Source organism: Streptomyces sp. NPDC033131 (assembly GCF_055578365.1).
In genome coordinates, this window is record NZ_JBVIPA010000041.1 from 1 (window position 1) to 54,871 (window position 54,871).

The 54,871-nt window shown below is 69.7% G+C and carries 56 protein-coding genes and 3 pseudogenes (1 of these 59 cut by a window edge); 32 read left to right on the top strand and 27 right to left on the bottom strand.

Going from position 1 to position 54,871, the window contains the following annotated elements:
• Positions 1-695: 695 nt before the first annotated feature.
• Complete coding sequence (locus ACZ5XS_RS36540; RefSeq protein ID WP_468658754.1) at positions 696-1,280, bottom strand: TetR/AcrR family transcriptional regulator; 585 nt, start codon at positions 1,278-1,280, stop codon at positions 696-698.
• A 146-nt stretch (positions 1,281-1,426) separates the two neighbouring features.
• Between ACZ5XS_RS36540 and ACZ5XS_RS36545 the strand changes: the two genes are divergently transcribed.
• The gene (locus ACZ5XS_RS36545) at positions 1,427-2,023 is read left to right on the top strand and encodes a hypothetical protein (RefSeq protein WP_468658756.1); all 597 of its coding nucleotides are present in this window, start codon (positions 1,427-1,429) and stop codon (positions 2,021-2,023) included.
• 144 nt (positions 2,024-2,167) lie between these two features.
• On the opposite strand, the gene ACZ5XS_RS36550 is transcribed toward ACZ5XS_RS36545, so the two are convergent.
• The 15 genes from ACZ5XS_RS36550 to mhpA form a co-directional block, all read right to left on the bottom strand.
• A complete protein-coding gene (locus tag ACZ5XS_RS36550; RefSeq protein WP_468658758.1) occupies positions 2,168-3,784 on the bottom strand; it encodes an MDR family MFS transporter in 1,617 nt (538 codons plus the stop codon).
• Positions 3,785-4,126: 342 nt separating this feature from the next.
• On the bottom strand, positions 4,127-4,717 hold the full coding sequence (locus tag ACZ5XS_RS36555) for a TetR/AcrR family transcriptional regulator (protein ID WP_468658759.1): 591 nt from the start codon (positions 4,715-4,717) through the stop codon (positions 4,127-4,129).
• Positions 4,718-5,710, bottom strand: a complete 993-nt coding sequence (locus ACZ5XS_RS36560; RefSeq protein ID WP_468658761.1) for an aldo/keto reductase — start codon at positions 5,708-5,710, stop codon at positions 4,718-4,720.
• 767 nt (positions 5,711-6,477) lie between these two features.
• Entirely contained in the window at positions 6,478-7,110 is a 633-nt protein-coding gene (locus ACZ5XS_RS36565; protein ID WP_468658763.1) for an MBL fold metallo-hydrolase, read from the bottom strand.
• Positions 7,107-8,192, bottom strand: coding sequence for an S-(hydroxymethyl)mycothiol dehydrogenase (locus tag ACZ5XS_RS36570; protein ID WP_468658765.1), 1,086 nt, complete (start codon positions 8,190-8,192; stop codon positions 7,107-7,109). The genes ACZ5XS_RS36565 and ACZ5XS_RS36570 overlap by 4 nt, the downstream gene beginning before the upstream one ends.
• A gap of 17 nt (positions 8,193-8,209) precedes the next feature.
• The gene (locus tag ACZ5XS_RS36575; RefSeq protein ID WP_468658767.1) at positions 8,210-9,421 is read right to left on the bottom strand and encodes a cytochrome P450; all 1,212 of its coding nucleotides are present in this window, start codon (positions 9,419-9,421) and stop codon (positions 8,210-8,212) included.
• 41 nt (positions 9,422-9,462) lie between these two features.
• Positions 9,463-10,470, bottom strand: coding sequence for a PDR/VanB family oxidoreductase (locus tag ACZ5XS_RS36580; RefSeq protein ID WP_468658769.1), 1,008 nt, complete (start codon positions 10,468-10,470; stop codon positions 9,463-9,465).
• A 100-nt stretch (positions 10,471-10,570) separates the two neighbouring features.
• Positions 10,571-11,377 carry an IclR family transcriptional regulator gene (locus ACZ5XS_RS36585; protein ID WP_468658771.1) on the bottom strand — a complete coding sequence of 269 codons (807 nt, stop codon included), beginning with the start codon at positions 11,375-11,377 and terminating at the stop codon, positions 10,571-10,573.
• A gap of 320 nt (positions 11,378-11,697) precedes the next feature.
• Positions 11,698-12,816, bottom strand: coding sequence for a glycosyltransferase (locus ACZ5XS_RS36590; protein WP_468658773.1), 1,119 nt, complete (start codon positions 12,814-12,816; stop codon positions 11,698-11,700).
• A 145-nt stretch (positions 12,817-12,961) separates the two neighbouring features.
• A complete protein-coding gene (locus tag ACZ5XS_RS36595; protein ID WP_468658775.1) occupies positions 12,962-13,558 on the bottom strand; it encodes a hypothetical protein in 597 nt (198 codons plus the stop codon).
• Positions 13,559-13,841: 283 nt separating this feature from the next.
• Positions 13,842-14,036, bottom strand: coding sequence for a LuxR C-terminal-related transcriptional regulator (locus ACZ5XS_RS36600; RefSeq protein ID WP_468658776.1), 195 nt, complete (start codon positions 14,034-14,036; stop codon positions 13,842-13,844).
• A gap of 694 nt (positions 14,037-14,730) precedes the next feature.
• Positions 14,731-15,801 carry a maleylacetate reductase gene (locus tag ACZ5XS_RS36605; RefSeq protein ID WP_468658778.1) on the bottom strand — a complete coding sequence of 357 codons (1,071 nt, stop codon included), beginning with the start codon at positions 15,799-15,801 and terminating at the stop codon, positions 14,731-14,733.
• On the bottom strand, positions 15,798-16,667 hold the full coding sequence (locus ACZ5XS_RS36610; protein ID WP_468658780.1) for a dioxygenase family protein: 870 nt from the start codon (positions 16,665-16,667) through the stop codon (positions 15,798-15,800). The genes ACZ5XS_RS36605 and ACZ5XS_RS36610 overlap by 4 nt, the downstream gene beginning before the upstream one ends.
• Positions 16,668-16,676: 9 nt before the next feature.
• The gene (locus ACZ5XS_RS36615) at positions 16,677-17,765 is read right to left on the bottom strand and encodes an alpha/beta hydrolase family protein (protein WP_468658782.1); all 1,089 of its coding nucleotides are present in this window, start codon (positions 17,763-17,765) and stop codon (positions 16,677-16,679) included.
• Positions 17,762-19,318, bottom strand: coding sequence for a bifunctional 3-(3-hydroxy-phenyl)propionate/3-hydroxycinnamic acid hydroxylase MhpA (gene mhpA / locus ACZ5XS_RS36620; RefSeq protein ID WP_468658784.1), 1,557 nt, complete (start codon positions 19,316-19,318; stop codon positions 17,762-17,764). Before mhpA ends, ACZ5XS_RS36615 begins: the two co-directional genes overlap by 4 nt.
• A gap of 180 nt (positions 19,319-19,498) precedes the next feature.
• Here mhpA and ACZ5XS_RS36625 point away from each other — a divergent pair, with 180 nt between their 5' ends.
• Positions 19,499-20,146: a TetR/AcrR family transcriptional regulator gene (locus ACZ5XS_RS36625; protein ID WP_468658786.1), complete on the top strand. Its 648-nt coding sequence runs from the start codon at positions 19,499-19,501 to the stop codon at positions 20,144-20,146.
• Between the two features lie 144 nt (positions 20,147-20,290).
• On the opposite strand, the gene ACZ5XS_RS36630 is transcribed toward ACZ5XS_RS36625, so the two are convergent.
• The 5 genes from ACZ5XS_RS36630 to ACZ5XS_RS36650 all read right to left on the bottom strand — a co-directional run bounded on the left by ACZ5XS_RS36630 (position 20,291) and on the right by ACZ5XS_RS36650 (position 24,427).
• The gene (locus ACZ5XS_RS36630; RefSeq protein WP_468658788.1) at positions 20,291-20,437 is read right to left on the bottom strand and encodes a PaaX family transcriptional regulator C-terminal domain-containing protein; all 147 of its coding nucleotides are present in this window, start codon (positions 20,435-20,437) and stop codon (positions 20,291-20,293) included.
• 201 nt (positions 20,438-20,638) lie between these two features.
• Positions 20,639-21,886: an MFS transporter gene (locus ACZ5XS_RS36635; RefSeq protein WP_468658790.1), complete on the bottom strand. Its 1,248-nt coding sequence runs from the start codon at positions 21,884-21,886 to the stop codon at positions 20,639-20,641.
• A gap of 11 nt (positions 21,887-21,897) precedes the next feature.
• Complete coding sequence (locus tag ACZ5XS_RS36640; protein WP_468658791.1) at positions 21,898-22,791, bottom strand: dihydrodipicolinate synthase family protein; 894 nt, start codon at positions 22,789-22,791, stop codon at positions 21,898-21,900.
• 64 nt (positions 22,792-22,855) lie between these two features.
• Positions 22,856-24,175 (bottom strand): aminotransferase class I/II-fold pyridoxal phosphate-dependent enzyme, encoded by a 1,320-nt coding sequence (locus tag ACZ5XS_RS36645; protein WP_468658793.1) that lies wholly within the window; start codon positions 24,173-24,175, stop codon positions 22,856-22,858.
• A 72-nt stretch (positions 24,176-24,247) separates the two neighbouring features.
• Positions 24,248-24,427 carry a hypothetical protein gene (locus ACZ5XS_RS36650; RefSeq protein WP_468658795.1) on the bottom strand — a complete coding sequence of 60 codons (180 nt, stop codon included), beginning with the start codon at positions 24,425-24,427 and terminating at the stop codon, positions 24,248-24,250.
• Between the two features lie 157 nt (positions 24,428-24,584).
• Here ACZ5XS_RS36650 and glnT point away from each other — a divergent pair, with 157 nt between their 5' ends.
• The 8 genes from glnT (at position 24,585) to ACZ5XS_RS36690 (ending at position 31,991) form a co-directional block, all read left to right on the top strand.
• Positions 24,585-25,913 carry a type III glutamate--ammonia ligase gene (glnT, locus tag ACZ5XS_RS36655; RefSeq protein ID WP_468658797.1) on the top strand — a complete coding sequence of 443 codons (1,329 nt, stop codon included), beginning with the start codon at positions 24,585-24,587 and terminating at the stop codon, positions 25,911-25,913.
• 32 nt (positions 25,914-25,945) lie between these two features.
• Positions 25,946-26,857, top strand: coding sequence for a class II glutamine amidotransferase domain-containing protein (locus tag ACZ5XS_RS36660; protein WP_468658799.1), 912 nt, complete (start codon positions 25,946-25,948; stop codon positions 26,855-26,857).
• A complete protein-coding gene (locus ACZ5XS_RS36665) occupies positions 26,854-27,546 on the top strand; it encodes a glutamate synthase (protein WP_468658801.1) in 693 nt (230 codons plus the stop codon). Before ACZ5XS_RS36660 ends, ACZ5XS_RS36665 begins: the two co-directional genes overlap by 4 nt.
• Before the next feature lie 11 nt (positions 27,547-27,557).
• Positions 27,558-28,901: an FMN-binding glutamate synthase family protein gene (locus tag ACZ5XS_RS36670; protein ID WP_468658803.1), complete on the top strand. Its 1,344-nt coding sequence runs from the start codon at positions 27,558-27,560 to the stop codon at positions 28,899-28,901.
• A complete protein-coding gene (locus ACZ5XS_RS36675) occupies positions 28,901-30,079 on the top strand; it encodes an NAD(P)/FAD-dependent oxidoreductase (protein WP_468658805.1) in 1,179 nt (392 codons plus the stop codon). Before ACZ5XS_RS36670 ends, ACZ5XS_RS36675 begins: the two co-directional genes overlap by 1 nt.
• A gap of 10 nt (positions 30,080-30,089) precedes the next feature.
• Positions 30,090-30,527, top strand: coding sequence for a HutD/Ves family protein (locus ACZ5XS_RS36680; RefSeq protein ID WP_468658909.1), 438 nt, complete (start codon positions 30,090-30,092; stop codon positions 30,525-30,527).
• Positions 30,520-31,722 (top strand): allantoate amidohydrolase, encoded by a 1,203-nt coding sequence (locus ACZ5XS_RS36685; RefSeq protein ID WP_468658807.1) that lies wholly within the window; start codon positions 30,520-30,522, stop codon positions 31,720-31,722. Before ACZ5XS_RS36680 ends, ACZ5XS_RS36685 begins: the two co-directional genes overlap by 8 nt.
• Before the next feature lie 77 nt (positions 31,723-31,799).
• The gene (locus ACZ5XS_RS36690; protein WP_468658913.1) at positions 31,800-31,991 is read left to right on the top strand and encodes a hypothetical protein; all 192 of its coding nucleotides are present in this window, start codon (positions 31,800-31,802) and stop codon (positions 31,989-31,991) included.
• A gap of 35 nt (positions 31,992-32,026) precedes the next feature.
• On the opposite strand, the gene ACZ5XS_RS36695 is transcribed toward ACZ5XS_RS36690, so the two are convergent.
• Entirely contained in the window at positions 32,027-32,677 is a 651-nt protein-coding gene (locus tag ACZ5XS_RS36695) for a helix-turn-helix domain-containing protein (protein ID WP_468658809.1), read from the bottom strand.
• A gap of 378 nt (positions 32,678-33,055) precedes the next feature.
• Between ACZ5XS_RS36695 and ACZ5XS_RS36700 the strand changes: the two are divergent.
• The 5 genes and pseudogenes from ACZ5XS_RS36700 to ACZ5XS_RS36720 all read left to right on the top strand — a co-directional run.
• Positions 33,056-33,130 (top strand): annotated as a pseudogene (locus ACZ5XS_RS36700) (hypothetical protein); the annotation flags it as partial.
• A 1-nt stretch (position 33,131) separates the two neighbouring features.
• A pseudogene (locus ACZ5XS_RS36705) lies at positions 33,132-33,592 on the top strand (electron transfer flavoprotein subunit alpha/FixB family protein); the annotation flags it as partial.
• Positions 33,593-33,865: 273 nt separating this feature from the next.
• Positions 33,866-34,165: a hypothetical protein gene (locus ACZ5XS_RS36710; protein WP_468658811.1), complete on the top strand. Its 300-nt coding sequence runs from the start codon at positions 33,866-33,868 to the stop codon at positions 34,163-34,165.
• A gap of 112 nt (positions 34,166-34,277) precedes the next feature.
• A complete protein-coding gene (locus ACZ5XS_RS36715) occupies positions 34,278-35,579 on the top strand; it encodes an ammonium transporter (RefSeq protein WP_468658813.1) in 1,302 nt (433 codons plus the stop codon).
• A gap of 251 nt (positions 35,580-35,830) precedes the next feature.
• Positions 35,831-36,223, top strand: a pseudogene (locus ACZ5XS_RS36720) (IS110 family transposase); the annotation flags it as partial.
• A gap of 130 nt (positions 36,224-36,353) precedes the next feature.
• Here the strand turns inward: ACZ5XS_RS36720 and ACZ5XS_RS36725 are convergent.
• Genes ACZ5XS_RS36725 through ACZ5XS_RS36740 form a run of 4 tightly spaced genes read right to left on the bottom strand, consistent with a single transcriptional unit; the run spans position 36,354 to position 39,646 of the window.
• Positions 36,354-37,061 (bottom strand): GntR family transcriptional regulator, encoded by a 708-nt coding sequence (locus ACZ5XS_RS36725; protein ID WP_468658815.1) that lies wholly within the window; start codon positions 37,059-37,061, stop codon positions 36,354-36,356.
• A 34-nt stretch (positions 37,062-37,095) separates the two neighbouring features.
• A complete protein-coding gene (locus ACZ5XS_RS36730; protein WP_468658817.1) occupies positions 37,096-37,599 on the bottom strand; it encodes a flavin reductase family protein in 504 nt (167 codons plus the stop codon).
• Between the two features lie 45 nt (positions 37,600-37,644).
• Positions 37,645-38,088, bottom strand: coding sequence for an ester cyclase (locus ACZ5XS_RS36735; RefSeq protein ID WP_468658819.1), 444 nt, complete (start codon positions 38,086-38,088; stop codon positions 37,645-37,647).
• Entirely contained in the window at positions 38,075-39,646 is a 1,572-nt protein-coding gene (locus tag ACZ5XS_RS36740) for a BCCT family transporter (RefSeq protein ID WP_468658821.1), read from the bottom strand. The genes ACZ5XS_RS36735 and ACZ5XS_RS36740 overlap by 14 nt, the downstream gene beginning before the upstream one ends.
• A gap of 326 nt (positions 39,647-39,972) precedes the next feature.
• Here ACZ5XS_RS36740 and ACZ5XS_RS36745 point away from each other — a divergent pair, with 326 nt between their 5' ends.
• From ACZ5XS_RS36745 to ACZ5XS_RS36775, 7 genes are all read left to right on the top strand, one after another.
• Positions 39,973-40,587, top strand: coding sequence for an amino acid synthesis family protein (locus ACZ5XS_RS36745; RefSeq protein ID WP_468658823.1), 615 nt, complete (start codon positions 39,973-39,975; stop codon positions 40,585-40,587).
• Complete coding sequence (locus ACZ5XS_RS36750; RefSeq protein WP_468658824.1) at positions 40,584-41,135, top strand: amino acid synthesis family protein; 552 nt, start codon at positions 40,584-40,586, stop codon at positions 41,133-41,135. Before ACZ5XS_RS36745 ends, ACZ5XS_RS36750 begins: the two co-directional genes overlap by 4 nt.
• Before the next feature lie 11 nt (positions 41,136-41,146).
• The gene (locus ACZ5XS_RS36755; RefSeq protein ID WP_468658826.1) at positions 41,147-41,878 is read left to right on the top strand and encodes an alpha/beta fold hydrolase; all 732 of its coding nucleotides are present in this window, start codon (positions 41,147-41,149) and stop codon (positions 41,876-41,878) included.
• Positions 41,871-43,358, top strand: a complete 1,488-nt coding sequence (locus ACZ5XS_RS36760) for an aldehyde dehydrogenase (RefSeq protein ID WP_468658828.1) — start codon at positions 41,871-41,873, stop codon at positions 43,356-43,358. Before ACZ5XS_RS36755 ends, ACZ5XS_RS36760 begins: the two co-directional genes overlap by 8 nt.
• 5 nt (positions 43,359-43,363) lie before the next feature.
• Positions 43,364-43,582 carry a tautomerase family protein gene (locus tag ACZ5XS_RS36765; RefSeq protein ID WP_468658830.1) on the top strand — a complete coding sequence of 73 codons (219 nt, stop codon included), beginning with the start codon at positions 43,364-43,366 and terminating at the stop codon, positions 43,580-43,582.
• Entirely contained in the window at positions 43,579-44,622 is a 1,044-nt protein-coding gene (locus ACZ5XS_RS36770; RefSeq protein ID WP_468658832.1) for an LLM class flavin-dependent oxidoreductase, read from the top strand. Before ACZ5XS_RS36765 ends, ACZ5XS_RS36770 begins: the two co-directional genes overlap by 4 nt.
• 295 nt (positions 44,623-44,917) lie before the next feature.
• Positions 44,918-45,139, top strand: a complete 222-nt coding sequence (locus ACZ5XS_RS36775) for a hypothetical protein (protein ID WP_468658834.1) — start codon at positions 44,918-44,920, stop codon at positions 45,137-45,139.
• Between the two features lie 120 nt (positions 45,140-45,259).
• On the opposite strand, the gene ACZ5XS_RS36780 is transcribed toward ACZ5XS_RS36775, so the two are convergent.
• The gene (locus ACZ5XS_RS36780) at positions 45,260-45,868 is read right to left on the bottom strand and encodes a TetR/AcrR family transcriptional regulator (RefSeq protein WP_468658836.1); all 609 of its coding nucleotides are present in this window, start codon (positions 45,866-45,868) and stop codon (positions 45,260-45,262) included.
• Positions 45,869-46,405: 537 nt separating this feature from the next.
• Here ACZ5XS_RS36780 and ACZ5XS_RS36785 point away from each other — a divergent pair.
• The 10 genes from ACZ5XS_RS36785 to ACZ5XS_RS36830 all read left to right on the top strand — a co-directional run.
• A complete protein-coding gene (locus ACZ5XS_RS36785) occupies positions 46,406-47,596 on the top strand; it encodes an acyl-CoA dehydrogenase family protein (RefSeq protein ID WP_468658838.1) in 1,191 nt (396 codons plus the stop codon).
• A gap of 11 nt (positions 47,597-47,607) precedes the next feature.
• A complete protein-coding gene (locus ACZ5XS_RS36790) occupies positions 47,608-48,165 on the top strand; it encodes a flavin reductase family protein (RefSeq protein WP_468658840.1) in 558 nt (185 codons plus the stop codon).
• A complete protein-coding gene (locus tag ACZ5XS_RS36795; RefSeq protein ID WP_468658841.1) occupies positions 48,162-48,470 on the top strand; it encodes an antibiotic biosynthesis monooxygenase family protein in 309 nt (102 codons plus the stop codon). The genes ACZ5XS_RS36790 and ACZ5XS_RS36795 overlap by 4 nt, the downstream gene beginning before the upstream one ends.
• Positions 48,471-48,688: 218 nt before the next feature.
• Complete coding sequence (locus tag ACZ5XS_RS36800) at positions 48,689-49,630, top strand: NAD(P)H-binding protein (RefSeq protein WP_468658843.1); 942 nt, start codon at positions 48,689-48,691, stop codon at positions 49,628-49,630.
• Between the two features lie 228 nt (positions 49,631-49,858).
• Positions 49,859-50,050, top strand: coding sequence for a ferredoxin (locus tag ACZ5XS_RS36805; RefSeq protein WP_124445804.1), 192 nt, complete (start codon positions 49,859-49,861; stop codon positions 50,048-50,050).
• Positions 50,047-51,225 (top strand): cytochrome P450, encoded by a 1,179-nt coding sequence (locus tag ACZ5XS_RS36810; protein WP_468658845.1) that lies wholly within the window; start codon positions 50,047-50,049, stop codon positions 51,223-51,225. The genes ACZ5XS_RS36805 and ACZ5XS_RS36810 overlap by 4 nt, the downstream gene beginning before the upstream one ends.
• 10 nt (positions 51,226-51,235) lie before the next feature.
• Positions 51,236-52,624 carry an MmgE/PrpD family protein gene (locus ACZ5XS_RS36815; protein ID WP_468658847.1) on the top strand — a complete coding sequence of 463 codons (1,389 nt, stop codon included), beginning with the start codon at positions 51,236-51,238 and terminating at the stop codon, positions 52,622-52,624.
• 1 nt (position 52,625) lies between these two features.
• Positions 52,626-53,447: an HTD2 family dehydratase gene (locus ACZ5XS_RS36820; protein ID WP_468658849.1), complete on the top strand. Its 822-nt coding sequence runs from the start codon at positions 52,626-52,628 to the stop codon at positions 53,445-53,447.
• Between the two features lie 4 nt (positions 53,448-53,451).
• Positions 53,452-54,678 (top strand): NAD(P)/FAD-dependent oxidoreductase, encoded by a 1,227-nt coding sequence (locus ACZ5XS_RS36825; protein WP_468658851.1) that lies wholly within the window; start codon positions 53,452-53,454, stop codon positions 54,676-54,678.
• On the top strand, positions 54,678-54,871 hold the 5' end (the start) of the coding sequence (locus ACZ5XS_RS36830; RefSeq protein WP_468658853.1) for an SDR family NAD(P)-dependent oxidoreductase. It continues 601 nt past the right edge of the window; only the first 194 of its 795 coding nucleotides appear in the window; the start codon lies at positions 54,678-54,680; its stop codon lies beyond the right edge, outside the window. The genes ACZ5XS_RS36825 and ACZ5XS_RS36830 overlap by 1 nt, the downstream gene beginning before the upstream one ends.

The following is a 54,871-nucleotide window of genomic DNA, read 5'->3' on the forward strand; positions in this document are numbered from 1 at the left end:
CCGACTCCGAAGCATGCCCGTCCTTGTCGATCACCCTCCGAATATAACCGCCCTCCCCCACCCACTCGGCCCGACCAGCACAACATGGGCGGACACGTCACGATGATCGACCGAGGGCGCTCGCTCTGCAATATCCGGACTCGGCCCAGCCGCATGCGCCCCGCAGGCAGCCCGGTGCGCTCTGCCGTGTCTCCACACCGACCCGGCCCGTCTCTCCCACTGCCGGCGCACGGCGACAGGTAGAGGCCGTCGCTTTACCAAGATCCACGACGGAGTACGACCGGAGCATCGCTGCCGCCCGGAAGGCGCACCGTGACGTCCAGACGACTGCCGGGCGGTGATACGGAGCCGAGGTCGTCAGGCGCAGCGCGATCAGGGCGATGCGCTGCACCGCTTCGTCGCGGGCCCGGGCGCATGCCGCAGCCGGGCTCGCCCATTCGAAGGACGCCGCCATGAGCGGCTGGGGATCCCGCTCCCGGCGCGGTTCCTCGACCTCCTCCATCCCAAGCCGGTAGCCGCCTCCCGGCCGGCCTCGGTGAGGCTGTTCGGCGTTTCCTCGCCGACCGGCTGCGGGCATGAGCTCCTCTGGGCGGCACCGGCGGCCACCTGCCTGGCGCTGCCACCGATGTCCGCAGCGCACTCCCCCGAGCTCTTCGAGCAACACGCGTGATGGCCCGCTGCTCCGCATCGGGCCATCACGCGTTCGGCAGCCAGGGGGCGAGCGCGGCATCGACCGAGCTGATCACCATGTCCTTGTCGAGACGTACGCCGAGCATGAACCGCTGGAACAGCAGGGGGCCGACGATCCGGGAGACCACTTCTCTGGCGTGTCCCTCGACGCCGGGACGGAATTCGCCGCGCTCGACAGCGGCGGCGAGCGCGCCCGCGAAGTGCTCGTCGGCGTGGCCGAACATCTCTTCACGGATGCGCCGTACGTCCTCGTCCCGCTCGGCCCGTTCGACGACGGTGGCGATGACCGACACGGCGACGGGTTGATTCAGCCACTCGGCCATTTGCTCCAGCTGGCTCACCAACTGGTGGCGGATCGGGCCTTCGCCGAAGGCGAGCAGAGGACGGACGTCGTTGGCGAGTGCGTCGAAGAGGAGGGCCTGCTGGTCGGGCCAGTGCCGGTAGACGGTGGCGCGACCGACTCCGGCCCGCTCGGCGACAGCGGTGTGAGTGACACGTTCGGGCCCTCCTTCGACGAGAAGTTCGGTGGCGGCGGCCAGCGCTGCGGCGCGGCTGCGGCGGGCGCGGGGATCGTCGTTGGCACGCGGCATCTGGCACCTTTCCCGGGACTTCTATGAGACATGTTGACTCACAAGCTCTCTTCGATACATACTGTCTCACAGATGAGGGAGACCTCGCCAATCCAGGCACCACCGCCCGTGGGCCGGGGATGCCTGCCGCCCCTAGGAGAGAGCTCATGTCCGTGAACGAGAACGCCGTCGCCCTCCGCTTCGCCGACCGCGCCGCCGCATATCAGGCGCTCAGCGAACTGAAGCACCTCAGCCCCGCCACGACCGAGGTGCGTGCCGCCGTCCTGGTGGAGCGCCTCGTGGACGGCGCGGTGCGCGTACCCGAGGGCATGGACGGCGAGGAGGGGCGGAACACGGCGGTCGGCGGGCTGGTCGGCTCGCTCGTCGGCATCCTCGGCGGGCCCCTCGGCGTGCTGATGGGCTGGGGTGTCGGCGCGCTGATCGGGGGAGGCCACGACTACAAGCGGGCCGAACGGGCCACCACCGCCGTCGGCGTCTTCGCCCAGCAGGTCCCGCTGGGCAGCACGGCCATCCTGGCCGAGGTCGGGGAGTCCGACACCCAGGCCCTGGACCAGTTGGCCATGCGCTACGACGCCGTCCTCGAACGCCGCCCGGCCGACTCCCTCCGCGCCGAACTCAAGGCCATGGAAGAGGCCGCTGACCGGAGCAGGAAGGAGGAGGCAAAGCAGCAGCGTGACCGCGAGCGCGCCGAGAAGAAGGCGAAGAAGGGCGGCGCGACACCGCCTCGGGAGGCCACCGCATAACCGGGACGGGCGCCGCAGACGCGGGGCAGCTCCCCCCTGCCCCGCATGGTGACGGCGGGCCCACTCCGGCCCGCCCTCACCGCTTTCACCCGGGGGCCTGTCCAACAGTTGACCGTCCCGGATCGTGTGGCTGACGCCTGCGGCTCACTGCCCGGTCGGCGCCGGTACCTCAGCGTTGTCCGGCCCTGTCTCACCGGGCTGGGCGGCCGGCGTCGTCGTGGGGTCGTTGTCGTCGCCGTCGGCGAGCTTCTTCTCCGGGAGGAGGAAGGCGAGCACGAGGCCGAGAAGGAATACGGGGAGCAGGTAGCGGAAGACCGGTGTCAGGGCGTGCTGGTAAGCCAGGATCACCGCGTCCTGGATCTCGGCCGGGAGAGAATGGACCAGGGCCGGGGTGATCGAGTGGGGGTCGCCCACGGTACTGGCGGCGTCGGCCGGGAGGCGGTCGCCGAGCTGGTCCGTGAGGCGGTGGGCGAACACTGAGCCGACGACCGCGGTGCCGAGGGTCGAGCCGATCTCACGGAAGAAGTTGTTGGCGGAGGTCGCGGTGCCCACGTCGGAGGCGGGGAAGTCGTTCTGCACGGCCAGGACCAGGGGCTGCATCGTCCCGCCGAGACCGGCGCCCAGCAGGAAGACGTAGACGCAGACCAGGACGAGTGAGGTCTCGGTGTCCAGGGTGGACATCAGCAGCGCGGCGATGCACACCAAGACCGTGCCGACGATGGGGAAGATCTTGTAGCGGCCGGTGTTGCTCATCACCCGTCCGGACGGGAGGGCGGTGGCCATCATGCCGACGACCATGGGGATGAGCAGCAGCCCGGACTCGGTGGCGCTGAGGCCGTACACCATCTGCAAGTACGTGGGCAGGTAGCCGATGATGGCGAACATGCCGATACCGACGACCAGCAGTCCGATCAGGGTGGCGATGTTGAAGATCCGGCTGCGGAACAGCCACAGCGGGATGATCGGCTCCGCGGAACGGCTCTGGGAGAGGAAGAACAGCACCCAGGCCAGCAGGCCGCCGACGGACATGGCGATGATCAGCGGGTCGGACCAGGCGTACTCCGTGCCGCCCCAGGTGGCAACCAGGACCGTGCAGGTCACCGCGGCCGCCATGAGGGCGAAGGCGACGTAGTCGAAGGCGACCTCGACGGCTCTGCGCGGCAGGCGCAGGGCGAACGCGCCGACGGCGAGGGCCAGGGCGCCGACCGGCAGATTGATCCAGAAGCACCAGCGCCAGCCGATACTGTCGGTGAACCAGCCTCCGAGCAGCGGTCCGGCGACGGCGGAGAGGCCGAAGACGGCACCGATCGGGGCCATGTATCTCGCGCGCTGTCGCGGCGGTACGAGGTCGGCGATGACCGCCTGCGAGGTGATCATCAGTCCGCCACCGCCCAGACCCTGTACGGCCCGGCCGATGATCAGCCAGGTCATGTCCTGTGCCGCGCCCGCGACCACGGAGCCCGCGAGGAAGACGCCGATACCTCCGAGGAACAGCACCTTGTGGCCGAGCAGGTCGCCGAGGCGGCCGTAGACGGGCATGGCGATGGTGGCCGCGAGGATGTACGCGGTCGTCACCCACGCCATGTGGTTCACGCCGTGCAGCTCGCCGACGATGGTCGGCAGCGCGGTGCTGACGATCGTCTGGTCCAGGGACGAGAGCAGCATCGCGGCCATGAGGGCGGCGAATATGAGGCCGAAGTGGCGAGGCGAGCCGGAGGAGTTGTGTTCCTGCGGCTCCACGGCCGGGGTCAAATCGCTCACGGGGAGCTCCTTGAGTGAATGAGTGAGGGCGAGGGAGCACGTGACGGCCCGGGTGTGCGCGTGGTCATCCGGGCCGTCACGGGGTCAGCAGGGCGTGCTGGGGTTCCACGAAGCGTTCGACGTGGGGAACCGGGGAGTACTCGTGACAGAGGACTCCTGGCTCCCCCGGCGCTCCATGCCGGTGCGCACGGCGATCGGGGAGAACGCGGCGATCAGGGTCTCCGACCGCCGCCCGAGCCGCTGTTGAGGGCCCATCGCCGGCCTGGGTGGCTACGCGGGTGACGCGGAAGTCTCAGGCATGCGCGCGTGGCGCCGCCAGGCCGGTGGTGGGGGTAGTGGTGGTCAGCGAGAGCGCAGTCCGTCGAGGAGGAGCGTGCAGAGGGCCTCCAAGGCGGCGTCGGCCCCTGGGGCTTCCCACTGGGCGGCGTGGACGGGGTGGTGGTAACCGATGGTGGCTTCGAAGACGGTCCGCGCCGTCGCGGCAGGGTCGGCCGAGGGGAAGTCCCCGCTGGCGACTCCGTCGGCGATGATGACGCGCAGTTGCTCAATCAGGTCGGCAATGTGGTCGGCGACCGCGCCACTGTGCTCGGCCTCCAGAACCCGGTAGGTGGCGAAGAGTTGCGGGTCCTCGGACGTCACCGCTCGCTTGGAGGCGAACAGCGCGGTGAGCCAGATGCGCAGCCGCTCGGGCGCTGCGAAACGGGTGTCGGCCGCGACCGTCGCGAGGTTGCCGTGCGCGCGGCTGATCCAGCGCCGGGTGACGGCTTCGCGCAGTGCTGCCTTGGACGGGAAGTGCTTGTAGACGCTGGCGTGGCTGACGCCCAGAGCGCGCGCCACGTCCAGCACCGTGGCCTTCTCCGGCCCGTAGCGGCGCAGCACGTCCTCGGTGGCGGCCAGGACGGTCTCGGCGTCCAGCGCCGTGCCCGAACGCATTCAGCGCTCTCCGTTCCTGTTGCCCGGCGTTCCGCGATCCCCGGCGACCGCGGAGATCGGTACTGCCTTCTCGATCGCTGCCAGCTCCTCCTTGGTCAGGACCAACCCGGCCGCCGGCAGCGCCTCGGCCAGCTGTTGACGCGTGCGTGACCCGACAATGGCGACGATGTCACCCAGCTCGCGGCCCTTGGCGAGCACCCAGGCAATGGCCAACTGCGCCGCCGTGGCTCCACGGGCTTCGGCGATCTCGTGCAGTGCCTGGACCAGTTCGAGGTTGCTCTCGACGTTGCCGTCCTGGAAGCGCGGCAGCAACGCCCGAAGGTCCGTCGGTGAGGGGGCCTGCCGCGTCCAGTTTCCGCTCAGCAGCCCGTAGGAGAGCACCCCGTAGGCCGTTACGGCGATGCCCAGCTCCCGGCAGGTGTCCAGGACACCGCCCTCGATGCCGCGGCTGAACAGGGAGTACTCGACCTGCAGATCGGCGATCGGGTGAACCGCGTGAGCCCGCCGGATCGTCTCCGAACCGACTTCCGACAGTCCGATCGCACGCACGTGCCCGGCATGCACCATCTCGGCGATGGCTCCGATCGTGTCCTCGATCGGCACCGTCGGATCGAGGCGGCCCGGGCGATAGATGTCGACGTGGTCGGTGCCGAGCCGCTGCAGCGAGTAGGCCAGATAGTTCTTCACGGCCTGCGGGCGCCCGTCCATGCCGCCGAAGTTCCCATCAGGATCCGTCATCGCGCCGAACTTCACGCTCAGAACGGCCTTTTCCCGGCCCTCGGCGGACAACGCCCGGCGGATCAAGTCCTCATTGTGGCCTGTTCCGTAGAAGTCACCGGTGTCCAGCAGGGTGACTCCCGCGTCGAGCGCGGCACGGATCGTCGCAATGCCCTCCGCTTCATCTGCCGCAGCGGTGCTGTTCGACATCCTCATACAACCCAGGCCGAACGCCGAGACACGCGGACCACCGGCCCCGAGCTGCCGTGTTTCCATGACTCCTACCTCCCGGTGAACGAACACCTGACTGTGCTCATAGCCGACTGTGTAACTGAGCAGCCGTGCCAACGACCGGCGCTCCGACGCCTCCGCCTCGGTGCGACGCCGGAGCGTCCACAACACCGGCCACCAGCTCCAACCGCGCACCAGCAGGCGCCCGGCGGCGTCACCGTGAGCAGGAGAGCGCACCGCCCGCCCCGCTTCGCGCAGTCGGCGGCGAGTTCGTCCACGTCGAGGGCATCGAGCAGGGGCATGCCCCTCCTGGGCGGAGCGACCCCGCGCAACGGCGATGAGGAGACGAAGTCCGACGCCGACGCGTCGCCGATGTCACCGGCGCATGGCGCTCCGCGGTCGCGTCGAGGTCCCGCACCAGGGACCACATGCAGGCGTCCCTGGTGACGAGGTCGAGTACTCCGCTGCTCGTCCTCGTCCCGCCAGTTGTTCGACAGGGCCTTCGGGCCACCCGTGGCGACTCCCGGGACTCGTGCGTCCATAGCGTGGACCGTACAACATTGGGGTTACAGATTTCAAATGTTGTAACCCCTAACCCCACGCCGTTTGGCCGAGGTCGGGCGGGTAGCGTTCGACGAGGTGATCGGCCTGCCGACGCCGCCTTCCGGGACAACCCGGCCTCCGCAGAGGCGATCGACTCCTCACATTCGCCTGGTCCGCAGGCGGCGGTCGGCAAGGCAACGCACCGTGCGCACTGTGCGCACCGACCGTGGCGTCTCCGCCATCCGGCCAAGGCGGCGGCTTCGTCGGACTCAGTGGCCCCGGGCGATCCACTCCTCGAGGTGCGGGGCTTCGGCGCCGATGGTGGTCGACTCGCCGTGGCCGGTGCGGACCACCGTTTCCGGCGGCAGCACCAGCAGCCGGTCACGGATGGAACGGACGATCGTCGGGAAGCAGGAGTACGACCGCCCGGTGGCGCCCGGGCCGCCGGCGAACAGGGTGTCGCCGGTGAAGACGGTACCCAGTGACGGAGCGTGCAGACTGATCGCGCCGGGCGTGTGTCCGGGGCTGTGCAGCACGGTCAGTTCGAGGTCGGCCACACGGATTCGGCGCATGTCGGAGAGGTAGCCGTCAGGGTTCCGGTCCGGGTGGGTGTGCTTCCACAGCAGGCGGTCGTCGAGATGGATCAGGATCGGCGCACCGGTCGCGTCGGCCAGAGCGGGAGCGGCGTCGATGTGGTCGTCGTGGCCATGGGTGCACACGATGGCCCGCAGCCGCCGGCCGCCGACGGCGGCGCCGATGGCGTCGGCGTCGTGAGCGGCGTCGATGACGATCACCTCTTCGTCGTCGCCCACGATCCACACGTTGTTGTCGACGTCCCAGGTGCCGCCGTCCAGGCTGAAGGTGCCGGACGTGACCAGGTGTCCGATGCGGGCGGCCGTCACAACACGACCACCGAGCGGAGCACGTCGCCCTTGTGCATCCGGGCGAAGGCATCCTCGACCCCGTCCAGGGCGATCGTCTCGCTGACGAACGCGTCGAGATCCAGACGGCCCTGGAGATACAGATCGATCAGCAACGGGAAGTCCCGCGAGGGCAGACAGTCGCCGTACCAGGAGGACTTCAGCGCCCCGCCGCGGCCGAAGACGTCCAGCAGCGGCAGTTCGAGTTTCATCTCGGGCGTGGGGACGCCGACGAGGACGACCGTGCCGGCCAGGTCACGGGCGTAGAAGGCCTGCCGGTACGTCTCCGGGCGGCCGACCGCCTCGATGACCACATCCGCGCCGAAGCCGCCGGTCAGTTCGCGTACGGCCGCCACCGGGTCCATGTCCCGCGAGTTGATGGTGTGTGTGGCGCCCAAGGATGTGGCAGTGGCGAGCTTGCGGTCGTCGATGTCCACCGCGATGATCTTCGACGCACCCGCCAGCCGGGAGCCCATGACTGCCGCGTCGCCGACGCCTCCGCAGCCGATGACGGCCACGGAGTCACCGCGGGTGACCGCACCGGTGTTGATCGCCGCGCCAATGCCCGCCATCACGCCACAGCCCAGCAGGCCTGCCGCGGCCGGCGACGCGGCCGGGTCGACCTTGGTGCACTGCCCGGCCGCGACCAGGGTCTTCTCGGCGAAGGCGCCGATACCCAGGGCCGGAGACAGCTCGGTGCCGTCGGCGAGGGTCATCTTCTGCCGGGCGTTGTGGGTGTCGAAGCAGTACCAGGGCCGCCCGCGCAGACAGGCCCGGCACTGGCCGCACACGGCGCGCCAGTTGAGGATCACGAAGTCGCCCGGCTGCACGTCGGGCACGCCTTCACCGATCGACTCGACGATCCCGGCAGCCTCGTGGCCGAGCAGGAACGGGAACTCGTCGTTGATGCCGCCCTCACGGTAGTGGAGATCGGTGTGGCAGACCCCGCACGACTGGATCCGTACCACCACCTCCCCCGGCCCCGGGTCGGGGATCACGATCGTCTCGATGCCGACCGGCTCGCCCTTGGCCCTCGCGACGACGCCTCGTACCTGCTGGGACATTGCTGCTTCCCTCCTGCTCAAACGGGCTGGACGCGCAGGGGCAGGGACGCCCATGAGCGCAGGGTGTTGTTGGGGTGGCGGCGCGGGGTTCCTGTCAGCTCGAACCGCTCGACGCGTCGGGCCAGCGCGGTCAGCAGCGCTTCGGCCTCCAGGCGGGCCACGTGCTGGCCGATGCACTGGTGGATGCCCATGCCGAAGCCGACGTGGCCGGAGGGGTCCCTGGTGGGGTCGAAGCGGTCGGGGTCGCTCCAGCGGGCCGGGTCGCGGTTGGCCGCGCCGAGGAACATGAGGATCTTCGTGTCCGCGGGGATGACCGTGCCGGCGATGGCGACGTCGGTGGTGGCGGTGCGGAAGAAGGTCTGCACCGGGGACTGCCAGCGGACCGCCTCGTCGAACGCGGCGCGCGCCAACTCCGGCCGCTCCCGCAGCCGTTGCCACTCCTCGGGGTGGGTGGCGAAGGCGTACAGGCAGGCCGCCAGGCCGTGCACGGTGGTGTCGACGCCGGCCGAGAGCAGGGAGCGCACCATCAACGGCGCCTGCTCGTCTGTCAGATCTCCACGGTCGACAGCCGCCCAGATGGCAGCCCCGAAGCTGCCCTCGCTCAACGCCTCGCGTTGGCATTGGGCGTTGACCCATGCCGACAGTTCGGACAGCCGGGGGGCGTCCGCCTTGACGAGGTCGTTGCGAGGACCGAAGGCGTTGAAGACCATGTTGCCGTACGGCAGGAGGTTCTCCCGGCCGTCCGGCCCGAGGCCCACCGCGTCAGGGAAGGCCCGCAGCGGGAACGCCTCCGCCAGTGCTGTGAAGCCGTCGAACTCGGCTCCTTGGGCGAGGACTTGCTCGACGAGTTCCTCTGCCACGTCGTTCCAGGTCCCGTGCAGGCGGCGCAGGGCGGGCGGGGCGAGGATCTCCCGCAGCACCCGGCGCGGGGCGTCGTGGCGGGGCGGGTCGGCCTCCAGCAGCAGGCTCGGCGGGCGCCACGGCTCCTCGTGCCGGAAGTTGGCCAGGCCCACGCCCGAACCCGACTCGAAGTGCTGCCAGTCCACCAGCGCGGCATGCACCTGCTCGTAGCGGGCCAGCGCGTACGCGTCATGACGGGAGAGGTACACGACCGGACCGGCCTCGCGCAGCGCCTCGTGCAGCGGTTCGGGGTCCAGCAGAACCTCGGGGGCGAACGGGTCGACGTCACTTACGGGCGGCACGACGGCACGCTCCAGTGCCTCGGTCATCACGGCTCCTTCGAGAAGGTCTCAGCGATCAGAGGTCGGTCTCAGAGATCGAGGACGAGGCGGTCGCCGCAGGAGCGCGACACGCACAGGAACATGCAGTCGTTCGCCGCCCGTTCGTGGTCGGCCAGCACCGAGTCCCGGTGGTCCGGCCGCCCGTCCAGCACTGGCGTCAGACATGTGCCGCAGGTGCCCTGCTCGCAGGAGGAGAGCACGCCCACGCCGGCCCGGCGCACCGCCTCCAGCACGGACACGTCCGGGGCGACGGTGACCGTGCGTCCGGTGCGCCGCAGTTCCACCTCGAAGGGCGCCTTGCGGACCGGCGGGGTCTGCGCGGCGGCGGTGAAGCGCTCGGTGCGCAGGGCGTACGGGGGCCAGGACGCGCATGCCGCTTCGACGGCGGCGAGCAGCGGGGCGGGGCCGCAGCAGTACACCTTCGTCTCGGGTCGCGGTGTGCCCAGCCAGGCCGCCAGGTCCAGCAGCCCGAGTTCGTCCTGCGGGACGACGTGCACCCGCTCGCCGTAGGCCTCCGTCAGCTCCTCGCCGAAGGCCATCGACGACCGCGTACGCCCTCCGTACAGCAACTGCCATTCCGCACCGAGCAGTTCGGCCTGCCGCACCATGGGCAGCAGCGGCGTGATGCCGATGCCGCCCGCGATGAAGAGGTACTTCTCCGACGGCACGAGGGGGAAGTGATTGCGCGGGCCGCCGACCCCGACGAGGTCCCCCGGGCTCAACCGGTCGTGCACGTAGGCGGACCCTCCCCGGCCCGCGGGCTCCCGCAGCACGGCGATCCTGTACGTGTGCGCGTCCCATCGGTCGCCGCACAGGGAGTACTGCCGCGTCGTTCCCTCCGGCAGCACCAGGTCGATGTGGGACCCCGGCGTCCAGTCCGGCAACCGGGCACCGCCCGGGTGGGTGAGGGTGAGTGACACGACGCCCTCGGCGATGTCCTCCTTGGCGGAGACGGTCAGAGTCGCCGCGTTCCTCGGCGTCGACCGTCCCGGACCGGCGCCGGATCCGGCATCCGCAACCACACTGGTTCCGACCACGTTGTCGCCTCCCGTCGTTGGGTTGCACGCAGGATGCGCGGCGACGACGGACGGCCGCGACGGCATTCTCAATCAGTGAGAGACATACCTCCGTCGGCTGTCATACGGCCGTTGCCCTGCCGCCACCTGAGTCACCGGGCGCTCGGCCCCGCCTCGGAGCATCCGGTGCCCCCAGCGCACGGGACACGCCGCGTGCCGCCGTCCGCACCACGGGCACGACCGAGGAGGCCCCCGACTCGTTGGGGACGATCACCGCCAGCGCGGCCACCACCTCACCGCTCGCGTCACGCACCGGTGCCGCCACGCCCATGGCGTCCGGATGCACGTATCCCGGGCAGTACGCGTATCCCTGCTGCCGCACATCGGCCAGAACGGCCCGCAGCCGCGCGGCGGTGGCGGGGGTATTCGGGGTGTACCGGTGCAGGCGTCCGTCGAGCACCCGTCGGCGCAGGTCAGCAGGCCCATGGGCGAGGAGGACCAGGCCGATGGAGGAGGCGTGCAGCGGCAGGCGACCCGCGACGCGGGTGTAGTTGACGACCGCGCCCGGTGCCGTCAGCCGCTCCAGGAACAGCGCCTCATCACCGTCCAGCACACCGAGCTGCACGTGGTGGCCGACGACGTCGTGGACGCCCTCCATGAACGGCATGGCCGCATTGCGCAGCGACAGGGAGGGCGAGGCACGTGTGGCCAGCTCCCACAGACGCATGCCGCTCCGCACCCGGCGGTCGTCGTCCCGGGTAAGGAACCCGAACGACACCAGCTCGGCCACCAGACGCGAAACAGTCGCCACGTGCAACCCCGTACGCCGGGAGATCTCCGAGACGGTCAGGGCGGGCTCCTCCGGCGTGAACACCTCGAAGATCCGCACAGCCCTCGCCAGAACCGACTCGCCGTGTTGTGTCCTCACCTGGCCATCACCGGACTCCTTCCAGACAGGTCAAGCCCGATGGTTTATTGGGTGAACGGGGCGGCATCTGTACCTCACACCCAACCCGCCCGCATAGTGGTCCACAGCCTGATCGTGGGCACCCCTCGAACAGCTTCACAGAACGGCGGCACAGCCGAACCGCACCCTCGGCGCGGTCATCGTCGCAGCAGCGCTGGGCCCATCACAACAGAGTGAGCGGCAGACCCCGCTGGGCCTCCACGCGCAACGCGTCCTGCGCGTGCTGTGCATCGGGCCGCCGGCATGTCGGCCGGCAGCCAGGGCGGGAGGCGACACGGTGCTCAGCGCGCTGCCGTCGCCAGGTCCTCGATGTCGCCCACCAGGTCGGCCGGGGAGGGGAGCGCGGCGATCTCGTCACGCATGGCAAGGGCGGCCTTGCGCAGGGAGTCGTCGTTCAGGAGGGTGTCGAGCAGGTCGGCGTCCACCACCTGGGGCTCGGCGCGCAGGGCGAAGCCCTGCGCAACGGCAGCCGCGGCATTGGTGAAGTGGTCGGCACCACTCGGCAGGAACAGCTGCGGGATGCCGACGGCCGCCGCCGCCATCATGGTGCCCGCTCCGCCGTGGTGGACCACGGCGTCGCAGCCGGCCAGCAGCTGGGCGAGCGGCACCCAGTCCGACAACGGCCTTATGTTGGGCGGCAGTTCGCCCAACGGCGCGAGGTCGGCGCCGCCGAGGGCGAGCAGGAAGTCGGCGTCCACCGTGGCCGCCTGCTCGATCAGCCGGTCGACGTACCGCGCGCCTGCCGTCCGCGACAGCGCCGTGCCGAGCGTGACCACGACCCGCTGCCGTCCGCCGCGCGCGACCAGGTCCGCCGGCACCGGGCCGCCGCCGTTGAACGGCACGTACCTGACCCGCCAGCCCGTGCCGTCGCCGCCGAGCGAGGCGGGGACCACGTCGAGCACGGTGCGCTCGGGCGGCCCGGTCACCCCGCGGGCCCGGTACTCGTCGGCCAACTCGGCGGCCATCCCTTCGACGTAGGGCAGCCCCGCGGTCACACCGAAGTTGTGGACCACTGTGGGGATGCCCAGCGCGGCAGCGACGAGTGGCGCCGTACCTTGCATCGTGGCGTGCACGATCACGTCCGGCCGCCACGTCTCGCCCAGGCCGATCAGGTCACCCAGGGCGGACCGGCTGTGCTCGGTAAAGCCGATCACGGCAAGGCGGTTGATCTCCTCCTGCGTGAGCTCCTTCGGCCCGTTCGTGCTGAAGCGAGCGAAGATCTCGGCCGTGGTGGTTCCGTCGCCCACCTCGACCAGGGGAAACCCGGTCGGCCTCAGCACGGTGACCGGGGCCTGCCCGGCGAACAGGACGTCGTGACCGGCCGACCGCAGGGCCTGGGCGGTCGGGACCATGGGGAAGACATGCGCGGCCGAGCCCGGGGCGCTGAACAGGATTCGCATTTCGTGTACTCCTCGTGGGGGGGGAAGGGTGACGGTGTCCTCTCACGGGCCGGGCGGGTGAAGGCGGTGAGGGCGGGCCGGGGTGGGCCCGCCCTCACCGAGCGGGGCCGAGGGGAGTTGCCCCGCATCCATTGGCCCGCCCCGGTTACGCGGTGGCCGCCGGCTTGTGCGTCGAGGCTCCGTGCCGCGCCTTCTTCTCGGCGCGCTCGCGGTCACGCTGCTGCTTTGCCTCCTCCTTCCTGCTCCGGTCAGCGGCCTCTTCCATGGCCTTGAGTTCGGCGCGGAGGGAGTCGGCCGGGCGGCGTTCGAGGACGGCGTCGTAGCGCATGGCCAACTGGTCCAGGGCCTGGGTGTCGGACTCCCCGACCTCGGCCAGGATGGCCGTGCCGCCCAGCGGGACCTGCTGGGCGAAGACGCCGACGGCGGTGGTGGCCCGTTCGGCCCGCTTGTAGTCGTGGCCTCCCCCGATCAGCGCGCCGACACCCCAGCCCATCAGCACGCCGAGGGGCCCGCCGAGGATGCCGACGAGCGAGCCGACCAGCCCGCCGACCGCTGTGTTCCGCCCCTCCTCGCCGTCCATGCCCTCGGGTACGCGCACCGCGCCGTCCTCGAGGCGCTCCACCAGGACGGCGGCACGCACCTCGGTCGTGGCGGGGCTGAAGTACTTCAGTTCGCTGAGCGCCTGATATGCGGCGGCGCGGTCGGCGAAGCGGAGGGCGACGGCGTTCTCGTTCACGGACATGAGCTCTCCTTGGGGCGACAGAGCCGCAACGGGCCCGTATATGACGGTGGACGGCAGCGGAGCCCGCCTGCACGGGACCTCCGCTTGCGCCTGTGAGACAGTATGTATCAGAAATGATTGTGAGTCAATACGTCTCATAGATCGCCCACGCATTCCTGTCGGCGGGCAACGGAGCGCCGGTCCCTGGCGGGGAAGTCTTCATCCTTGAGAGGTGCCTTCCCCTGGGCGCCCACTGGCGCAGGTGTGCGCCCGAGCGCTTCGCTCCTCCCTCATCCGAGCTTGTTCAAAGCGCGCTTTCGTTGCTGTGACCCTGGATCGGTTCGAGCCCCCAAGCGGCCGCTCGGGCGGCTGCTGCGGCGCGATTGGGAAGGTCCAGTTTGGCGAAGATGTGCTCGATGTGCGTGGCGACCGTGCGCACCCCGATCGACAGCTTGCCGGCGATCTCGCGGTTCGTGCGGCCGCGGGTCAGTTCGGCCATGACCTGGAGTTCGCTTGCTACGGGCGCCGCGCGGGCGCGTGCCGTGACAGTAGGGCGGCGCCCCCGTATGCCACATCGGCAGAACGACCGATGGGCGACGACGGACTGCCAAGTCGTCACGGTCTTGCCGCCACGCTGGTGGCCCCGCGCCCTTCCACCGGTCCGCGCACGCCGTGATTCCCATGCCGCGCCCCCAGGGCGAGGCGCCTGCAGCCGGTGCGATTCCGGTCAGCGGCTGTCGTTCCGAACGCGGTGAACAGGCGGAAGACACTTCGCGGCGGTCGCGGAGGGCGGGCCGGCCTTCGGCGCTGGGCGCCACTTTCACGCAGCGTCGGAAACGGCGCCGCCCGGGACCGGCCGGCGCAGACCGCCCCGACACGTCGAGAACCGGCTTGCCGTGGCTGCGACGGGCCCTCAGGTCCCCGTGCGCCCGGCGAGCTTCCGCGAGCAGGTGAGTACCGCCGATCCGGGGCTTGATCCGCCCGCCGGCCGCCATGGCGAACAGTGCGTCCAACGGTTACGTGGGAGTACTTTCCGGGACCGCCGAGGATGTGACCCACGTAGAAGCCGGCGACGGTCCGCGTCTGGTTGGCGAGCCGCTTCATCCCCTCCCCGGGCGCCGGCGCTTCGTTGCCCGTTCCCCCGAGTCCACTGCGCAACGTCCGCCGGCGACTCCGACTGACCCGGACGCCGGTCAGGGCGCGAGGGCGCCGTTCAACGCTGCCGTGAGCAGAAAGCGAAGGGCATCGGACGTCACCGGGCGCGGGTTGGCATAAGGCCGGCCCACTGCCTGGCCGATGACCTCGTCCACGTCGTCCTGGGTCAGGCCGACGGCGGCAAGGGAGCGCGGGGCACCGAGTTCGACGCTCGTCCGGGCCAGGTGCCCCGGCACGTCGTCGGTGGCCAGGGCACGGCTCAGCGCCTGTTCGGCCGCCGGTGCCGCCGGGAGGTTGAAGGCGGCGACGTACGGGAGCAGCACCGTGTGGGTTTCGGCGTGGGGCAGGTCGAAGGTGCCGCCGAGGATGTGGCAGAGCTTGTGGTGCAGCGACATCGTGGTGGCCCCCAGGCAGGCGCCGCACAGCCAGGCGCCCCGCAGTGCGTCCGACCGCGCCTGAAGGCCCAGGGGGTCCCCGACGATGGTGGGCAGGGCGGTGGCCAGGGACCGGACACCTTCCTCGGCCATCAGGGAAGTGATCGGTGAGGCGTCGGGGGCGTACAGGGCTTCGACGGCGTGGGCGATGGCGTTGAAGCCGCTGGTCACCGACATGCCAACGGGGAGACCGAGGGTGAGTTCGGGGTCGTAGACCACGCTGCGGGGCAGGACCCTGCGGTCGCGGCCGGTCCGTTTGCGGCCGTTCTCGGTAAGGCCCCAGATGGGGGTCATCTCGGAGCCCGCGTAGGTGGTCGGGACGCTGATCACGGGCAGCCCCGTTTCCAGGGCGATCGCCTTGCCCAAGCCGATCGTGGAACCGCCGCCGATGGCCAGACACCCGTCCGCGCCGATCTCACGCGCGGCTTTGACGGCCGCCGCGGCGATGTCGGCGGGCACGTGCATCCGCGCTTCGGTGAAGCGGCCGGCGCAGGCTTTGCCGAGCAGCGTCTCGGCGTGCTCGGCGAGCTTCTCCTGCACCGGCGTGGACAGCACCAGCAGCCGGCGCAGGCCCAGTTGCTCCGCCTCCCGCGGGATCTGTGCGAGGCTTCCGGCGCCGAAGACCACTCTCATGGGCAAGGCTTCGTAGGTGAAACTCGGCTGCTGGGTGGTCATGGCGTGGCCTCCGGTGCTGCGGCCAGGACGATGTCGAACGTGGCGTGGGTGAAGGGTGTCCTCACGCCGAAGCGTTCGGCGTCCCGCTCGTCGTGCGACTCGGTGAAGTCGGTGATGAGACCGCGTTTCACGGCGAAGACCGCGTCGGAGTCGATGTACGGACTGCCCGCGACGAACGCGTGGGTGGTGACCGGCCGATGGCCGTCGGCACGCGCGATGATGTGCACGTGGGCGGGCCGGTAGGGATGCCGGCCGGTGGCGCCGAGCAGACCGCCGACCGGGCCGTCGGTCGGGATCGGGTAGTGCGAGGGGACGACGCCGCGGAACCAGAAGCGGCCCTCGTCGTCCGTGCGGAACAGACCGCGCCCGTTGCCCGGTGGCTGCACCTCGGGCTGCTGCACGTCGTAGAAGCCGTCCTCGGTGCACTGCCAGACGTCGAGTTCGGCAGCGGGCAGGGGTGTGCCGTCGGCGCTCGTCACTCGGCCGGAGATGACGCACGGGTGGCCGGTGCCCAGCAGGTCGACGGTGTCGCCGAGTTCGCGGTGCGGCGAGACGGCCATGTGGAAGGGGCCCAGGACGGTGCTCTCGGTGCCGTGCTCGGCACCGTTCAGGGTTTCGACGAGCATGGAGACGCCCAGGACGTCGGAGAGCAGGACGAACTCCTGGCGGGTGTCGTCGCATGTCTGGCCGACGGCGGTGAGGAACCCGATCGCGGCTTCCCATTCCTCCATCGTGGGTTCGATGTCCCGCACGAAATCGTGGAGGTGGCGGGTCAGGCTTTCCACGACCTGCCGCAGTCGCTGGTCCTTGGTCTCCCGGAAGCTGTCCAGCACCGCGTCGGTGGCGGTCTCGACGGTGAAGTCCACCTGGTGCTCCTAACTCGCGGAGGTGCTCCGGCCGGCGAGATGGTCGGTGAACCAGTCCCCGGTGAGCGCGTCGCGTTCGGCAGCGTGGTTGTAGAGGGTGTGCTCGCCGTCGGGCCAGCTGCGCACCGTGGCGGTGGCGGGGTCGGCGGCGCGCAGGAAGGGCTCCTGGTCCTCGTAGCGGACCAGAGGGTCCTGGCTGCCGTGCAGCAGGAGCAGCGGGCAGGTGATGCGGTGCCTGTCCGGGTCGAAGCGCAGGCTGTCCATGACCTCGGTCACCCGGCCCAGCTCGTCCGTGCCGACCACGGCTGACAGCTGCTCGCGGGCGGTACGGAATTCGGGGACCGTCGGTGTCGCCGGAGCACCGTTGACGACCACCGCGGCGACGCGCGAGTCCGCGGCGGCCAGATGGGCGGCGAACAGACCGCCGAAACTGATGCCCTGGACGCCGATCGGACCGCCGAGGCGGGGATCGGCCTCGACCAGGTCGACGAAGCGGGCGAACCCGTCGGTGACGCGTTCGTCGACGTACAGCCCGTGGCGCAGCCGTGACTCGCCCTGGCCTGGCCCTTCGACGAGCAGACAGGCCAGGCCGCGCGCCGTGTAGGCGTCAGCCACCGACAGATACGCCGCTCCCCAGCTGCTGAGCCCACCCCACACGATCACGGTGGCCCGGGGCGTGCCGGCCGGCAGGCACAGCCAGCCGGCGAGCACGCCGTCGCGGTGCGGGATCTCCACGCGCTCCACCCCGGGCGCGAGAGCGGCGACCGCGGCCGTGTGCCGGGCGTACAGCTCCCGCTTCTCCGCGGTGTCGGTCTGGTACGCCATCTGCGCGAACATCAGGGCCCCTGCGGCGAACCGGTATGCCTGCCGGGCGGTCGTGCGGTGTCCCGAATCCTCCGCGCGCCGGGCTCGTTCGAGCTGCGCCTCCGCAAGGGCGGCGGCGGCGTCCGGCCACGGGGTCCCGGCCGCGGTGTCGGCGAGCAGGCGGCGGGCGTCGGCGGGATCCATGCCGCAGTCGGTGAGCCTGGTGAAGGGCATGGCCCGGTGCTGGGCGGCGACCAATGGCGACAGCGTCGGCGTTTCCGGCTTCTCGGTCATGCCATCACCTTCACGGGTGCGGTCAGCGCGGTGTCGAGGGCGTCGACGAGCGCGCCGATGTCAGTGCTGTCGACGGCGGTGCCGAACAGGACGAAGTCCGGGCGCGCCAGATACGCGACCGCGCCGAGCAGGTGGAGGTACTCACGGTGGCGTCCGTCGAGGTCGTCGACCGTGTCGAGGGCGACCACGGCGCAGCCCAGACGCTCCAGCCGCGCGAGCCGCTCCGGGCCGAGGGCGGCGGTCGGATCCTCGGCCGCGACCAGGACGAACCCGTATCCGGTCAGGTCGTCGAGGCGTCCGGTGCGGCCGTCGGGCAGACGGATACGGCCCTGCGGGGTGAGGGTGCCGGCCGGCGCGTCCGTGCCCGGGCGCAGCACTCCGTGGGTAAGGGGTGGGAACGGGGGCGGCGGGGGCACCTTCCCGGCGAAGAAGGCCGCGTCCCGGGCCGCCGCTGCCTCGGTGTCATGCATGTTGGCGACCTTGCCGAGGCCGATCGCGGCGCGGGTGAGGGCCGTGACGTGCGGGCGGCGCTCGCTCTCGTAGGTGTCCAGGAGCGTGTCCGGTGCCTGGCCGCCGAGCACGAGGTGCAGTTTCCAGGCGAGGTTGGTGGCGTCGCGCAGGCCGCTGCACGCGCCCTGGCCGAGGTAGGGGGGCATGGTGTGGGCGGCGTCGCCGGCCAGGAAGACCCGGCCGGTCCGCCAGCGGTCGGCGATGCGCGCCTCGAAGCCGTAGACCAGCTGCCGGGTGATCCGCACATCGTCCGGGCCCAGGTCGTGGTACTCGCGCAGGAGCCGCCAGGCGGCCTCCGGGGCGGTCATCTCCTCGCGGGTCTCGCCCGGCAGCAGGGCGAACTCGAAGCGCTGACGGGTGTGACCGATGTTGATGGTCATGTGCCCGCGCGCGGGATCGCAGTACTGGGTGCCGTACGCGAACTCCGGCGGCTGGGGACGCAGCCACTCTGCGTCGACGTTGACCCACTGCTCGTTGAAGCCGAAGTCCTGGCGCTCCACGCCGAGCATGTCGCGCACCTCGCTGCGGCTGCCGTCGGCGGCGATCACATAGCGGGCCCGGACGTCCGCGTGCGGCCCGTCGGCGGTGTACGCGTCGGCGTTCCAGCCGCGCAGGCGCAGGGTCACGCCGTCGTCGTCCTGGTCGAGGCCGGTGACCGCCCAGCCCTGGCGGACGTCGACCGTGCCGTAGCCGCGCAGCCGCTTGTCGATCGCGCTCTCCACATCCGGCTGGTACATGGAGATGTGATCCGGATATCCCATCGGACCAGTGGGGTTCGCCGGGATGTTCACCAGGGTCTCGCCCTTGCCGTTGACCCACAGGTACTGACACATCGACGAGTCGCGCAGCGCCTCGTCGACATCGCCGGCCGCCTGGATGGTACGGGCGGTCTCGTCGTCGACGTGGGTGAGCCGGGGCAGCCCGTACAGGGTCGGCCAGCGTTCGCAGACCACCACCCGGTGGCCGAGCCGGCCGAGCAGGGACGCCGCGGCGAGTCCGGTCGGACCGTAGCCGACGACGGCGATGTCATAGTGCGGAGCCATCAGACGCCTCCAGAGACAGCCCCGCGCCGTTGCGAGGGGTCGTGGTGGGAAGTAAGAGGCTGGGGCGCGACCATGCCGTGTCCGCCGCAGCTTGCGTGAATCAGGATTCACACTTCGAGTGAAGCGAGATTCACACAACGGCAACATGGACGTCAAGAGCCCGGCCGATAAACTGCGCAGATGACCGAGTCCCCCACCCGCAGGCCTGCCGCCCTCCGGGAAAGCAGTCGCCGTTCGCAGCAGGACCTCATGCAGGCCGGGTACGCGCTGCTCGAAGAGGGCGGAGTGGACGCGCTGACCGTGGCCGCGGTCGCCGAGCGGGCCGGCATGGCGGTCGGCAGCATTTACCGCCGGTTCGGTGACAAGGAAGGACTCCTCCTGGCCATCCAGCGCGCCTTCACCGACAACCTCCAGGCCGAGATCACGGAACGCATGTCCCCGGAGCGGCTGCGGATCCTGCGCGATCCGGCCGTGGCCGTCGCCGAGGCGGTCGGTGCGGTCACCGACGCGTTCCAGGCGCATGAAGCCCTGCTGCGCGTCTTCCTGCTGCTCGGCACCCGGCACGAAGCGGTACGGATCGAGGGCTCCCGCGTCAGCATCGAGGGCAACCGCCACTTCGCCGAGACACTGCGCCACACCCCCATCGCACATGCGGACTCCGAGGCCGCGCTCGACTTCGCCTACCGCCTGATCTACGCCTCGATCGCGCACCGCGTGACGCAGGGCGAGTTCCTGGAGTCCGACCGCCCACTTCCCTGGAACGAACTGCGCAGCCATCTTCAGACAGCGGTCGTCTCCTACCTCCTCGACGCCCCGGAAGGCGGCTGACCCCCGCCTGCGGCCGCAAAGAGGCGCGCACACAGGTCCTGGCGAGCGATGTGGCCGCATGCGAGCCTCCACTCACCCTCGATGTGAGTAATGGTTCACATCATTCCTACGTCGACACCCCTGTCCGCTGCTGGGATGGCCTGCTCAGCCCTGCGCGTCCATCAACTGCTGAAGCTGTTCGTCCGCGAGCGGGCCGAGTCGCGCCTCAAGGCGCTGGAATGTCCGGGCGGAGCGCTCGGCAGGCCAGACCTCGTCCAGGTAGGCGGCGGGCAGTCCGGGGTCGGTGCGCAACAGTCGATCGACCCCAGTCGTCGAGGAGCAGGGAGCTGGGGCAGGGCTTCGGCGGACGCCGGGGCCGCGGCTTCCCAACGGTCGCGGAAGCTGAGGTGCGCCGCACGCAGTGCCTCCAGGTCCCAGGCCGCGCGCGGCAGTCGCTCAGGGCTGCTGGGTCCGGCGCTCGGCGGGCACCCGAGCGGTGCCCGGCATGCTCGGTCACTGTGCATCTGCGAGGCGCTGGGCGGCCCGTTTCTCGAGCGTCGCCGCCAGGACAGCCGCCGAAATCCAGGCGGCGCCGAGGAGCAGGGGAAGACGGACGTCCAGGCCCGTGAGAGAACCGGCGAGGGCGGTACCCGCGGACCCCGACGTGATCTTCAACGCCGCCACCCAGATGAAGACCTGGGCTCGTACCCCCGCGGGTGCGTACTCGGTGCGGGCAGCCAGAGTGGCGGCGAAGAAAAGGGCGTTGAGAACCCCTGTCAGTCCGTAGGCCGCCACGGACAGGGGGAAGACGTGGCTCGCGGTGACCATGCCGAGGCCGACCACGACCCCCAGGGCGAGGCGGCGCATGAGGCGGTCCGGATCGCCGGTGAGCGGGAAGACCATCACCACCGCCGAGCCGGCCAGGTTGCCGATTCCGTAGGCGGCGGTCAGCACCGCCGCGGTGGAGGTGTCGATACCCAGGACTTCGGTCATGTGGACTGCGGTGATCGGCAGTGCGGCAACACTGAGCGCGACGATCATGGTCAGGTAGACGGTGCGCCGCAGTTGGCCGGTGCGAGCCATCAGCGCCAGCGTGGGCCCCGGCTTGAGGATCGCAGCCCTGTCCCCGCCGTGGGCCGCAGGGGCGTAGGGCAGGAGGAGCACGCCACCCGCCGCCACACCGGCTCCGCCCGCCAGAGCGAGCGCGGCGGCGGAGGGAGAGGCCCAGCCCGACAGGGCCGCCACGAGAGACGGACCGACGGTGCCACCGATGCCGTACGTGGCCACATCCCAGCCCTGCGCCCGCCGCTGGGTACGCGTCTGCGGTCCGACGATCGCGGGCAGCCGGCTGCTGATGCCACCGGTCAGCAGAGGGCCGCAGGTACCGGCCACGGCCAGCAGTAGCGCGGTGACCAGGGCGGGCACACGGGCGTACGTCAGGACACCGGCGGCGAGCACGGCGGCGTACAACAGACAGGCCGACGCGATGACCTTGCGTCCGTCCCGCGCCAGGTCCAGCGGGCGGGCGACGAACGGGCCGAGCAGGTGTGGTGCGGTGACGCACGCGCCGAGCGCACCTGCGAGCGTCCCCGAGCCACCGGACGAGGTGACGAGCAGGATGACGGCGACGACCGCTCCCCCGTCGGCGGTGCGGGCCAGGGCCGCGGCGACGACGTAGCGCACCAGGCCGCCCCCGCGGCCACCCCTCGGAGTGGACACGCTCGCCGGGTTCGCTCCCGTGCCGGTGCGCTGATGGTCCACGGCGCGCATGCTCAGGCGGTGAGCTTGAGGGCGCTCAGCACGGCGACGACGTCCTGACGCGCGGCCTCGTCCAGCCCGCGCAGGGGAAGCGGCAGGTTCGGCTCCCCCGTCAGGCCGAGGTGGGAAGCGGCAGCTGACATGACACGCAGGCTGCCATGGCGGCGAAACAGTGCCCACAGCGGCTCGAGTTCGTCGGACAGGTCCATCGCCCGGTCGGCGTCACCGCTCTGAGCGGCGCGAGTGAGAGCGAGCGCGGTCTGCGGGAACGTACCGCCGATGACCGAGTACCAGGCGTCGCACCCGGCGTTCAGACCTCGGGCGGCCGTGTAGTCGCCGCTCACACCGATGGTGACCGTCTGGGGGATCAACGTCCGCAGTGCGTCGACCCGGGCCTTGGCCTGCGCCGGATCGTCGGGCACTCCGGGAATCTTGATCGAGCCGATATTCGGCAACTGCGCGATCCGGCCGTGCAGTTCGTCGGTGAAGTTCACATGTGTGGTGCCAGGGTTGTCGTACACGCACAGCGGCACGGACAGTTCGCGGGTGACATCCTCGTACAGGCCGAACACCTCGTTCTCGGTGAGCGGCTGATACGTCATCGGGGCGAGCAACACACCGGAGGCCCCCGCCTTCTGGGCGTCTTCGGCCAGCGCCAGGACATGGGTCGTGCGCAGCGCGCCGATACCGACGATGACAGGCACGCCGTCAGCGGCCTCGACCGCGATCTTCGCAGCGTGGGCACGCTGTTCCCGGGTGAGATAGGCATACCCACCGGTGGAGCCGAGCGCACCGATCGAGTCCACGCCGACGGCTGCGAGGCGAGCGACGAGCGTGGCGTATGCCGTGTCGTCGATGCCGTGTTCGTCAGTGGGTGTGAGGGGAAAGGCGCTCAGGCCACGGAACATGATGACTCCTTCAAAGGTCTTCACAGGGCTTCACAGGGCTTCAAGGGAGCGTGAATGGTCGCGGTCAGCTGCCAGTCGTCCGCAGTTGCGCCACGACTGCGGCGAGTTCGGCGGCGAACGCCTCGGCCTGTGGCTCGCTGATGGTGGAGCTCGTGACCCGGATGGCGCCCTGGTGGGTGGAGGGGTCACGGACGAAGAGGTGGCCGGGCCGGACAGCCCAGCCCCGCTGTGCCAGGGCTTCGACCGCCGACCGGCCGTCGACGTCCAGTTCGACCCATACATTCAGCCCGTCGGGCCGGTCAGGAACCTCGATGCCATGGGCGTGCAGCCGGTCGACAAGCAGGCCGCTGCGGTGCGCGTACGCCTCGCGGGCCCGTTCATGCAGCTCGAGGACACCGGGATCGAGCAGCAGTTCGCGGACGATGTGCTGCAGCAGCTGGCTGACCCACGTGGTGCCGGCGCTCAACCGGGCCTCCAGGCGCACGGCGGTCTCGGCGTCGGCGGCGACGAGAGCGAGACGCAGGTCCGGGCCGAGGAACTTGGACACGGACCGCACCAGTGCCCAGCGCGCGGTGGTGGGAGGGGTGATGCGGTGGTACGGCCGTGCGGAGACCGCGGAGAAGTGATCGTCCTCGATCACCAGGACCTGGGGGTGGTCGGCCAGGACCGCGCGCAGGCCGGCCGCCCGTTCCTCGGTGAGGCTCGCACCGGTCGGGTTGTGGGCGCGGGGCGTGCAGACGACCGCACGGGCACCGTCCTCCAGTGCGGCCCTCAGGGCGTCGGGACGCATGCCGGCGCCATCGACCTGGACCGGCGCGGACCGGTAGCCGTTCAACCGCAGCGTGCCGATGCTCGCCAGGAAGCAGGGGTCCTCGATCGCCACCGTGTCGCCGCGGGTGAGGTGGGCGTTGAGGAGGCGCTCGGTGGCGTCGACCGCTCCGTGCGCCACCAGCGTCCTGAACGGCTGCTCGATGTCCTCGGCGAAGTCGGCGCAGGCCCACTCGGCCAGCCCCGCGTCGACTGCGGGCATGCCGTACAGGGGAGGGCGGTAGTGCCCGCTCCTGGCCGCAGCCAGGATGCCGGGCAGCAGGTCCGGATCGGGGTTGCCACTGGCCAGGTCGACCGCGTCGCCCCCGACGCCGACTCCTTCACGGGCCAGCTGCGGCACCGCCGCGATCACCGTGCCGCCGCGCCCCCGGGTCTCGGCCACCCCGGCTTCGACGAGCCGCCGGTACGCCAGGGCCACCGTGTTCCGGTTGACCCCCAGCCCGGCGGCGAGCGCCCGCACCGGCGGCAGCACTGCCCGCGGCGCCAGCTCTCCCGAAGCAACCTGGTCCCGGACACTGCCTGCGATCTCAGCCGCGGTAGTCCCCTTGATCTGCACGTCATCACCTCCGGCATCGACCCTAGCATTTTTGTCCTATGCCAAACCATGGATCATGGCTACCAGGTGGTCCTAGCTGACGTCGAGGGCCACGCAGCGTTCGTGCAGTACGTCCACGGTCTTGCCCCCTCCCTGGCGGACGGGCCCGTCGTACGCCTTTACGGGAGGGTCAGGGACATCGCCCCGGTGCAGCTTGCCGCGGGCGACCTTGGCTCGGCGCGAGCCGCGGTCGACGACGGCGACCCATCGCACGGCTGCCGCACCGCGCGTCGGCCGGGCGATCCGTAGGACCGGATCCGAAGCTCACGAGATCCAGACCTAACCGCTCCGAAACGAAAGGGAAATATCCGCTGGGTCTACTCAGCGGAGACGCTGATTCATTTCAGTAAACCTGACTTCAGGAGTCATCATGCCCGACAGCCTCGACCTGGCCGCCCTCTGTGAGGCCAGCGGCACCAAGTTCCTCCTGACGCTCTTCGTCGACCTCAATGGCAAGCCGTGTGCCAAGCTCGTGCCTGTCGAGGCTGTCGACGAGCTGGCGACGGCGGGCGTCGGCTTCGCCGGGTACGCCGTCGGTGCGATCGGGCAGGAGCCCAAGGACCCCGACCTGATGGCGATCCCGGATGTCGCCTCCTTCACCCCCATCCCGTTCGTCAAGGAAGGCCTGGCGATCGTCCACTGCGACCCCCACGTGGAGGGCGAGCCGTGGCCCTTCGCTCCCCGCGTGATCCTGAAACAGGTCGTCGCCAAGGCGGCCGCCGCCGGCTTCGCGCCCTACGCCGGCGCCGAGGTGGAGTACTTCCTCCTCAAGCGCGACGCGGCGGGTGCCCTGGTCCCGGCGGACAGCGACGACGTCGCGGCCCAGCCGTGCTACGACGCGCGTGGCGTCACCCGGATGTATGACCACCTGACCTCGATCAGCACCGCGATGAACCAGCTCGGCTGGGGCAACTACGCCAACGACCACGAGGACGGCAACGGCCAGTTCGAGCAGAACTTCCAGTACGCCGACGCCCTGACGACAGCCGATCGAGTCGTCACCCTCCGCTACCTGCTGAGCGTGCTCGCCCAGGAGCGGGGCATGATCGCGACCTTCATGCCGAAGCCGTTCGCCAACCGCACCGGCTCCGGCCTCCACCTCCACCTCTCCCTGCGCGACACCGCGACCGGCACCCCGGTCTTCCCGGCGAGCGAGGGCGACGAGGACTCGGTCGGTCTGGGGCTGTCGAAGACGGCGTACTCCTTCGTCGCCGGCATCCTGGAGCACGCGACCGCGCTGCAGGCGGTCATCGCACCGACGGTCAACTCCTACAAGCGGACCGGCGCGGTCGCCTCCAGTGCGAGCGGTGCGACCTGGGCGCCCAAACTGCCGACGTACGGCGGCAACGACCGGACCCACTACGTGCGCATCCCGGACAACCAGCGCATCGAGCTGCGCGGCGGCGACGGCTCGGCCAATCCGTATCTCGCCATCGCCGCGGCCGTGGACGCCGGCCTCGACGGCGTCGCCGGCGGCCTCTCCCTCGGCGAGCTCGGCACCGGTCCCGAGACCCCCTTCCCGCTGACGCTGCTGCACGCCGTCGAGGCCTTCGAGGCCGACGGCATCGTCAAGGGAACCCTCGACGTCGCGGGCCCGGGGGTCGCCGACTACTTCGCGAGCCTGAAGAAGGACGAGTTCTTCGCCTACCACGCTGCCGTCTCCGCCTGGGAGCACGACCGCTACCTCACCGCCTTCTGAGGCCCCGTCACCCCGAGAAAGGGACTCAACACATGTGTGGAATCGTCGGGTTGCACCTGCGCAGCCCCGAGCTCTACTCCCGGCTCGGTGAGCTCCTCACCGGGATGCTGTGCGAGATGGAGGACCGCGGCGCGGACTCGGCGGGCATCGCCGTCTACGGCAACGAGGACTGGTCGCCGCGTGGCAGGGGCTCGGTCTCACTGATCGACATCGAGGTGTCCGGCGAGACGGTCGCGGCGGCGCTCGGCGCCGAGACCGGCACCGAGGTGACGGCCATCACCGTCGACAACGTGGTGCTCGCCAGCGCCGACGTCGATTCGGAGGTGCTGCTGTCCGCCGCGAAGAAGGCCTACCCGCACGTCCTCATCGGCGGCTTCGGCGAGGACCTCGCCGTCCTCAAGGGCGTCGGCGCCCCCCGGGCGCTGGCCGAGAGCTGGGGCCTTGCGAAGGCGCAGGGCTGGCAGGGCGTGGGTCACACCCGGATGGCGACCGAGTCGGCGGTCACGTCGTCGGGCGCGCACCCCTACGCCGTGGGCCCGGGCGAGTGCCTGGTGCACAACGGCTCCTTCTCCAACCACGCCACGATCCGCCGCGATCTGCGGGCCGCAGGCGTCGAGTTCGACTCCGAGAACGACACCGAGGTCGGCGCCCGCTTCGTCGCGCACCAACTCGCGGAGGGCAAGGGCGTCGACGAGGCGCTCACCGACCTGACCCGGACCTTCGACGGTTTCTACACCCTGCTGGTCTCCAACCGCGACAGCTTCGCGGTCGTCCGCGACGCCATCGCCTGCAAGCCGGCCGTCATCGCCGAGACCGACGACTGGGTGGCGATGGCGTCGGAGTACCGGGCCCTCGCCCACCTGCCCGGCGTCGAGAACGCCCGGATCTGGGAGCCCGAGCCCGAGGTCATCTACCACTGGAACCGTCAGGAGGTGTCGGCATGAGCTCCGCCGACGAGGCAGTGCCCGCGTTCGACCTGAGCACCACGCCCCTGCGCGAGGTCAACCGGGCGCTCCACGCCGCGGGCCTCGAAGGTGAGTACGTGATCGAGAACCCCCGCGGCGCCCACAACGTCGCGGTCGGCCTCGACGCGCCGGTCAAGGTCACCGTCGACGGTCACCTCGGCTACTACGCCGCCGGCATGAACCAGCAGGCCGAGGTCGTCATCAACGGCAACGCCGGCCAGGGCCTGGCCGAGAACATGATGAGCGGCACCGTCCACGTCACGGGCTCGGCCTCACAGTCGGCCGGGGCCACCGGCCGTGGCGGTCTGCTGGTCATCGACGGCGACGCCGGCGCCCGCTGCGGCATCTCGATGAAGGGCATCGACATCGTCGTCGGCGGCGACGTCGGGCACATGAGCGCCTTCATGGCGCAGAAGGGCCGCCTGGTGGTCCGCGGGGACGCGGGGGACGCGCTCGGCGACTCGCTCTACGAGGCCCGCATCTACCTGCGCGGCACCGCCAAGTCGCTCGGGGCCGACTGCGTCGAGAAGGAGATGCGGCCCGAGCACCTCGAGGAGTTGGCAGGCCTGCTCAAGGCGGCCGGTTTCGAGGACGACGACCCGGCGTCGTACAAGCGCTACGGCTCGGCCCGCACCCTCTACCACTTCACCCACGAGAACGAGTACTGAGGCAGGATCCGATGACCCTCACCTCCGATGACCGGGCCCGGCTGGGCCTGCGCGAGTCCGCGACCTTCGACCGGGCCACCATCGCCGCGATCCAGCGTGCCGCCGAGACCGGCGTCTACGACATCCGCGGCTGGGGCGCCAAACGCGCTCTGCCCCACTTCGACGACCTGCTCTTCCTCGGCGCCTCGGTGTCGCGCTACCCGCTGGAGGGCTACCGCGAGCGGTGCGGCACCGACGTGGTACTGGGCGCACGCAACGCCAAGTACCCCCTCCGACTCGACATCCCGGTGACGATCGCCGGCATGAGCTTCGGGGCACTCGGAGCCAACGCCAAGGAGGCCCTCGGCCGTGCGGCCTCGGCCACCGGCACCTCCACCACCACCGGCGACGGCGGCATGACCCCGGAGGAGCGCGGCCACTCCAAGACGCTGGTCTACCAGTACCTGCCCAACCGCTACGGCATGAACCCGGACGACCTGCGCCGTGCCGACGCCATCGAGATCGTCCTCGGCCAGGGCGCCAAGCCGGGCGGCGGCGGCATGCTGCTCGGCCAGAAGGTCTCCGAGCGGGTCGCAGGCATGCGGGACCTGCCCGCCGGCATCGACCAGCGCTCGGCCTCGCGCCACCCCGACTGGACCGGTCCGGACGACCTCACCATCAAGATCAACGAAATCCGCGAGATCACCGACTGGGAGAAGCCGGTCTACGTCAAGGTCGGCGCCTCGCGCACCTACTACGACGTCAAGCTCGCCGTGCACGCCGGCGCGGACGTCGTGGTGGTGGACGGCATGCAGGGCGGCACCGCCGCCACCCAGGACGTCTTCATCGAGCACGTCGGCATCCCGACCCTCGCCGCCGTTCCGCAGGCGGTGCAGGCGCTCCAGGAACTCGGCGTCCACAAGAAGCCGGACGGCGTCCAGCTCATCGTCTCCGGCGGGATCCGCTCCGGCGCCGACGTCGCCAAGGCGCTCGCCCTCGGTGCCGACGCCGTCGCCATCGGCACCGCCGCCCTCATCGCGCTGGGCGACAACGACCCGAAGTACGCCGCGGAGTACGAGAAGCTCGGCTCGGCGGCCGGGTTCTACGACCAGTTCCAGGCGGGCCAGGACCCCGCGGGCATCACCACCCAGGACCCGGAGTTGCAACAGCGGCTCGACCCGGTCGAGGGCGGCCGACGAGTCGCCAACTACCTGCGGGTACTCACCATGGAGGCCCAGACGATCGCCCGCGCCTGCGGCAAGGCCCACGTCACCCACCTCGAACCCGAGGACATGGTCGCCACCTCCATCGAGGCGGCCGCCATGGCCCGCGTCCCGCTCGCCGGTACCTCCTGGATCCCGGGACAGGGGTTCTGATGGCGACGAAGGCAGTGGTCGTCGGAGGCGGCCTGATCGGACTCTCGATCGCCCGGGCACTGACGCAGCGCGGACTCACCGACGTGCTCGTCCTGGAGCGGCACCAGCTCGCCGGCGGCGGCACCGGCAAGTCCAGCGGGATCGTGCGCGCACACTACGGCGTGCCCTCGATCGCCGCGATGGCGTGGCGGAGCATCCCGGTCTTCGAGGAGCTCGGCGACCGGGTCGGCTTCCGCCAGGTCGGCTACACCGTCGTCGTCGGCGAGGAGAACGCCGAGCCGCTCAGGGCCAACACCGCCATGCACCAGGGCCTCGGCATCGACGTCGACCTCATCGACAACGACCGGCTGGCCGGGCTGTGGCCGATGATGGAGGTCGGCGACATCGCGCTGGCGTCGTACGAACCGCGTGGCGGGTTCGCGGACGCCACCCAACTCGCCCTGCACTACGGGCAGGTGGCCCGTGACCAAGGCGCGCGCATCCGGCAGAACACCCCCGTCGCCCGCATCCTCACCGCGGGCGACAAGGTGACGGGTGTCCTGCTCGACGGCGGTGAGGTGGTCGATGCCGATCTGGTCGTCGTCGCCTCGGGCTGGTGGTCGGCGAAGCTGCTCGCCGACCTCGGGATCGACGTCCCGATCGAGGCCTACCGCTCGGAGCTCCTCATCGTCGATGCCGGCGAGCCGCTGCCGAACCTCCCGGTCGTCTCCGACCTGGTGAGCCTGCAGTACTGCCGGCTGGAGGGTGCGGGCCAGTTCCTCGTCGGCAACAGCGACCACGCCGACTTCCAGAAGAAGTTCGTCGACCCCGACAACTACTCCAACATCGCCGGCGAGGCCAGTATCGAGAGGTATGCGGAGAAGGTGATGCACCGCTTCCCGGGCTTCCCCGACCCGTCGGTCACCCACACCTACGCCGGCGTGTACGACGTCCCGCCGGACTGGAACCCCGTGATCGCCCCGGTCGCAGGCGTCGACGGCCTGATCCTCTCCGCCGGCTTCGCCGGCCATGGCTTCAAGATCAGCCCGGCCGTGGGCGACCTCGTCGCCGACCTGGTGTTCGAGGGCGACAGCACCGACCCCGACATCCCCGCCTCGGACTTCCGCCTCGAACGGTTCGCCGAAGGCAAACCTCTGAACAGCCTGCACCCCTATGCCGGTGCCGGCGAGATGAGGTGACGTGACCGGGATGCTCGACCCCTCCCGGGTTGCCCCGACCCCCTGGCGCAACGGTGCCGGAGCCACCCGGGAGCTCGCGACCGGGACAGACGCGTCCGGCCGGGTCCTGTGGCGCATCAGCGTGGCCGATCTCGACCGCGACGCGCCGTTCTCGACGTTCCCGGGGCTCGATCGCCTCTTCATCGCGCTCGGCCCCCTGCGGCTGACGGTCGACGGGCGGCAGCAGCGGCTCGCGGCCGGCGACCAGGCGCGGTTCCCCGGCGAGGCACCGGTCACGCTGGCCCTCGACACGCCCACCCGGGCACTCAACGTGATGACGCGACGGGGCGCGTGCCGGGCGGAGGTGATCCTCCGGCCTGCCACCGCCCCTCGCCACCCGGCCGACGCCACCGTCCGACTGGACGAGCTGGCCGCCGACGTACGACTCTTCAAGGAACCCGATGACTGACACCGTCTCCTCCCTGCTCGCCGAAATCGCCGACGTCGGCACGGACCCCCAGCGCGGCGGCTACACCCGGTCTGTCTACTCCGGTGCCGAACTCGACCTGCGCTCATGGTTCGTCGCCCACGCGCAAAAGCGCGGGCTCGACGTCGAAACCGACCGCAACGGCATCCTCTGGGCCTGGCACGGCGGCGTCGGGGACGGGGCCGTCGTGACCGGCAGCCACCTCGACTCCGTCCCGGGCGGCGGCGCGTACGACGGCCCCCTCGGCGTGGCCTCGGCGCTGGTCGCCTTCGACCAACTCGCCGCCCGCGGTGTCGCCGGGCGGCGCGCGATCGCCGTCTTCCCCGAGGAGGAGGGCTCCCGCTTCGGCGTGGCCTGCCTCGGGTCACGGCTCCTGACGGGCGCGGTCGACCCCGACCGGGCCCGGTCGCTGACCGACGCCGACGGCGTCACGTTCGCCGAGGCGGCCCGGCGTACCGGCCTGGACCCCGCACACCTCGGCCCCGACACCGAGACGCTGGCGCGGATCGGCACGTTCGTCGAGCTGCACGTCGAACAGGGGCGCGGCCTCGTCGACCTGGAACGGCCGGTGGCGGTCGCCTCCTCGATCCTCGGGCACGGACGCTGGCGCATCGCCGTGTCCGGCGAGGGCAACCACGCCGGCACCACCGTCATGGCCGACCGGCGTGACCCCATGGTGGCCGCGGCACTGCTGGTGACCGAGGTGCGGCGCCTCGCCCGCGCCGTCCCGGATGCCCGGGCCACCGTCGGCCGGCTCGTGCCCGTGCCCGGTGGCACCAACGTCATCGCCTCCCGGGTGGACCTCTGGCTCGATGTACGGCATCCCGACGATGCCGTCACCCGTCACCTCGTCGACCAGGTCGGGCGGGCCGCGCGCAAGCTCGCCACGGAGGAGGGCTGCACCGCGGAGATGACCGAGGAGTCCTTCAGCTCCACCGTCGACTTCGACCCACGGCTGCGGGACCGGCTCGCGGACGTGCTCGACGCGGCGCCGCAGCTGGGCACCGGCGCCGGCCACGACGCCGGCGTCCTCAAGGACCACGTGCCGACCGCGATGCTCTTCGTACGCAACCCCACGGGCGTCTCGCACGCCCCCGCCGAGCAGGTGGAGGACGCCGACGCCGAGATCGGCGCCGCGGCGCTCGCCGACAGCCTGGAGACACTGCACTGCCGGTGAGACGGAGGCGCAGCCGAAGGGCGGGGAGGGCCGGGCGTTCCGCCGCGGCGAGCCCACGTACTGCTTCAACACCCGCGATGCCACCCAGAGATGACCCCCGGGACTCCATCCGCACGGCCCTCTTCACCCTCCCCGAGGAGACCGTCGTCCACACCGGACACGGCGAAGACACCACCATCGGCGCCGAACGCGACTCGTTCCAGGCCCTGTCGTCACATTCCCGTCTGCCCCGCGACGGCAGGAGCCTCGAACCGTCTCTGCGGGGCTGAGGTTCCTGCCTTCCGCAGCGACCTGGACGACGGCCTCAGTTGGTGCCGTCAGGGAAAGCGATCACGGAGAGGAAGCGGATCGGCAGGTCCACCAGTTCGACGGGGCCGTGGGCTCCCTCGCCGTCGAGGATCAGGGTGTCGCCCGGCTTGAGGCGGTAGACACTGCGTCCGTGGCCATAGTCCATCGTGCCGTCCAGCATGTAGATGAACTCGGTGCCGGGGTGCTGGAAGAGCGGATGGGTCTGGCTGTTCGCGGTGAGAGTCACGAGCAGGCACTCGAGGCGCTTGTGCTCACCGCGAAGGGATCCGAGGAGCTTGTAGTCATGCCCCACCTGGCTGCCGCTGCGAACGATCGGTGTGCCTCGCCCGGCCTTCACATAGGAGGCCGGGCGCTCGGAGTCAGCTCCGCGGAACAGTGAGGTCACTGGAATGTCGAGGCCTTTGGCCAGCAGGGAGAGCGTGCTGAGGCTGCACGAGGTCTGGGCGTTCTCGATCTTGGAAAGCATCGCTTTGGAGATACCGACCTTGGCCGCCAGGTCGGTGACGGAAAGCCCGCGCTGATGGCGCAGTTCACGCACGTTGCGGGCGATCGCTGCCTCGAGTTCGAGCGTCTCGATCGGCTCGTCGGCAGGGCGGTCGCGTGCCGTGCCGACGTTGCGCAGCAGCGCGTTCGTATCTTCTCCCATAAGTACACCCTAACGTCACAGCGTCCACTGCCAGTGACCGCGGTTCGGCCGGCTTGTACCGAAACGGGAGCCGCCCCCACTGCAGTTGTCAGGCCGCCGAGGCCGATGAAGGTGCGGACACGGCGGCCGCCGCCTCGAAGAGTGACTGCCGGAACAACCGCGCGGCCGGGGTGAGCGTCCGTGGTGCGGCGGCCTGATCTCCGCCACAAAGCCGGTCATGCCGCTGGCGGGGAAGAAGATCAGCGGTTCGCGTGCCAGGTCCTCGGCGCTGACGAGCTCGTTCGCGGCCAGTGGATGGCCTTCGGCAGGCAGGCGACGATCTGTTCTTCTTAGAGTCTCAAGGAGGAGCGCGAGGACGAGGATGTCGAGGTCACCGCCCTGGCCGTCGGCCCGGCCGACGCGGAGGCCGCGGTCCGCAATGCCCTGCGGATGGGCGCCGACAAGGCCGTGCTGGTCTGTGACGACGCGATCGCCGGCTCGGACGCGGTCGCCACCTCGCCGGTGCCGGCCGAGGTCGGCGTGCCGGCGCCGGCGGCCTCCTTTGGGCACGGCGGAGTTCGGGTTGACGGTGGCGGGTCGTCCCGAGCTGACCGAGGCCGCGATCGTGGTCTTTGGCGGCCGCGGCACCGGTGGCGGCTTCACACCCGTCGAGAACCTCGCCGACGCGCTGAGTGCCGCGGTCGGCGCCTCGCGTGCCGCCGTCGACTCGGGCTGGATGCCGCACATCTTCCAGGTCGGCCAGACCGGCAAGACCGCGCGGGCATGCAGACCTCGAAGACCGTCGTTGCCGTCAACAAGGACGAGCAGGCGCCGATCTTCGAGCTCGTCGACGTCGGTGTCGTGGGCGACCTCCACACCGTCCTCCCTGCCCTTACCGCCGAGATCAACCAGCGCATGGGGTCAAGCGTGGGATGACGTCATAGGAGCCGCCCGTTGCCGGTCGCCGGAGGTGTGTCTTCCGGTGAGACGCGATCTGCTGCGCCGAGCCGCGCCGCCTCCCTGGCTCGGCTTCACTGCCTTCGGCCCAGGCTTGCACCGTCCCGACCTGGGACGCGTCCTCACCGACCGCACCCTCATCATGCTGCGGACGGGGGCCACTGTGACGCCGACGAACGGGCGAGCGGTGATCACAGCTACACGGTTGCGTCTGGGAAGGCGACGACAGAAAGGAATCGGACAGGAACCTCGATGAGGTGGGTGGGGGGCCGTGAGCGCCTTCGCCGTCGAGGTGGAGCGACTCACCAGGGTGCCGAGGAGGTCGACCACCTCCTGTCCGGCAGCGCGGCCCGGGTGCTCGTGGTGGATTCCGACTTCGTCCTCGACCGCCACAGCCCCCTGGTCATCGTGTCGCCCTGCTCGGGGCACGGCGCCGGGTTCGCCCCGCTGATCGGGGCGATGGCCGCCGATCTGGCCACGGGCCGGGCCGAGCCGCTCCCCCGGTTCCGGCTGGACCGGCCGGCCTGGGCAGTGACCGAAACTCGCCCTTAATTCGGCGCTTGAGCGTCCGTAACACCCGACCGGTCTACTGCGGTGAAACTTCGTTTCCTTCAGTGGGCTCGCTGTCTGTGGAACCCACCGAACCACTCCGCGGAGCGTGCGCATGGACACCGGAAGTACCGCCTGGATGCTCGCGAGCACGGCACTCGTCTGCCTGATGGTGCCGGGCCTCGCGCTCTTCTACGGCGGCATGGTCGCCGCCAAGAGCGTCCTCAACATGATCATGATGACCTTCGGGGCCGTGGCCCTGGTCGGCTGTATCTGGGTCGTCTACGGTTACTCGGCCGCGTTCGGCGACTCGATCGGCGGTGCCGGGATCCTCGGTGACGTCACCGAGTACTTCGGCATGAGCGGCATCATCAACGACGACCCGAAGGCCGTCATCCCGCTCTCGGTCTTCGCCGCCTTCCAAGCGCTGTTCGCGGCCCTGACCGCCGCCCTGATCTGCGGCGCGATCTCGGACCGCATCAAGTTCGGGGCCTGGATGGCCTTCACCGGAATCTGGGTCACCCTGGTGTATCTCCCCGTCGCGCACTGGGTGTTCGCGTTCGACGGCGACAACGTCGTCGGCGGCTGGATCGTCAACAAGCTCGGCGCGATCGACTACGCGGGCGGCACGGCCGTACACATCAACTCGGGTGCGGCGGCCCTCGCCGTGATCCTCGTCCTCGGCAAGCGCATCGGCTGGAAGAAGAAGGGCGGCGCGGAGAAGCCCCACAACCTGCCCCTGGTGATGCTCGGCGCGGGCCTGCTGTGGTTCGGCTGGTTCGGCTTCAACGGCGGCTCCGCGCTCACCGCGTCCAACGCGGCGTCCGTCGTCGTCCTCAACACCTTCACCGCGACCTGCTCGGCGATGCTCGGCTGGCTCCTCGTCGAGAAGCTCCGCGACGGCCACGCCACCAGTCTCGGCGCCGCGTCCGGCGCGATCGCCGGCCTGGTCGTCATCACCCCGTCCTGCGGCGCGGTCTCCCCGCTCGGCGCGCTCGCCCTCGGTGCGATCGGCGGAGCGGTCTGCGCCCTCGCCGTAGGCCTCAAGTACAAGTTCGGCTACGACGACTCCCTCGACGTCGTCGGCATCCACCTGGTCGGCGGCCTCACCGGCACGCTGCTCGTCGGCATCCTCGCCACCTCCGACGCCCCGAACGGCGTCGACGGCCTGCTCTACGGCGGTGGTCTCGGCCTCCTCGGCAAGCAGGCGGTGGGTGCCTTCGCCGTACTGCTGTACTCCTTCTGCGTCACCTGGCTCATCGCCAAGGCCCTCGACAAGACCATGGGCCTGCGCGTCCGCCCCGAAGTCGAGGCGGGCGGCGTGGACGTCCACCTGCACGCCGAGAGCGCCTACGACCTCCTCCACCCCGTGGCCGCCGATCCAGCGCCCGCCGTCGCCTCGTCTCCGACGCTCTAGACGAATCTTTCCGAACCCTGTCAGTGGTCTGCCTTATTGATCGGGATGAGCGAGCCATTCGCAGGTTGGCTCACCCAGGGGTGTCGGGTGTGGCTTTCAGTGGTCTGCCGTCCGTGGCTTCCCACGATTCGCCGCCCGACACCCCCCGACGACTTCGCTGCTGATCAGGAATCCCGATCCGATCGCCGAGCAGGGACTCGCCAGCGAGGTCGTCTGTGGTGCAGGTGAACGAACGACCCGTGGAAAAGCACGTGACAGCGATCTGGGCCGGCATCGACGCCGGCAGGACCCACCACCACTGCGTGGTGATCGATGACACCGGCAAGCGGCTGTTGTCGCGGCGGGTAGCCAACGACAAGGCGGAGCTGCTGAAGCTCCTGGCCGACGGCGGCGCCGCCCTGCTGATCGATCTGCTTCTCAATCACAGCCGGCACACGCTCCATATCCCCGGCCGAGCTGTCAGCCGCGCCTCCGAGGGCTACCGGGGCGAAGGCAAGACCGACGCCGAAGACGCCGCGATCATCGCCGACCAGGCCCGAATCCGCCGGGATCTGCACCCCCTGCGGCCCGGCGAGGAACTGGTCGCCGAGATCAAGATCCTCACTGGCCGTCGCCGCGACCTCACCCGCGTGATCAACCGGCTCCTCACTGGACGCCGGCCCGGAGCCCCCCAAGACCCGGTGTAGAAGCCGGAGCACCGGAAGGGCACGGGCCCCCGCCACAGGCACCACTGCCTGCGGGCACTCGCGGCGCAATGAACGGGTAAGCCTGGTATCAGGCGCCTGCCATGCCGAACGTGCCGTTCGAGCCGCCGATGGGCAGCCCCGCCAGCAGTGCGCGCCGACTGGCCCGGACGTGCTCACGCATCACCTGCTCGGCGCTGTCGCCGTCCTTCTCCAGGATCAGTTCCAGTACGACATGGTGTTCGCGGTCCGACTGCAGGGCACGGCCCGGCCGGCTCAGCGAGGTGTGCACGAGCCGTGAGTAGTAGGCGAGTTGGTTCATCAGCATGCGGTAGTGGGCTTCCAGCTTGCTGTTGTCGCCACCGGTGATGAGCAGGTCGTGGAACTCCTGGACCAGCTCGGCGTACCGCTCCCGGTCGTCCCGGGCCACCGCTGCGTCGGCCTCGCGCAGATTGCGTTCGAGCAGGTCGATCTCCGCGACGCGGCCACGCCGGGCGAGGAGACGGGCGGCGGCGCCCTCGATGAGTTCCTTCATCTCGAAGAGTTCGGTGATCTCGCGACGGGAGGGGATGGAGACGAACGTCCCGACGCGGGGCCGGATCTCCACCAGCCCTTCGGTCTGCAACTGCTTGAGGGCTTCGCGCACCGGCGTACGGCTGACGCCGAACTCGTCCGCGAGGGCGAGTTCCGAGAGCGGGGCGCCGGGCTCGATGTCTCCCTTGATGATCCGCTCGCGCATCTCGGAAATCACCCTGGCCTGCATCGACCCGTTCTTCGGTTCGCTCTGTGCGCGATTCACCGAACCCTCCTCCGTCTCCCCAGCCGACCGCCGGTCATCCCAGCGGTGCCAGCGCGCCGCCGTCGAAGAACTTACCCGCGCTGTAGACCATCGGAGGGCTGTCCGCGACCGCCGCGTGCACCACGCGGCAGATGAACACGGTGTGGGTGCTGGCCTGGAGCCGCTCGCGGATCTCGACCTCCATCCGCGCGCTGCTCCGGGCGATCAGCGGGCTGCCGTACGGGCCGCTCTCCCACTCCACCTCCCGGAACTTGTCGTCGGCCTTGCCCGCGAACGTACCGACGACGTCGAGCTGGTCCGTGGAAAGGATGTTGATCGCGAGATGGTTCGCCCGGAACAGACAGTCGTGGGTGGTCGAGGTGCGCTGGACGCACACCATCACGGTGGCGGGGTCGAGCGAGATGCTGGAGAACGCGTTGACGGCCAGCCCTCTGGGGGTCTCCCCGTCCATCGCGGTCACGACCGTGACACCGGTGACGAACTGCCGGTTGACCTGCTTCATCACATCGAGGTCGGGCTTCGAGGCGAGCGGGGCCATGGAACCACTCCTAGTCATTGGTGAACGTCAGTCTTGTCCCGTCCGTCAGTCCTGTCCCACCCGGATGACGCCCAGCGCCGAGAGCAGCGCCCGGGGATCCCAGGTCACGTGCTCCTCGACGATGCGGTCCCCCTCGAAGCGGGAGAAGGTGGCGCCGCTGACCTCGACGTACCGCCTGGTGGGCGGGACGCCGAGGAACGAGTTCGTCTGGGTGCCGCTGCTGTGCCAGCGGATCGCGGCCCGCTCGCCCTCGACCACGATGTCGTCGACGGTCGTGACCAGGTCCGGGAAGGCCACCCGGGTCGAGACGATCGCGGCCTTGAGGGCGTTCAGGTCCTGAGGGTGCGGGTCGCCGCCGTGGCGGAGATAGGCCGGGCTCAGCAGCGTGTCGAGGGCGTCGACGTCACCGTGGCCCCAAGCCGCTTCCCACGCCTTCTCGATGAGCGCGCGACGGGCGCCGGAGCCCGAGCCGGAGTCAGAGCGCGACATCGACCTTCTCCTTGCCGTCCGCTGACGGAGCTGCTTCCGCGCGCAACGCGTGTCTGTCGGCGCGCAGCTCCATCCAGAAGGACACCGCCAGACCGGCGATGATCACGAGGAACGGCAGGGACGTCACGATGACGGTGTTCTGCAGGGCGTTCAGTCCCCCGGCGAGCATCAGGACGACGGCGGTGACACCGGTGAGGACGCCCCAGAGGACAAGCACCGGGCGACGCGGGGTGAGCGAGCCGTTCGAGGTCATCATCGACAGCACGTAGGTGTTGGCGTCGGCACCGGCGACGAAGAACATCACGACCAGGATGATCGCGATCACCGAGGTGACACTGGCGATCGGATAGTGGTCGAGGGTCGCGAAGAACGCGCTGTTGATGTCGGCCGCGGTCTGCTTGGCGATGTCGCCGCCCTCGTACATGTCGATGTGGATCGCGCTGCCGCCGAAGACCGTGAACCAGGTGAAGAAGACCACGCTGGGGACGACCAGGACGCCCGTGATGAAGCCGCGGATGGTACGGCCACGGGAGATACGGGCCAGGAAGACGCCGACGAAGGCGCCCCAGGAGACCCACCAGGCCATCATGAAGTAGGTCCACCACTGCATCCATTCGAGCCCGCCGAACGCGGTGCCCTGCAGGCTCATCCGGAAGAAGTCGGTGGCCCACTGGCCGACGGACTCGGTGTACAGGTTCGCGATGAACACGGTCGGGCCGACGACCAGCATGAAGACGAAGAGCCCGATCGCCAGCAGGGTGCTGCCCTGGCTCAGGAACTTGATGCCCTTGCTGACCCCGGTCACCGCCGAGAGCGTGAAGACCGAGGTGACGGCGGCGATGATGAGCACCTGGCTCACGTTGTTGACCGGCATCCCCCACAGCCTGCCGAGGCCGTTGTTGACCTGGAGGGCGCCGAGGCCGAGCGAGGTCGTGGTGCCGAAGAGGGTCGCGAACACGGCGAGTACGTCGATGGTCTTGCCGATCGGCCCGTTCACCCGGTCACCGAGCAGCGGTACGAACAGCTGGCTCACCAGGGTGCGCCGGCCCTTGCGGTGGGTCGAGTAGGCGATGGCCAGACCGAAGACGGCGAAGACCGCCCAGGCCTGCAGACCCCAGTCGAAGTAGGAGTACTGGAGGGCGCGGACCGCTGCCGCCGGGGTGTTCGGCTCGGCGAGGCCGTGCGGCGGCGACGCCAGGTGGGAGATCGGTTCGGCGACCCCGTACGAGACGAGTCCGATGCCCATGACCGCGCTGAGGATCATGGCGAACCAGGTGAGGGTCGAGAACTCGGGGCGGTCGTCGTCCTTCCCCAGGCGGAGGTCGCCGGCGGGGCTGAAGGCCAGGAACACCAGGAAGATCAGAATGGCGAGCGTGATCACCAGGTAGGACCAGCCGAACGTGGACGTCACCCAGTTCAACGAGTCGTTCGTGACCTTGTTCAGGTTGTCCGTGAAGAGCACCGCCCAGGTCACGAAGACCGCGGAGATCCCGATCGAGGTCCAGAAAACGGAGCCGAGTCTGCCGCCGCCGTCAGGGTCGGCGCCGGTGCCATCCATGGCGTTTTCACCGCTGCTCCCCGACGGCGTCGTGGGCGTGGTTTCCGCGCCCGTTCCAAGGTGAGTGGACATTGGAACTCCTGGGGTTCGGGGCTCGATGGCCGCCTGGTCTGGCATACAAGCAGCAGTAAGGCACGGCACAGATGGAGCGTCAAGCGTTCGGGGCACGGAATCGTGTTCCGTCTTTATGCATCCCTAATAGCCGCAGGTTAATAGCCTGTTACCTGTCCTGATGGGAGAGCTGACGGACCACCCGGAGCCCTTGGCGCTCAACTACTTGACCGACCCGAGAGACACACCTATCGTCCTGTGCCATGCAAGAGTGCATGGATGAGCCCGACGAGGGCATCGGTCTCCGCAAGCTCGTGGTCTACCGCGACGTCGTCCTGACCGAGGCGGGCGAGGCACCCGCGCAGCCGGCACGGCGAGCCAGCGTCGCCGCGGTCATACGGAACCCGTGGACAGGCACCGGCCCCTCGGCCGATCTGTCCGGGGAGCAGGCTCGCATAGGCCCGGTGCTCGCCAGGCTGCTGACCGATCGGCTCATCGCCTCCCTGGGCGGCGCGGCCGAGATCGAAGCATTCGGCAAGGCCGCCATCGTCGGCGCGGCCGGCGAGATCGAGCACGCCGGGGCCCTCATCCACACCCCGTACTTCGGCAACCTGGTGAGGGAGTTCCTCCAGGGCGAGTCGATCATCTGCTTCGCCGACACGCGGGCCGAGGCGGGTGAGACGCTGGTCGTGCCGCTCTGGCACAAGACACACGCCTCGACGCGCAGCCACTACCAGACCATCAGTGCCCGCGTCTCCGACGCCCCGCGCGCGGACGAGATCGTCGTCGTCGCTGCCGCGTCGACGGGGCCGCGCCCGCACCCCCGTATCGGGGACCGCATGACCGACCCGGTGGTCACCACCGAAACCCTGGAGGCTGTTCCCTCATGAACGTCCGCAAGATCGTGACCGTCGTCGAGGAGATCCGCACCGAAGGCGGCCGCGCACTCGCCCGCCCCGCCCGTATCGCCGTCGTCGCGGCGGTCATCGAGAATCCCTGGGCCGGTCAGGGCTTCGTCGAGGACCTTCATCCCGGCATCGACGCCAACGCCTCCGACCTCGGCGCCCTGCTGGCTCCGGCCGTGCTCGACGCGCTCGACGCTCCCGCCGAGGCGTACGGCAAGGCGGCCATCGTGGGCCTGGACGGCGAGACCGAGCACGGCTCGGCACTGATCCACACGCTCAAGTTCGGCGACCACTTCCGCAAGGCCGCGAACGCCACCACCCTGCTGCCCGCGGTCGAGAAGCGCGGGCCCGCCGGTGTGGTCTTCGACATTCCGCTGAAGCACATCACCGACGCCACGATCCGCTCGCACCACCAGACCGTCGAGGTCAGGCTGAGCGACGCCCCGCACCCGAACGAGATCGTCATCGCGCTCGCCGCCGCCGCCCAGGGGCGCCCCCAGCAGCGCCTGGCGCCGCTCTCGACCGAGCAGTAGGCAAGCCGATCATGCGCAAGCCGACCGTGGTGCTGCTGCACGGCGTCGGGCTCGACCACACCATGTGGGAGCCCGCCGCCGCGCTCCTGGCCGACCGCTTCACCGTCATCACCCCCGACCTGCCGGGCCACGGCAGCCGCCCGCCGGTGCGCGACGGGGTGACCCTCGCAGAACTCGCCGACGGGGTGGTCGCCGAGATCCCGGCGGGCTCTCACCTGGTCGGGTTCTCGCTCGGGGCACTCGTCGCCCAGCATGTGGCGCTGCACCGACCGGAGCTGGTGTCCACGCTGGTCTCGGTCAGTTCGGTGTGCGCGCGTACGGACGACGAGCGCGCGTCCGTACGCGACCGGCTGCGCACCGCGGAGGCCGACTTCACGGCGAGCGCCGCCGCGTCCCTGAAGCGGTGGTACGCCGGCACCGGCGTCGCCCCCGACCGGGTGGCCCGCACCGAGGCCACGCTGCTCGCCAACGACATCGGGTCCTTCCTCGACTGCTATCGCGTGTTCGCCACGGCCGACGCCGACCTCGCACCGGACCTGCCCGCCATCGCCGTACACGCGCTGGCGGTGACGGGGGCGAACGATCCCGGGTCCACCCCCGCGATGACCCACCGGCTCGCCGCGGCGCTCCCCGACTGCCGAGCGGAGATCATCCCCGGGGCGCGTCACATGCTGCCCGTCGAGCGCCCCGAGGCATTCGTCGACTGCCTCACCACCTTCATCGGAGAGTGCGCACATGTCTGACCTCACCACGTCGCAGCACTTCATCGGCGGGACATGGGCCGAGCCCGCGTCGGGCGAGTACTTCGAGAGCGCCAACCCGGCCACGCGCGAGGTCCTGTACCGGGCCGCCCGCGGCAACGCCGCCGACATCGACAAAGCGGTGGCCGCCGCCCGGAAGGCGTTCGAGGACCCGCGCTGGCGCGACCTCAGCCAGACGCGGCGTGGCCACCTGCTGCGGCGCCTGGGTGACCTGATCGCCGAGAACGCCGAAGATCTCGCCCGCATGGAGACGCAGGACAACGGCAAGTTGCTGCGCGAGATGCGCGGCCAGCTCGCGACGCTGCCCGAGTACTACTATTACTACGCGGGCCTGGCCGACAAGATCCACGGCGACTTCATCCCCACCTCCGACCGCCAGATGCTCAACTACACGGCCCGCGAGCCCCTGGGCGTGGTCGGCGCGATCACCCCTTGGAACTCCCCGCTGACGCTGACCAGCAGCAAACTGGCGCCCGCGCTCTGCGCCGGCAACACGGTCGTGATCAAGCCCTCGGAACACACCTCGGCGACAGTGCTCAGGCTCGCCGAGCTGGCACTGGAGGCAGGCTTCCCGCCGGGTGCGGTGAACGTCGTCACCGGGTTCGGCCCCGAGGCCGGGCAGGCCCTGGTCGACCACGGCGACCTCGCGAAAGTCTCCTTCACCGGCAGCACCGCCACCGGAGCGCGCATCGCCGCCGCAACCGCCGCCCGGTTCATCGGCTCCACGCTCGAACTCGGCGGCAAGTCGCCCAACATCGTCTTCGAGGACGCGAACATCCCGAACGCCGCGATGGGCATCGTCGCCGGCATCTTCGCCGCCGCCGGGCAGACCTGCATCGCCGGCAGCCGGGTGTTCGCGCACAGGTCCGTCTACGACGAGGTCCTCGAGCGGGTCTCGGAACGCGCCAGGACCATCGTCATCGGTGACCCGTTGGACGAGAAGACCGAACTCGGCCCGCTGGCCTTCGAAGGCCAGCGCGACAAGGTGGCCGGGTACGTCGACCTCGGGCGCGACGAAGGCGCCCGGGTGCTGACCGGCGGCCGGGCCACGGACGGCGGCCTCGGCGGCTGGTTCTACGAGCCGACCGTCCTCGTGGACGTCGACAACAGCATGCGCGTCGTACGCGAGGAGATCTTCGGCCCCGTCGTGGCGATCATGCCGTTCGACACCGAGGACGAGGTGGTACGTCTGGCGAACGACACCGACTACGGACTCGCGGCCGGCGTGTGGACGACGAACCTCGCACGGGCGCACCGGATGGCGGCGCGCCTGGACGCCGGGACCGTGTGGGTCAACACCTACCGGGCCATGTCCCCGATGTCCCCGCGCCAGGGCTTCAAGACCAGCGGCGTCGGCGTGGAGCACGGCACCGAGACGATTCTGGAGTACACACGGCTCAAGAGCGTCTGGATCAACACGAGCGAGGAGCCTGTGGCCGACCCGTTCACCATGCGGAGCTGACCGACATGCCACAGATCGCCATCACCCTCGCCGAGGGCCGCACTCCGGCGCAGATCCGGGACTTGATCCACGAGGTCCACGCCGCGGTCCTGCGCACCGTCAACACCCGGCCCGAGTACATCCGCGTCGTCGTCCACGAGGTCCCCCGGACGCACTGGGCCACCGGTGACGTCACCCTCACCGAGATGGACGCCGCCACAGCAGAAACGGAGGAGCAGTCATGAGGTTTTCGTTGTTCGTGCACATGGAGCGCTGGGACGAGGAGGTCAGCCACCGCCAGCTCTTCGAGAACCTCTCCGAGCTGACCCTGATGGCCGAGGCCGGAGGATTCAGCACCGTGTGGATCGGCGAACACCACGCCATGGAGTACACGATCTCCCCCAGCCCGATGCCACTGCTCGCCCATCTGGCCGCGAAGACCTCGACCATCCGCCTGGGCGCCGGGACCATCATCGCCCCGTTCTGGAACCCGCTCAGAGTCGCCGGCGAATGCGCGCTGCTCGACGTCATCAGCAACGGCCGCATGGAGGTCGGACTCGCCCGCGGTGCCTACCAGTTCGAGTTCGACCGGATGGCAGACGGAGTGCCCGCCGCCGACGGCGGAAAGCACCTGCGTGAACTCGTGCCCGCCGTCCGGGCGCTCTGGCAAGGCGACTACGCCCACGACGGCGAGATCTGGCAGTTCCCGACATCGACCAGCGTCCCCAAACCGGTGCAGCGGCCCACCCCGCCCATGTGGATCGCCGCCCGCGACCCCGCCTCCCACGACTTCGCGGTGGCCCAGGGCTGCAACGTCATGGTCACCCCGCTGATGAAGGGCGACGAGGAAGTCGCCGACCTCAAGCAGAAGTTCGACACCGCCGTGGCGAACCATCCAGAGGTCCCCCGTCCGGACCTGATGGTGCTGCGGCACACACATGTCCACTCCCCTGACGACCTCGACGGCTGGCGCCCGGCCGCGGAGGCGATCAACCGCTACTACCGCACCTTCGACGCCTGGTTCGGCAACAAGACCACCCCGCAGAACGGGTTCCTGCCACCCAGCCCGGAGTCGAAGTTCGAAGGTCGGCCGGAGTTCCAGCCGGAGGCACTGCACAGGACCGCGATGATCGGCACCCCGGCCGAGGTCATCGAGCGGCTGCACTCCTATGAGGCACTCGGCGTCGACGAGTACAGCTTCTGGATCGACAACAGCATGTCGCACGAGGAGAAGCGCAAGTCCCTGGAGCTGTTCATCAAGGAAGTCATGCCGACGTTCCAGTGAGTCGAGGCTGACCGGCGAAGCCGTTGCCAAGGATGAACCCTGATCTCGGTGAACGCGAGATGAGCGATCAACACCGGGGCCGCATGCGACTGCCCGGTGTTCCCCGAAACTGCGGCGGCGCGCTCCGCGCTCACCGGCGCTGGCCGCCAAGGTCGCGTGCGGCGAGGAACCCGTTCCAGCCGACCGCCTGGGGCAGATCGACGGGGCTCGGACGGCGACGTCACCGCTGCCGCCTCCGCCCCTGCCCACCGGCTCCATCCGGGCTCAGCGCAAGGTGCATGCGAGCGGCCGCTTCATGATCAACGGCCAGTTCATCAAGCTCGGCCCGCGGCATGCGGGGAAGGTCGTCACCGTCGTCATCAAGGCCACCTACTACCGGATCCTGCACGGAGAGGACGAACTTGCTGTCCGCCCCCGCAAGAACCTCGGACCGGTCACCAGGCTCTACGTCAAAGGCATGAGCGCCCAGAAGGACCGTCAGGGATCTCCTGACGACAAACCGTCAAGGAAGTCCTGAGACCTCACACCGACACAGGCTGACCACACATGCGGCCATCTCGGAACCTCAAGCTCATGGCGGCACCCGAACGAAGCCGTACCGCAGGGCCGCCGGAGCCGACCGGGACGACAGTCCGCGTCACGTGGCGCGGGTCAGCAGCGGCATGGCAACGTCGTCGACCAGATACTCGACGAACTCCGCATCCAGAGGCTGGCCGAGCAAGGCGTGGCGCATGAACAGGGCCGGCACACAGAGCTCGTCGATGAATCGCACGTCCTGGCCCGGGGCGAGTTCTCCACGCCGTTCTGCGCGCTCGCAGACAGCCCGGACGGGCGGTACGGCGGGGATCAGCAAGGAGCGCAGCAGCGCCGCGAGCTCAGCGTCATTGCGCATGGTGACGAAGAGACCGCTGATCACGGCGCCTGGCTCGCCCCCCATCCACTCGGCGAGCAACTGGAGGTACGCCAGGAGGTCGCCACGCATCGTGCCGGTGTCCGGTACCTGCAGGTCTTCGGCCGGGCGCAAGCTCATGGCCGTGGTCACCAGTTCCGCCTTGGTGGGCCAGTGCCGGTACAGCGTGGCCTTGCTCGTCCTGGCGCGGGTCGCCACTGCCTCGTAGTGCAGTCCCTGGTAACCGGACTCGGCGAGTATCTCGTAGACGGCTCGCAGGATGGTCCGCTCACGGCTTGCCGAGAGCCTCTTGGCAGGCCGGGCGACCGCCGCGGTCGATGCCGCCGGCTCGGACATGGCACCCCTCGCTCTACAACATGGACAATGTCGGCGCGTGCCCGAACGCTCGTTCCGCAACCGTTGAGTTGGGCACTCGTCTCAACATAGTCGAAGCTTTGGGCGACTCCTTGATCCTTCAGGCTACGCGGCAATCGCCGCAAGCACCGAACGGTTCCGAGGTCAGTCATGGCCGCTGACCAGGGATGATGCCGGTTCTGGCGGCCGACGTGGCCGGATCCACGCTCTGCCCCCGCCGTGTCGGCAGCTCCGGTGCCGCACCCGGCACCGGAGCTGTTCGCACGGTCAGCCGAGTCCGTCGGCGCCGACCTGGACAGCGGACTCATCGCCTCCACCTGGTCGGCGTCGAGGTCACGCCGAGTTCGGTACCCGGGCGCGCGGGAGCGGCGTCATGCGTCTGATGCATCACAGGCCCGAACTTCTCGTGAAGTCCCTGGTCTTTACGCCCCTCGAAACGGATACGCATGCTGGCTGACATCACTCCGTTACGTCGGTCATGACCTTCATCGGCCCACGTCGCTCTATGGGAGAGGCACCATGACAATGTCGTCCAGCGCCGCAGTTTCGGATCTCGACACATCTGACACCGAGCTGGTGGGTCGCGCCACCGGCCTGGTCCCGCTGATCCGTGAGTACGCCGCGCAAGGCTCCGAGGCGCGTCGAGTGGCCCCCGAAGTGGTCAAGGCGCTGGAGGACGCGGACATCTTCCGTCTGCTCGTGCCCAAGCGGTACGGCGGCCACGGGGCGACGCTGCGCACCGCCGTCGACGCCGTGGCGGAGGTGGCCCGTGGTGACGGCTCGACCGGGTGGATCGCCGCGCTGACGACCGTCGGCACGGGATTCGCCTCGACTTCCTCCGCCCAGGCTCAAGAGGACATCTTCGGTGCGAATCCGAAGGCGAAGGTCTGCGGCGTCTTCTCCCCTGGCAGCAAGTCGGAGCGGGTCGACGGCGGCTACCTGGTCAGTGGCCGCTGGCCGTACGCCTCGGGTTCCTTCGCCGCTGACTGGGGGTCTCTGGGCATTCCCATCGAAGGCGGCGAGCTGGCGCTGGCGCTGATCCCGGCGGAGGCCTGGACGATCGAACCGACTTGGTTCGTCACCGGTATGAAGGGCACGGGCAGCGACACCATCGTGGTCGAAGACCACTTCGTGCCCGATCACCGGGTTCAGCCGGTCAAGGACATGTTCGAGGGGCGCTATCCCACGCCGTACACCGATGAACGGATGGCGTCGATGGCCTTCAACGCGGTCGCCGCCGCCATTCTCGTCGCACCGCAGATCGGTCTGGGCCGGCACGCGCTGGAGATCACCCGGGCCAAGCTGCCCCGGAAGCCGGTGGCCTACACCAGCTACCAGGAGGCGCGGCTCTCCCCCACCCACCAGCTCGGCGTCGCCAATGCGGCCACCAAGCTGCACCTGGCCGAGCTGACGCTGAACCGGATGTGTCTCGACATCGACCGCGCCGCCGCCGAGCGCCGAATGCTCGACCTGGAGACCCGCGCCCGGATCCGCAATGACACCGGCGTGGTCGCCGAACTGGTCACAGGCGCGATCGACACGCTGCTGACCGCCAACGGCGCCGGTTCCTTCGCCGAAGTCAACGTGCTGAACCGCATCTGGCGGGACTCCGAGGCCGCCGCCCGGCATGCCCTCGTCACCCCCGAGATCGGCAAGGAGGCCTACGGCCGACTGCTGCTGGGCAACGAAGAACCGACGATCGCTCTGTGAGGACAACGACCATGGAGACCACGCCTGCCCTCACCGCGCAGCAAGGCATCCCTGCCGCCGACGACGCCGCGGACTACCGTCGCGCCCTCGGGCACGTCCCGACCAGTGTGGCGGTGGTCACCGCAAGCGCCAGGTCCGGACTGCCCGTAGGAATGACCGTCGGCTCCTTCACCTCGGTGTCGCTGGATCCGCCCCTCATCGCCTTCTTCGTCGACCGGTCCTCCAAAACCTGGCCGCGCCTCTACGAGGCGAGCCGCTTCGGCGTCAACATCCTCGGCCACGGCCACAGTGAGCTGTGCAAGGCGTTCTCCCGGCGCAGCGAGGACCGCTTCCTCAACGTGGACTGGCACATGTCGGCTCGCGGCTTGCCCCTCCTGGACGAGGCGATCGTCACCCTGGAATGCACGAGGGCCAAGGTCGACCTCATCGGCGATCACTACCAGGTGGTCGGCCGCGTCGAGTCACTGGAACTGCGCGCCACCGACCCCCCGCTGATCTTCCTGCGCGGCGGCTTCCTGGATCTGAGTACCTCGGACACGGCGTCCGGACGCGACGAGGGGGACGGATGATCTACGAGCACGCCGAACTGCATGTCCACCCGGGGGCAGGCGTCCGGCTCGAAGCGGACTTCGCAACGGCCCGGCATCTGCTGCTGGAGGCTCCCGGGTGCCGATCCGCCGAACTGCTGCGCAGCGTCGACCACCCCGACACCTTCCTGCTGCGCGTCGGTTGGGAACGGCTCGAGGACCACACCAAGGTCTTCCCCGGAACCCCGCAGGCCAAAGCCATCGCCGAGGCAGTCGCACCACACTGTGTCGCCAGGCCCCGGGTCGTCCACTATGCGGCCCACGAGGACAGCACTACCGCTGGGTGACAGCCCGCGGACCGGAGGTATCCAGGCCGTAGGCCTCCCTGGCTTTCCCAGGGGCAGTGCGCGCCACGGGAGGCCGACCACGCCGCTCGGCCGCAGCATTCCGTGGCCGGCGTCTCTTCCAGGGGCCCCTGGGAAGGCCCTCGCACCCCAAGGCCAACTCCGTCAGCGCGCTGACGTGCCCTGCGAACGTTTCATGAAAGACCGACAGGAGACACACCATGGGTCGCATTGTCATCAGCGGGGCCTCGGGAGACTTGGGGCACCGTGTCACTGAGCTGCTTCTGACCACGGATGCAGATGCCGAACTGACGCTTGTGACGCGCACTCCGGAAAAGCTCCGCCGGGGCGAGACACAGCGGCTCCGCGTCTGCCGGGGCGACTACCGGGACGCCGGTTCCCTGGACGCCGCGTACAGCGGCGGGGAGATACTCTTCCTGATCAGCGGACTGAACCTCGGGCGAAGAGTTTCCGAGCACCGGAATGCGATTTCTGCGGCGCAGCGGGCCGGCATCCGCCATATCGTGTACACCTCGGTGGGAGGCGTACAGCCGAACAATCCGGCTCTGTCGTCCCAGGACCACTTTCAGACCGAGCTTGATCTGCGAGCGTCCGGTCTGACGTACACGATTCTCAGGAACTCTCTCTACTCCGAAATCGTGAGCAACGTTCTTTTGGCGCCCGGGGTGGAAACCGGACTGCTCAAGCAGGCGACAGGTGATGGGGTCATCGCGCCGGTCGCGAAGAGCGATGTCGCCAGCAGCGCTGTCACGTGCCTGCTGCAGAACGAGCGGCACGCCGGCGCTGTCTACGAGATCACCGGCAGCGAGTTGCTGAATTTCCACGACATCGCGGAGATCGGTAGCGAAGTCCACCGCGTCCCCATCAAGTACGCACCGGTCTCGGCCGAAGAGCGCCTCGCATTCTACGATTCCGTGGGGATTCCCCGGACCTATGACCCCGACATGCCGCCGAGCGCAGACGGGCACATGTGGGCCAGTGACGAATTGGTATCGGCAGAAGTGGCAATTGCTGAAGGCTACCAAGCCATCATGTCTCACCACGTGAAGCACATCACAGGCCAAGAACCTGTCTCCGTGCGCTCTGTGATGGAGCGTTGCAAGTCATTGCGCTACGACGAGATAGGTGCGCAGGTCGCGTAAGCGCGTCCCGTGGCGCGGCGCATGGCACGGCAAAGAGCGGCCGCCATGCGCTGCCCGGCGGTGGTGAGTAGTCCCGGTCACTGCCATATTTTTGACGTATAGATAAGGAAAGCTTTTCATATTTGCCAAATAGCACGGCTTGACTCAGTGTTGAGGAAAAGCTGGAGCCAGCCCCCTTGGGCGACACCTACTCACCGGTGGGGCTCCGCGAGAAAGGAGTTCCTCGAGATGGTCGAGGTCAAAGTGGATTTCGCCCGGTGCGACGCCAACGGCACCTGTGCGGCACTGATGCCGGACGTGTTCCGGATCGGTGAGAACGGCCTGCTCGAGCAGTTGACCACCGAAGTCGAGGGCGGTCGTGCGGACGAGCTGGAGGAAGTCATCCTCTGCTGCCCGCTGGGGGCGATCTCACGCTCATGACCACGACACTTCCGCACTTCGAACCGTTCTCCCCGGATGCCCTCGCGCACCCGGGCGGCGCCCTGGCCGAGGGACCCCTCGCGCTGGGCTCGGCCGGCTACACCGTTCTGAGCTTCGAGCTCGCGACCTCCGTGCTGCGTGACAAGCGGTTCCAGAACGCCGCCCTCAAGCTGATGGAGGACTTCGGCATCACCGACGGTCCTGTGCACGACTTCCGCGCGCACAGCCTGCTCATGGCTGACGGCCCGCGTCACCTCCGGCTGCGTACGCCTCTGGCCCGGTTCATGGGACCGGCGACGGTTGAGAACATCCGCGGCGCCCTGCGCCAGATCATCCAGGACCTCGCCGCCGACCTCGGCCCGTCCGCGCCGGTCGACTTCCACGGTGCCATCGACCGGCGTCTCCCCGCGCGGGTCTACTGCCACCTCGCCGGCGCGCCGGCCGAGGACGCCCCCAAGGTCGCGAGCCTCTCGGAGCGGACGCTGTCGCTGCTGAACCGCGACCCGAGCCTCACAACGGTGATCGTCGGTGCGTACGACGAGTTGTTCGCCTACCTGGAGGATCTCGTCGCGCGCAAGCGCGCGCAGGGCCTGGGCGAGGACATGCTGTCGTTCCTGATCGCGCAGCACGACGCCGGCAAGCTCTCCGAGAAGGAGCTCTTCAACGAAGCGGCCGCCATGCTCGAGGCGAGCTCGGTCAACACCACGCACCAGACAGGTCTGGTCGTGTGGACTCTGTTGCGCGACCGGGAGATCTGGCAGCGGCTCGTGGAGGATCCGAAGCTGATCCCGGCGGCGGTCGTCGAGGTGCTTCGGCTGTACCCCCGGCCCGGGGTCGTGAGCAGGATCGCGACCGAGGACGTGGAGCTGAACGGCACTGTCGTTCCTGCCGGTTCGGACGTCCACGTGGCGGTGTGGTCGGCCAACCGTGACCCGGCGCGCTTCGAGAATCCGGCCACCTTCGCGCTCGGACGTGAGCGCAACCAGCCGCTGACGTTCAGCACGGGCAGCCACAACTGCCTCGGACAGGGGCTCGCGAAGGTCGAGATGGAAGAGGTCGTCACCTACCTGGTCGAGCACTTCCCTAACGCCGTCGTGGTCGAGGAGGGCACCGAGATCGGGCAGGCCGGCGGGCGGTGGCTCGTGAAGTCGCTCACCGTGGACCTCAAGGCGTAGGCGGGGCGTGATGGCGAACACCGAAGGGTCGCTGACGGAGGGCCTGGCCGCGCACTGGGCCGGCCTGTCGTTCGACGAGATCCCGGCCGAGGTCGTCGGCCGGGTCAAGGACAACATCCTGGACACGCTGGCGGTGGCACTGGCCGGGGTGACCACCGACGAGGCGCAGCGGGTCAGGACAGCCCTGACGAGCGTGCAGCAGACCGGGGCGGGGAGCCTCGTCTGGGGGACACCGTCGCTGCTTCCGCCGTCGCACGCCGCGCTCGCGAACGGGACGTCGGCGCACGCGCGCGATTTCGACGACGGAGGCGGACCGGGGCACGCGGGTTCCACCGTGCTGCCGGCGGCCCTCGCCCTCGCCGAGGCGACCGGGGCCGACGGGCGGACGCTGATCGCGGCCACGATCGCCGGGTACGACATCGGCTACCGGACCCTGCAGGCGCTCGGCGGCTTCGCAGCGCACACCGACCGGGGCTGGCACTCCAGCGGCACCATGGGGAGCTTCGCCGCTGCCGCCGCCGGCGCGAAGGCCCTGAACCTGGACGCAGAGCGCTTCGCCGACGCGTTGGGCATCGCCGGATCCTTCACGGGCGGCGTCTGGGCGTTCATCGACGACGGCGCGTGGACCAAGCGGATTCATCCCGGCAAGGCCGGGGAGACCGGCGTCGACGCGGCGCTCCTCGCGCGTGCCGGGATCACCGGCCCACGGCGGATCTTCGAGGCCGAGTGGGGCGGCCTGTTCGCCCTCTACAACGGCGGACAGGGGCACGCGGAGAAGGCACTGCACGACCTCGGCGTCGACTTCAACGTCGCGACCGCCTACATCAAGCCCTACGCCTGCTGCCGTGGAAGCCACTCGACGATCGACACGGTGCTCGCTCTCATCGAGGAGCGGGACGCCAAGCCCGAAGACGTGCGGCACATCTCGATCATGGCCGGTGAGACGGCGGTGAACATGCTGTCGGTCGACCCCATCGAGACGGTGTTCGACGCACAGTTCAGCCTCCCGTACGCCGTGACCATCGCTCTGCACAACAGGAGCGTCGGGCTTGACCAGTTCGACCCGCCCCGCATCGACGAGCCCGGCATCCGAGCGACGTTCCACAAGATCTCGATGCACATCGACAGCGACATCCAGCTGGAGGACGGGCCACGGCTGGCGGTGGAGTTCATGGACGGCGAGACGGTGACGCTTCACGCCGGCAACCCCACCAACGCCAAAGGATCGGCGCGGAACCCGCTTTCGCACGCGGAGGTCGTGGGCAAGGCGGAGGAACTGCTCGCGCCCTACGGGCACAAGGTCGCGCGGGACCTGGTGCGGGCGGTGGAGAACCTGGACAACGCTCCGGACCTGTCGGAGCTGCTGCGCGCTCTCCGCGCGGGAAGACAAGGAGAATGACATGGTCACGAGCGAGGTGACGCAAACGGTCGAGCGGACCGAGGTCATCGCGTCCGAGCCGACCGAGTCCCTGGCGGCGGCGCTGGACATCGAGATCCCGCACGCCGCGGGAGACCCGGTGCCCCCGCTGTGGCACTGGACATACCTGCTGGAGCGGAGCCCGGAACACGAGCTCGGCGAGGATGGCCACCCCGTCACGGGAATCCCTGCCCCTCCCGGCCCGGGACGCCGACGGATGTTCGGCGGCGGCCGGGTGACAACGCTGGGCCGCCTCGTGATCGGGGAGCCCGCGACAAAGGTCACCTCGATCAGGAGTTCCGTCGACAAGGTGGGCCGGACCGGTCCGCTGACGCTGACGACAGTCCTTCAGGAGGTCTTCCAAGGTGGTGAACTGGTGATCCGGGAGGAGCAGGACATCGTCTATCGTGCGCCCGGTTCCGGGGCGCTGCCGTCCCCGTCGGCGCCGCCGCCGGCACCGGCCGGCCCGACGTTGGGCCTGCCGGTCGACGAGCGACTGCTGTTCCGGTTCTCGGCGTTGACCTACAACGGGCACCGCATCCACTACGACCTGGACTGGTGCAGGCAGGAGGGATACGACGGTCTCGTCATCCACGGGCCCCTGCTGGCGCTCATGATGGGCGAGCACCTCCGCCGCCAGGGCATCGACCTGCGGGGCAAAACCTTTGGCTACCGCTTCGTCTCGCCGCTCACCAAGCCGCAGACCATCACGGTCGTTCCTGGCGCTGACGGGCTGAAGCACGGTGCCGAGGCTCGCGGCGCCGACGGCACCATCGCCGCCGTGAGCACCCTCACGGAGGCCTGAGACCGTGACAGGATCCACCACCGATGTCGTCATTGTCGGCGGGTCGACCGCCGGCCTTCGGGCCGCGGAGGCCGTCGCGCGGCACGCCCCCGAGCTCAGCGTCACGGTCATCAGCGACGAGCCTCATCTGCCTTATGAGCTCCCGCCGTTGTCCAAGGTCGCTCTGGACGACCAGCTCGACGTGGACGCGCTCGTGTATCCCTTCGCCGCGGGTCTGCGCGACCAGGGGGTCGACTTCAGACTCAACACCCGTGCCCGGGCACTCGACACGAAATCGAACACCGTCTTCCTGTCCGACGGAGAACTGACGTATCGCGCGCTCGTCATCGCGACCGGGTGCGAGGCGTTGATCCCGCCGCTGTTCGCCGGTCGTCCCGGTGTGCACGCGTTGCGCCGCTTCGAGGACGCGACCGCCCTGCGTGCGGCGGTTGCCGATCCGGCACTCTCCGTCGCCATCGTCGGAGCCGGCTTCATCGGTGGCGAGTTCGCCTCGACGCTCGTGAAGGCGGGGCGCACCGTCTCGCTCATCGACCTGGCGGCGAAGCCGCTGGGGCGGTTCGGCGAGCCGGTCGCCGACGCCTACGTGGCCCTCCATCGGGACGCTGGCGTTGGCCTCTTTCTGGGCAGCGGTGCCGTTGACGTCGCCGAGGAGGACCGCCGCCGCTCGCTGGTGCTCGACGACGGCACGCGGGTTCCCGCCGACGTGATCGTCGTCGGCGTCGGTGTTCGTCCATCGATCGACTGGCTCCGGGACTCCGGGCTGACGTTCGACAACGGGATCCTGGCCGATGCCACCCTCCGGGCGGCGGACAACGTGTTCGTCGCCGGCGACGTCGTCCGCTGGCCCAACGCCCGGTTCGGCACGGTGATGCGGACCGAGCACTGGACCAGCGCTGCCGAGCAGGGGCGCGCCGCGGGGATCAACGCCGTGAAACTCATCCGCGGCAGCGAGAGCGAGGACTTCGCAAACGTGCCGTACTTCTGGTCGGACCAACACGGCATCCGGATCCAGTTCTCGGGCCATCTGAACGGTGACGAGGAAATCGTGGCGAGTCGCACCACGGACGGCTCTCTCTTCCTCTACCGGCGGGGTGAGGTGGTGACCGGCGTGCTGGCCTTCGAGCGGCGCGCTCAGTTCGTCAAGCTGCGGGCGCTGCTGCGACGGGAACTGAGTTGGCAGGCCGTCGGCGAGCTCCTACCCCAAGCAATGCTCAACAAGGAGTACCAGTGATGGCTGACGTGACAGAACGGCGCAGTGCGGTCATTACAGGGGCAGCCCAGGGGTTGGGCGCGGAGATCGCGCTCCGTCTGGCCGCTGAGGGATTCGCGATCGCCCTCCTGGACCTGCAAAAAGAGGGCCTGGACCGCACCAAGGAGAAGATCCGAAGCCGCTTCGGCGAGAGCGCGGTCAAGGTGATTGCGGT

What these genes read in the sequence shown, in the direction of transcription:
- ACZ5XS_RS36540 (WP_468658754.1), bottom strand. Translation starts at nt 1,280, where the DNA reads ATGCCGCGTGCCAACGACGATCCCCGCGCCCGCCGCAGCCGCGCCGCA.
- ACZ5XS_RS36545 (WP_468658756.1), top strand. Translation starts at nt 1,427, where the DNA reads ATGTCCGTGAACGAGAACGCCGTCGCCCTCCGCTTCGCCGACCGCGCC.
- ACZ5XS_RS36555 (WP_468658759.1), bottom strand. Translation starts at nt 4,717, where the DNA reads ATGCGTTCGGGCACGGCGCTGGACGCCGAGACCGTCCTGGCCGCCACC.
- ACZ5XS_RS36560 (WP_468658761.1), bottom strand. Translation starts at nt 5,710, where the DNA reads ATGGAAACACGGCAGCTCGGGGCCGGTGGTCCGCGTGTCTCGGCGTTC.
- ACZ5XS_RS36570 (WP_468658765.1), bottom strand. Translation starts at nt 8,192, where the DNA reads ATGTCCCAGCAGGTACGAGGCGTCGTCGCGAGGGCCAAGGGCGAGCCG.
- ACZ5XS_RS36575 (WP_468658767.1), bottom strand. Translation starts at nt 9,421, where the DNA reads ATGACCGAGGCACTGGAGCGTGCCGTCGTGCCGCCCGTAAGTGACGTC.
- ACZ5XS_RS36590 (WP_468658773.1), bottom strand. Translation starts at nt 12,816, where the DNA reads ATGCGAATCCTGTTCAGCGCCCCGGGCTCGGCCGCGCATGTCTTCCCC.
- ACZ5XS_RS36595 (WP_468658775.1), bottom strand. Translation starts at nt 13,558, where the DNA reads ATGTCCGTGAACGAGAACGCCGTCGCCCTCCGCTTCGCCGACCGCGCC.
- ACZ5XS_RS36600 (WP_468658776.1), bottom strand. Translation starts at nt 14,036, where the DNA reads ATGGCCGAACTGACCCGCGGCCGCACGAACCGCGAGATCGCCGGCAAG.
- ACZ5XS_RS36605 (WP_468658778.1), bottom strand. Translation starts at nt 15,801, where the DNA reads ATGACCACCCAGCAGCCGAGTTTCACCTACGAAGCCTTGCCCATGAGA.
- ACZ5XS_RS36615 (WP_468658782.1), bottom strand. Translation starts at nt 17,765, where the DNA reads ATGACCGAGAAGCCGGAAACGCCGACGCTGTCGCCATTGGTCGCCGCC.
- mhpA (WP_468658784.1), bottom strand. Translation starts at nt 19,318, where the DNA reads ATGGCTCCGCACTATGACATCGCCGTCGTCGGCTACGGTCCGACCGGA.
- ACZ5XS_RS36625 (WP_468658786.1), top strand. Translation starts at nt 19,499, where the DNA reads ATGACCGAGTCCCCCACCCGCAGGCCTGCCGCCCTCCGGGAAAGCAGT.
- ACZ5XS_RS36640 (WP_468658791.1), bottom strand. Translation starts at nt 22,791, where the DNA reads ATGTTCCGTGGCCTGAGCGCCTTTCCCCTCACACCCACTGACGAACAC.
- glnT (WP_468658797.1), top strand. Translation starts at nt 24,585, where the DNA reads ATGCCCGACAGCCTCGACCTGGCCGCCCTCTGTGAGGCCAGCGGCACC.
- ACZ5XS_RS36660 (WP_468658799.1), top strand. Translation starts at nt 25,946, where the DNA reads ATGTGTGGAATCGTCGGGTTGCACCTGCGCAGCCCCGAGCTCTACTCC.
- ACZ5XS_RS36665 (WP_468658801.1), top strand. Translation starts at nt 26,854, where the DNA reads ATGAGCTCCGCCGACGAGGCAGTGCCCGCGTTCGACCTGAGCACCACG.
- ACZ5XS_RS36670 (WP_468658803.1), top strand. Translation starts at nt 27,558, where the DNA reads ATGACCCTCACCTCCGATGACCGGGCCCGGCTGGGCCTGCGCGAGTCC.
- ACZ5XS_RS36675 (WP_468658805.1), top strand. Translation starts at nt 28,901, where the DNA reads ATGGCGACGAAGGCAGTGGTCGTCGGAGGCGGCCTGATCGGACTCTCG.
- ACZ5XS_RS36680 (WP_468658909.1), top strand. Translation starts at nt 30,090, where the DNA reads ATGCTCGACCCCTCCCGGGTTGCCCCGACCCCCTGGCGCAACGGTGCC.
- ACZ5XS_RS36685 (WP_468658807.1), top strand. Translation starts at nt 30,520, where the DNA reads ATGACTGACACCGTCTCCTCCCTGCTCGCCGAAATCGCCGACGTCGGC.
- ACZ5XS_RS36690 (WP_468658913.1), top strand. Translation starts at nt 31,800, where the DNA reads ATGCCACCCAGAGATGACCCCCGGGACTCCATCCGCACGGCCCTCTTC.
- ACZ5XS_RS36695 (WP_468658809.1), bottom strand. Translation starts at nt 32,677, where the DNA reads ATGGGAGAAGATACGAACGCGCTGCTGCGCAACGTCGGCACGGCACGC.
- ACZ5XS_RS36710 (WP_468658811.1), top strand. Translation starts at nt 33,866, where the DNA reads ATGAGGTGGGTGGGGGGCCGTGAGCGCCTTCGCCGTCGAGGTGGAGCG.
- ACZ5XS_RS36715 (WP_468658813.1), top strand. Translation starts at nt 34,278, where the DNA reads ATGGACACCGGAAGTACCGCCTGGATGCTCGCGAGCACGGCACTCGTC.
- ACZ5XS_RS36730 (WP_468658817.1), bottom strand. Translation starts at nt 37,599, where the DNA reads ATGGCCCCGCTCGCCTCGAAGCCCGACCTCGATGTGATGAAGCAGGTC.
- ACZ5XS_RS36735 (WP_468658819.1), bottom strand. Translation starts at nt 38,088, where the DNA reads ATGTCGCGCTCTGACTCCGGCTCGGGCTCCGGCGCCCGTCGCGCGCTC.
- ACZ5XS_RS36740 (WP_468658821.1), bottom strand. Translation starts at nt 39,646, where the DNA reads ATGGATGGCACCGGCGCCGACCCTGACGGCGGCGGCAGACTCGGCTCC.
- ACZ5XS_RS36745 (WP_468658823.1), top strand. Translation starts at nt 39,973, where the DNA reads ATGGATGAGCCCGACGAGGGCATCGGTCTCCGCAAGCTCGTGGTCTAC.
- ACZ5XS_RS36750 (WP_468658824.1), top strand. Translation starts at nt 40,584, where the DNA reads ATGAACGTCCGCAAGATCGTGACCGTCGTCGAGGAGATCCGCACCGAA.
- ACZ5XS_RS36755 (WP_468658826.1), top strand. Translation starts at nt 41,147, where the DNA reads ATGCGCAAGCCGACCGTGGTGCTGCTGCACGGCGTCGGGCTCGACCAC.
- ACZ5XS_RS36760 (WP_468658828.1), top strand. Translation starts at nt 41,871, where the DNA reads ATGTCTGACCTCACCACGTCGCAGCACTTCATCGGCGGGACATGGGCC.
- ACZ5XS_RS36765 (WP_468658830.1), top strand. Translation starts at nt 43,364, where the DNA reads ATGCCACAGATCGCCATCACCCTCGCCGAGGGCCGCACTCCGGCGCAG.
- ACZ5XS_RS36770 (WP_468658832.1), top strand. Translation starts at nt 43,579, where the DNA reads ATGAGGTTTTCGTTGTTCGTGCACATGGAGCGCTGGGACGAGGAGGTC.
- ACZ5XS_RS36775 (WP_468658834.1), top strand. Translation starts at nt 44,918, where the DNA reads ATGATCAACGGCCAGTTCATCAAGCTCGGCCCGCGGCATGCGGGGAAG.
- ACZ5XS_RS36780 (WP_468658836.1), bottom strand. Translation starts at nt 45,868, where the DNA reads ATGTCCGAGCCGGCGGCATCGACCGCGGCGGTCGCCCGGCCTGCCAAG.
- ACZ5XS_RS36785 (WP_468658838.1), top strand. Translation starts at nt 46,406, where the DNA reads ATGACAATGTCGTCCAGCGCCGCAGTTTCGGATCTCGACACATCTGAC.
- ACZ5XS_RS36790 (WP_468658840.1), top strand. Translation starts at nt 47,608, where the DNA reads ATGGAGACCACGCCTGCCCTCACCGCGCAGCAAGGCATCCCTGCCGCC.
- ACZ5XS_RS36795 (WP_468658841.1), top strand. Translation starts at nt 48,162, where the DNA reads ATGATCTACGAGCACGCCGAACTGCATGTCCACCCGGGGGCAGGCGTC.
- ACZ5XS_RS36800 (WP_468658843.1), top strand. Translation starts at nt 48,689, where the DNA reads ATGGGTCGCATTGTCATCAGCGGGGCCTCGGGAGACTTGGGGCACCGT.
- ACZ5XS_RS36805 (WP_124445804.1), top strand. Translation starts at nt 49,859, where the DNA reads ATGGTCGAGGTCAAAGTGGATTTCGCCCGGTGCGACGCCAACGGCACC.
- ACZ5XS_RS36810 (WP_468658845.1), top strand. Translation starts at nt 50,047, where the DNA reads ATGACCACGACACTTCCGCACTTCGAACCGTTCTCCCCGGATGCCCTC.
- ACZ5XS_RS36815 (WP_468658847.1), top strand. Translation starts at nt 51,236, where the DNA reads ATGGCGAACACCGAAGGGTCGCTGACGGAGGGCCTGGCCGCGCACTGG.
- ACZ5XS_RS36820 (WP_468658849.1), top strand. Translation starts at nt 52,626, where the DNA reads ATGGTCACGAGCGAGGTGACGCAAACGGTCGAGCGGACCGAGGTCATC.